Annotated in this window: 53 protein-coding genes and 2 tRNA genes (2 of these 55 cut by a window edge); 29 read left to right on the top strand and 26 right to left on the bottom strand. The window is 35.6% G+C overall.

Annotation, left to right across the window (positions count from 1 at the left end; all coding sequences use genetic code 11):
- Positions 1-391 carry the 3' portion of a TapB family protein gene (locus B5X55_RS17855; RefSeq protein WP_079514449.1) on the top strand. It extends 302 nt beyond the left edge of the window, so the window shows 391 of its 693 coding nt (coding positions 303-693); the start codon falls outside the window, past its left edge; the stop codon is at positions 389-391.
- Positions 392-425: 34 nt separating this feature from the next.
- Here B5X55_RS17855 and lipB read toward each other — a convergent pair whose 3' ends face one another.
- Genes lipB through B5X55_RS17840 form a run of 3 tightly spaced genes read right to left on the bottom strand, consistent with a single transcriptional unit; the run spans position 426 to position 2,073 of the window.
- A complete protein-coding gene (gene lipB, locus B5X55_RS17850; RefSeq protein ID WP_079514447.1) occupies positions 426-1,142 on the bottom strand; it encodes a lipoyl(octanoyl) transferase LipB in 717 nt (238 codons plus the stop codon).
- 26 nt (positions 1,143-1,168) lie between these two features.
- Entirely contained in the window at positions 1,169-1,906 is a 738-nt protein-coding gene (locus B5X55_RS17845) for a hypothetical protein (RefSeq protein WP_079514445.1), read from the bottom strand.
- 11 nt (positions 1,907-1,917) lie between these two features.
- Positions 1,918-2,073 (bottom strand): YqaE/Pmp3 family membrane protein, encoded by a 156-nt coding sequence (locus tag B5X55_RS17840; protein ID WP_074669928.1) that lies wholly within the window; start codon positions 2,071-2,073, stop codon positions 1,918-1,920.
- A gap of 96 nt (positions 2,074-2,169) precedes the next feature.
- Between B5X55_RS17840 and B5X55_RS17835 the strand changes: the two genes are divergently transcribed.
- The 9 genes from B5X55_RS17835 (at position 2,170) to B5X55_RS17790 (ending at position 13,272) form a co-directional block, all read left to right on the top strand.
- Positions 2,170-3,222: a response regulator transcription factor gene (locus B5X55_RS17835; protein WP_079514443.1), complete on the top strand. Its 1,053-nt coding sequence runs from the start codon at positions 2,170-2,172 to the stop codon at positions 3,220-3,222.
- 105 nt (positions 3,223-3,327) lie between these two features.
- Positions 3,328-3,888: a TlpA family protein disulfide reductase gene (locus B5X55_RS17830; RefSeq protein WP_079514441.1), complete on the top strand. Its 561-nt coding sequence runs from the start codon at positions 3,328-3,330 to the stop codon at positions 3,886-3,888.
- A 79-nt stretch (positions 3,889-3,967) separates the two neighbouring features.
- Positions 3,968-5,659 carry a lysine--tRNA ligase gene (gene lysS, locus B5X55_RS17825; RefSeq protein ID WP_079514439.1) on the top strand — a complete coding sequence of 564 codons (1,692 nt, stop codon included), beginning with the start codon at positions 3,968-3,970 and terminating at the stop codon, positions 5,657-5,659.
- 55 nt (positions 5,660-5,714) lie between these two features.
- Positions 5,715-7,145 carry an SLC13 family permease gene (locus tag B5X55_RS17820; protein WP_079514437.1) on the top strand — a complete coding sequence of 477 codons (1,431 nt, stop codon included), beginning with the start codon at positions 5,715-5,717 and terminating at the stop codon, positions 7,143-7,145.
- 194 nt (positions 7,146-7,339) lie between these two features.
- Entirely contained in the window at positions 7,340-9,829 is a 2,490-nt protein-coding gene (locus tag B5X55_RS17815) for a zinc-dependent metalloprotease (RefSeq protein WP_079514435.1), read from the top strand.
- A 180-nt stretch (positions 9,830-10,009) separates the two neighbouring features.
- Entirely contained in the window at positions 10,010-10,189 is a 180-nt protein-coding gene (locus B5X55_RS17810; RefSeq protein ID WP_079514433.1) for a hypothetical protein, read from the top strand.
- A gap of 161 nt (positions 10,190-10,350) precedes the next feature.
- Positions 10,351-10,800 carry a DUF4890 domain-containing protein gene (locus B5X55_RS17805; RefSeq protein ID WP_079514431.1) on the top strand — a complete coding sequence of 150 codons (450 nt, stop codon included), beginning with the start codon at positions 10,351-10,353 and terminating at the stop codon, positions 10,798-10,800.
- Between the two features lie 588 nt (positions 10,801-11,388).
- Positions 11,389-12,849: a vanadium-dependent haloperoxidase gene (locus B5X55_RS17795; protein ID WP_079514428.1), complete on the top strand. Its 1,461-nt coding sequence runs from the start codon at positions 11,389-11,391 to the stop codon at positions 12,847-12,849.
- 48 nt (positions 12,850-12,897) lie between these two features.
- Positions 12,898-13,272 (top strand): DoxX-related protein, encoded by a 375-nt coding sequence (locus tag B5X55_RS17790; RefSeq protein WP_079514426.1) that lies wholly within the window; start codon positions 12,898-12,900, stop codon positions 13,270-13,272.
- On the opposite strand, the gene hemL is transcribed toward B5X55_RS17790, so the two are convergent.
- The 4 genes from hemL to B5X55_RS19095 are packed head-to-tail and all read right to left on the bottom strand — an operon-like array spanning position 13,269 to position 16,635.
- Entirely contained in the window at positions 13,269-14,549 is a 1,281-nt protein-coding gene (gene hemL / locus B5X55_RS17785) for a glutamate-1-semialdehyde 2,1-aminomutase (RefSeq protein ID WP_079514424.1), read from the bottom strand. The two genes, B5X55_RS17790 and hemL, sit on opposite strands and share 4 nt — an antisense overlap.
- A 5-nt stretch (positions 14,550-14,554) precedes the next feature.
- Positions 14,555-15,391 carry a glucosaminidase domain-containing protein gene (locus B5X55_RS17780; RefSeq protein ID WP_079514422.1) on the bottom strand — a complete coding sequence of 279 codons (837 nt, stop codon included), beginning with the start codon at positions 15,389-15,391 and terminating at the stop codon, positions 14,555-14,557.
- On the bottom strand, positions 15,388-16,293 hold the full coding sequence (locus B5X55_RS17775) for a 1-aminocyclopropane-1-carboxylate deaminase/D-cysteine desulfhydrase (protein WP_079514420.1): 906 nt from the start codon (positions 16,291-16,293) through the stop codon (positions 15,388-15,390). Before B5X55_RS17775 ends, B5X55_RS17780 begins: the two co-directional genes overlap by 4 nt.
- A 12-nt stretch (positions 16,294-16,305) precedes the next feature.
- A complete protein-coding gene (locus B5X55_RS19095) occupies positions 16,306-16,635 on the bottom strand; it encodes a hypothetical protein (RefSeq protein ID WP_079514418.1) in 330 nt (109 codons plus the stop codon).
- 194 nt (positions 16,636-16,829) lie between these two features.
- Between B5X55_RS19095 and B5X55_RS18830 the strand changes: the two genes are divergently transcribed.
- Both B5X55_RS18830 and B5X55_RS17760 read left to right on the top strand, forming a co-directional pair.
- Positions 16,830-16,988 (top strand): C1orf53 family protein, encoded by a 159-nt coding sequence (locus B5X55_RS18830; RefSeq protein ID WP_159447566.1) that lies wholly within the window; start codon positions 16,830-16,832, stop codon positions 16,986-16,988.
- A gap of 77 nt (positions 16,989-17,065) precedes the next feature.
- Positions 17,066-17,635 (top strand): DUF4136 domain-containing protein, encoded by a 570-nt coding sequence (locus B5X55_RS17760; protein WP_079514414.1) that lies wholly within the window; start codon positions 17,066-17,068, stop codon positions 17,633-17,635.
- A 58-nt stretch (positions 17,636-17,693) separates the two neighbouring features.
- Here the strand turns inward: B5X55_RS17760 and B5X55_RS17755 are convergent, their stop codons facing one another.
- Positions 17,694-18,161, bottom strand: a complete 468-nt coding sequence (locus tag B5X55_RS17755) for an Lrp/AsnC family transcriptional regulator (RefSeq protein WP_079514412.1) — start codon at positions 18,159-18,161, stop codon at positions 17,694-17,696.
- A 146-nt stretch (positions 18,162-18,307) separates the two neighbouring features.
- Between B5X55_RS17755 and B5X55_RS17750 the strand changes: the two genes are divergently transcribed.
- Both B5X55_RS17750 and B5X55_RS17745 read left to right on the top strand, forming a co-directional pair.
- Positions 18,308-18,772: a DUF3291 domain-containing protein gene (locus B5X55_RS17750; protein WP_079514410.1), complete on the top strand. Its 465-nt coding sequence runs from the start codon at positions 18,308-18,310 to the stop codon at positions 18,770-18,772.
- Positions 18,769-20,541, top strand: a complete 1,773-nt coding sequence (locus B5X55_RS17745) for an aromatic amino acid hydroxylase (RefSeq protein WP_394332858.1) — start codon at positions 18,769-18,771, stop codon at positions 20,539-20,541. Before B5X55_RS17750 ends, B5X55_RS17745 begins: the two co-directional genes overlap by 4 nt.
- Here the strand turns inward: B5X55_RS17745 and B5X55_RS17740 are convergent.
- From B5X55_RS17740 to alaS, 4 genes are all read right to left on the bottom strand, one after another.
- Positions 20,531-21,145, bottom strand: a complete 615-nt coding sequence (locus B5X55_RS17740; RefSeq protein ID WP_079514408.1) for a DUF4230 domain-containing protein — start codon at positions 21,143-21,145, stop codon at positions 20,531-20,533. The genes B5X55_RS17745 and B5X55_RS17740 overlap by 11 nt on opposite strands.
- A complete protein-coding gene (locus B5X55_RS17735; protein WP_079514406.1) occupies positions 21,142-22,101 on the bottom strand; it encodes a GSCFA domain-containing protein in 960 nt (319 codons plus the stop codon). The genes B5X55_RS17740 and B5X55_RS17735 overlap by 4 nt, the downstream gene beginning before the upstream one ends.
- A complete protein-coding gene (locus B5X55_RS17730; RefSeq protein ID WP_079514404.1) occupies positions 22,098-22,943 on the bottom strand; it encodes a tetratricopeptide repeat protein in 846 nt (281 codons plus the stop codon). Before B5X55_RS17730 ends, B5X55_RS17735 begins: the two co-directional genes overlap by 4 nt.
- 148 nt (positions 22,944-23,091) lie before the next feature.
- Entirely contained in the window at positions 23,092-25,707 is a 2,616-nt protein-coding gene (alaS, locus tag B5X55_RS17725; RefSeq protein ID WP_079514402.1) for an alanine--tRNA ligase, read from the bottom strand.
- Positions 25,708-25,811: 104 nt separating this feature from the next.
- Here alaS and B5X55_RS17720 point away from each other — a divergent pair, with 104 nt between their 5' ends.
- The 5 genes from B5X55_RS17720 to B5X55_RS17700 are packed head-to-tail and all read left to right on the top strand — an operon-like array spanning position 25,812 to position 28,945.
- A complete protein-coding gene (locus tag B5X55_RS17720) occupies positions 25,812-26,789 on the top strand; it encodes a M23 family metallopeptidase (protein WP_079514400.1) in 978 nt (325 codons plus the stop codon).
- Positions 26,789-27,118, top strand: coding sequence for a MerR family transcriptional regulator (locus B5X55_RS17715; RefSeq protein ID WP_027066328.1), 330 nt, complete (start codon positions 26,789-26,791; stop codon positions 27,116-27,118). The genes B5X55_RS17720 and B5X55_RS17715 overlap by 1 nt, the downstream gene beginning before the upstream one ends.
- A 10-nt stretch (positions 27,119-27,128) precedes the next feature.
- A complete protein-coding gene (locus B5X55_RS17710) occupies positions 27,129-27,728 on the top strand; it encodes a LemA family protein (protein WP_079514398.1) in 600 nt (199 codons plus the stop codon).
- A 7-nt stretch (positions 27,729-27,735) separates the two neighbouring features.
- A complete protein-coding gene (locus tag B5X55_RS17705) occupies positions 27,736-28,173 on the top strand; it encodes a TPM domain-containing protein (RefSeq protein ID WP_079514396.1) in 438 nt (145 codons plus the stop codon).
- A complete protein-coding gene (locus B5X55_RS17700) occupies positions 28,154-28,945 on the top strand; it encodes a TPM domain-containing protein (RefSeq protein WP_079514394.1) in 792 nt (263 codons plus the stop codon). Before B5X55_RS17705 ends, B5X55_RS17700 begins: the two co-directional genes overlap by 20 nt.
- Positions 28,946-29,033: 88 nt before the next feature.
- Here the strand turns inward: B5X55_RS17700 and der are convergent, their stop codons facing one another.
- From der to B5X55_RS17680, 4 genes are all read right to left on the bottom strand, one after another.
- Positions 29,034-30,338, bottom strand: a complete 1,305-nt coding sequence (der, locus tag B5X55_RS17695) for a ribosome biogenesis GTPase Der (protein ID WP_079514392.1) — start codon at positions 30,336-30,338, stop codon at positions 29,034-29,036.
- Between the two features lie 51 nt (positions 30,339-30,389).
- The gene (locus B5X55_RS17690; protein ID WP_079514390.1) at positions 30,390-31,121 is read right to left on the bottom strand and encodes an acetyltransferase; all 732 of its coding nucleotides are present in this window, start codon (positions 31,119-31,121) and stop codon (positions 30,390-30,392) included.
- A 244-nt stretch (positions 31,122-31,365) separates the two neighbouring features.
- Positions 31,366-32,250, bottom strand: coding sequence for a GTPase Era (gene era / locus B5X55_RS17685; protein WP_079514388.1), 885 nt, complete (start codon positions 32,248-32,250; stop codon positions 31,366-31,368).
- A complete protein-coding gene (locus B5X55_RS17680; RefSeq protein ID WP_079514386.1) occupies positions 32,237-33,601 on the bottom strand; it encodes an alanine/glycine:cation symporter family protein in 1,365 nt (454 codons plus the stop codon). The genes era and B5X55_RS17680 overlap by 14 nt, the downstream gene beginning before the upstream one ends.
- A 192-nt stretch (positions 33,602-33,793) precedes the next feature.
- On the opposite strand from B5X55_RS17680, the gene B5X55_RS17675 reads away from it, so the two are divergent.
- Positions 33,794-33,866, top strand: a tRNA-Met gene (locus tag B5X55_RS17675).
- A gap of 251 nt (positions 33,867-34,117) precedes the next feature.
- Here B5X55_RS17675 and B5X55_RS17670 read toward each other — a convergent pair.
- Complete coding sequence (locus B5X55_RS17670) at positions 34,118-36,427, bottom strand: type IA DNA topoisomerase (protein ID WP_079514384.1); 2,310 nt, start codon at positions 36,425-36,427, stop codon at positions 34,118-34,120.
- Positions 36,428-36,479: 52 nt separating this feature from the next.
- Complete coding sequence (locus tag B5X55_RS17665; protein WP_079514382.1) at positions 36,480-38,324, bottom strand: glycoside hydrolase family 2 protein; 1,845 nt, start codon at positions 38,322-38,324, stop codon at positions 36,480-36,482.
- A 535-nt stretch (positions 38,325-38,859) separates the two neighbouring features.
- Between B5X55_RS17665 and B5X55_RS17660 the strand changes: the two genes are divergently transcribed.
- From B5X55_RS17660 to madM, 3 genes are read left to right on the top strand one after another with little or no spacing between them, the layout of a single operon-like run.
- Positions 38,860-40,338: an acyl-CoA synthetase gene (locus tag B5X55_RS17660; RefSeq protein WP_079514380.1), complete on the top strand. Its 1,479-nt coding sequence runs from the start codon at positions 38,860-38,862 to the stop codon at positions 40,336-40,338.
- Between the two features lie 12 nt (positions 40,339-40,350).
- A complete protein-coding gene (gene madL, locus B5X55_RS17655) occupies positions 40,351-40,725 on the top strand; it encodes a malonate transporter subunit MadL (RefSeq protein ID WP_079514378.1) in 375 nt (124 codons plus the stop codon).
- Positions 40,726-40,727: 2 nt separating this feature from the next.
- On the top strand, positions 40,728-41,474 hold the full coding sequence (gene madM / locus B5X55_RS17650; protein ID WP_079514376.1) for a malonate transporter subunit MadM: 747 nt from the start codon (positions 40,728-40,730) through the stop codon (positions 41,472-41,474).
- A 30-nt stretch (positions 41,475-41,504) separates the two neighbouring features.
- Here madM and B5X55_RS17645 read toward each other — a convergent pair whose 3' ends face one another.
- Genes B5X55_RS17645 through B5X55_RS17635 form a run of 3 tightly spaced genes read right to left on the bottom strand, consistent with a single transcriptional unit; the run spans position 41,505 to position 48,298 of the window.
- Entirely contained in the window at positions 41,505-42,395 is an 891-nt protein-coding gene (locus tag B5X55_RS17645) for a transglutaminase family protein (protein ID WP_079514374.1), read from the bottom strand.
- Between the two features lie 2 nt (positions 42,396-42,397).
- On the bottom strand, positions 42,398-44,959 hold the full coding sequence (locus B5X55_RS17640; RefSeq protein ID WP_079514469.1) for a circularly permuted type 2 ATP-grasp protein: 2,562 nt from the start codon (positions 44,957-44,959) through the stop codon (positions 42,398-42,400).
- Between the two features lie 12 nt (positions 44,960-44,971).
- Positions 44,972-48,298, bottom strand: coding sequence for a transglutaminase family protein (locus tag B5X55_RS17635; protein ID WP_079514372.1), 3,327 nt, complete (start codon positions 48,296-48,298; stop codon positions 44,972-44,974).
- Between the two features lie 275 nt (positions 48,299-48,573).
- Here B5X55_RS17635 and B5X55_RS17630 point away from each other — a divergent pair, with 275 nt between their 5' ends.
- Together B5X55_RS17630 and B5X55_RS17625 are read left to right on the top strand one after the other, a co-directional pair.
- Positions 48,574-49,116 carry a DUF4287 domain-containing protein gene (locus B5X55_RS17630; protein WP_079514370.1) on the top strand — a complete coding sequence of 181 codons (543 nt, stop codon included), beginning with the start codon at positions 48,574-48,576 and terminating at the stop codon, positions 49,114-49,116.
- 79 nt (positions 49,117-49,195) lie between these two features.
- Positions 49,196-50,068, top strand: a complete 873-nt coding sequence (locus B5X55_RS17625; protein WP_079514368.1) for a cation diffusion facilitator family transporter — start codon at positions 49,196-49,198, stop codon at positions 50,066-50,068.
- Between the two features lie 52 nt (positions 50,069-50,120).
- Here B5X55_RS17625 and B5X55_RS17620 read toward each other — a convergent pair whose 3' ends face one another.
- The 5 genes from B5X55_RS17620 to B5X55_RS17600 all read right to left on the bottom strand — a co-directional run bounded on the left by B5X55_RS17620 (position 50,121) and on the right by B5X55_RS17600 (position 55,892).
- Positions 50,121-51,011 carry a flavin reductase family protein gene (locus tag B5X55_RS17620; protein WP_079514366.1) on the bottom strand — a complete coding sequence of 297 codons (891 nt, stop codon included), beginning with the start codon at positions 51,009-51,011 and terminating at the stop codon, positions 50,121-50,123.
- A 36-nt stretch (positions 51,012-51,047) separates the two neighbouring features.
- Positions 51,048-52,283, bottom strand: coding sequence for a fumarylacetoacetase (gene fahA / locus B5X55_RS17615; protein WP_079514364.1), 1,236 nt, complete (start codon positions 52,281-52,283; stop codon positions 51,048-51,050).
- A 69-nt stretch (positions 52,284-52,352) separates the two neighbouring features.
- A complete protein-coding gene (locus B5X55_RS17610) occupies positions 52,353-53,513 on the bottom strand; it encodes a homogentisate 1,2-dioxygenase (protein ID WP_079514362.1) in 1,161 nt (386 codons plus the stop codon).
- Between the two features lie 76 nt (positions 53,514-53,589).
- Complete coding sequence (gene hppD / locus B5X55_RS17605; RefSeq protein ID WP_079514360.1) at positions 53,590-54,720, bottom strand: 4-hydroxyphenylpyruvate dioxygenase; 1,131 nt, start codon at positions 54,718-54,720, stop codon at positions 53,590-53,592.
- A gap of 65 nt (positions 54,721-54,785) precedes the next feature.
- A complete protein-coding gene (locus B5X55_RS17600) occupies positions 54,786-55,892 on the bottom strand; it encodes a pyridoxal phosphate-dependent aminotransferase (protein ID WP_079514358.1) in 1,107 nt (368 codons plus the stop codon).
- 20 nt (positions 55,893-55,912) lie between these two features.
- Between B5X55_RS17600 and B5X55_RS17595 the strand changes: the two genes are divergently transcribed.
- From B5X55_RS17595 to B5X55_RS17580, 4 genes are all read left to right on the top strand, one after another.
- Positions 55,913-56,458, top strand: a complete 546-nt coding sequence (locus tag B5X55_RS17595) for a MarR family winged helix-turn-helix transcriptional regulator (protein ID WP_079514353.1) — start codon at positions 55,913-55,915, stop codon at positions 56,456-56,458.
- Between the two features lie 105 nt (positions 56,459-56,563).
- A tRNA-Arg gene (locus B5X55_RS17590) sits at positions 56,564-56,637 on the top strand.
- 176 nt (positions 56,638-56,813) lie between these two features.
- Entirely contained in the window at positions 56,814-57,080 is a 267-nt protein-coding gene (locus B5X55_RS17585; protein ID WP_079514351.1) for a BLUF domain-containing protein, read from the top strand.
- Between the two features lie 461 nt (positions 57,081-57,541).
- Positions 57,542-57,671, top strand: partial view of a response regulator gene (locus B5X55_RS17580; protein ID WP_079514349.1) — the 5' end (the start) only. Its footprint extends 314 nt past the window's final position; 130 of the gene's 444 nt are visible here — the first part of the coding sequence; its start codon is at positions 57,542-57,544; the stop codon falls past the right edge of the window.

Raw genomic sequence — 57,671 nt, 5'->3', positions numbered from 1 at the left:
TTTATTACCGAGCGATATGATGAATCAATATGGTGATATGGATATCGAAATTAGCGGTAATGATATTGAAATACCGAATGATTTAAGGGTTGGTCAAAATCTAAATGACGCTAATGTGACCATGAAAATTGGCATGAGCGGTATTAATATGAATATCGCAGTAGATATGTTAAACAGAAAAGTTGAGAAAAAAGAAAGCGTTACTACACCTGCAGGAACTTATGATTGTTACGTTGTATACAGCGAAAATCAATCTAAGATGATGATGGCAAATCAAGTCTACCCTTCAAGGGTTTGGCTAGCAGAAGGTGTAGGTATGGTAAAACAAGAAACTTATAAGAAAAATGGAGATTTAATGAGCAGTACTTTGCTCACTGCTTATAGTAATTAATACCCAAAACATATTCTAAACAAAAAACCAAGGCTTAGGCCTCGGTTTTTTGTTTTATCAATTCAGCTTCAAAAAGCGATGAAAAATGACGAAGAAGTCTTTCTTTCACTTCATTCATATCAACTTCTTTCTTACCTAATTCCACGTTCAAAGAAGTTACTGCCTTGCCCTTAATCCCACAAGGAATCATCATGTCAAAATATCCTAAATCAGCATTTACATTTAAAGCAAAACCGTGCATTGTAACCCATCTACTTGCACGAACACCCAGGGCACAAATTTTTCTGGCAAATGGTGTGCCTACATCTAGCCAAACCCCTGTTTCTCCTTTAGAACGTTCAGCTTTTAGTCCATAATCGGCTAAGGTTAGAATAACCATTTCCTCTAAAAAACGCAAGTATTTATGAATGTCGGTAAAAAAATTATCCAAATCTAGAATAGGATACCCTACTATTTGCCCTGGGCCGTGATATGTTATGTCTCCTCCTCTATTTATCTTATAAAATGAAGCACCCTTTTCCTCTAAGGCCTTTTCATCTACCAATAAATTAGAAATATCACCACTTTTGCCAAGTGTATACACGTGAGGGTGTTCTACAAAAATTAAATAATTAGGAGTATCTACACTTTCTTCTTCTCGTCTATTCTTAATTTTAAGGTCAATAATTTCCTTGAAAAGTTTCTCTTGAAAATCCCAAGTTTCCTTATAGTCTTTTAACCCTAAATCTTGAAGTTGAACCCTTTTATTCATAATACAAAGATACAAAAAGCGGTTGCCTATTTTTCAAGTTCTACTTCTATCAATAAAGATTCTGGGTCTTTCATCATATCCAAGAAATTAACCTTATGTATCATCGTCTTACCATCTATCGAAAAAGTTGCTTCTTTAATGTTGGTTGACTTAACACGCTTTGGAAAATGATATTTGAAGGTGTAGATAGAACTTGACAGAAACATCTCGGCGCTAGCAAGACTATCTATACTTTTTTTAAACATTTTTTGGTTTAGAATAACCGTCTCACGTTTGAATTTATTCTTCTTAAAACTATAATTAACTTCTGTAGCCTCGTTAGCTGCATTTTCGGGCATTGATTGACCACCAGCAATTGGGCCAACTGAACTGGCATTCTGAAATGCATTAAACGCATCATTTACTTCTGATACATCTTTAAAATCAGTATACATGTCAAAGTTCATTATACCGCTTTCTGGTTCCACTTTCATATGAAGACTAAACGGCTCTAACCGTTTTAACTTGGCTTGCTCTTCAGCAGACAACTGAGAAATACTATCTTTCTTATCTCGCAACAAATCTTTAAAAACCAGTGTAGAGTCTATCGCCTTGTCTAACTGTGTAGAATCTGTCGAAGGTAGCATCTGCATCATTTCACCTCCGTCAAAACTGATACTCATTTTACCAGTACCATCTTCATTAAAGTAAATTTCTTCTGTGAAATTACAAGCAACAAAAAGTGTTGCTATAAAAATCGTAGTAAATACTTTAAAAAATCTCATGGAATATGGCTCTAATTAGGATTGTTCAAAATTACCAATGCGGCTATGACACCAGGTACCCAGCCACAAAAAGTCAAAAGTAGAACAATTAGAAAAGATCCGCAACCTTTACCTAAAACTGCCAAGGGTGGAAAAAAAATAGCGAGCAAAACTCTTATTAAACTCATTTGATAATTATTTTGATTGATTGATGTACCTAATAAGTCGCAAATTAAACTGCTTTGTTACAAAATCAATTATTTTAGAGGTTCATTACCTATTCTATGTCAAGAAAGTTGATTTTTATTTTGCTTGTTCTACTAAGCGCCAAGGGTTTTTCTCAGTATAGTTTTAAAGGTCAAATTGCAGATAAAGCAACTAACAACACCATATATCTTTCCATTATTGAAGATTATAGGAAGTTAGGTCGAATATCTATGGAGCAGATTCTAAAGAAAACCACCATCGATTCTTTAGGTAATTTTAATTTCGAAGGTAATAACCTGATTGATGAAAATCGCATCTATCAAATTCATTTAGATGATTGCCCCGAGACTGCTTCGAATTCAGAGCACTTTTTCGGTAGTTGTGAAAACAGCAAAAGTATTTTATTCATTGCCAATAATAATGACACCATTACTTTCCCTACATCATTTGCTAATGAAGCACTTTGCGAAATCATATCTACCAACAAGCAGTCTGCCGTATTGCTTGAAATCGATATATTGAAAGAACAGATGGCTTTTGATTTTAATGATTTTAGAAGTGATGCCAATAGAAAACTAAACTCTAAAAAATGGTTTTCTACTTTTCAAAATTTTGGGGAAAGTATAGATGAACCCTTGGCCGAACTTTACATCTTCAGCTTTTTATCTGATAAAAGAAATGAAACTCATAGCTACTATCAGAAAGACATTACCAAAACCGATTATTACATAGGCTTAGGTGAGCGGTTGACATCAAAATACCCGAACGCACCATTTACCGAATTGTATACATCAGAAATTGCTATAGACCAGCAGTTGGCAAATAATAAAACCCCAGAGCGTAGTCTTTGGAAATGGTTATTGTCTTCTTTATTAGTATTGTCAATTTTCCTAAATATTTTCTTGGTTCTTAGACAAAAGAGACTTGCGAAAAATATGCAAAATGATTCCTTAGAGAAGCTAACAGAACAGGAACAAAAAGTCGTGCAAGAAATTCTTAAAAATAAAACGAACAAAGAAATTGCTTCTGATATGTTTATTAGTGTAAGTACCGTAAAAACTCACATTAATAATCTTTATAAAAAACTAAATGTTAATTCGAGGGAAGAAATAAAACAACGTTTTCAGTAGATTTCGAATATCCATCTAGGGACTAGTCCTTATTTCCACCCCCTAAAATCAAGATTCAACTAACAATTTCTAGAATTTTCAGGTCTAATCTTAAAACTGAAAATCATGAAGTTATTATTTCTATGCACCCTTTTTCTTTTTGTATCTACCATTATTTCATCCCAAAAAATCAATCAAGAAATTAGTGTAGAAAACCAGCAGCCCTTCTTGGTGGGTGAAATCAATGTTGAAGGACTCTCATTTAACTCTTACAAAAATTGGTTTCTCCCCAACTTAGCATCCTACACTGCAAACACTACTAATTTAGAGCAGTTCAAAGATAAACTAGCAGAACACCAAATTCTCATCTTCATGGGTACGTGGTGCGGCGACAGCAAACGAGAAGTTCCACGATTTATTAAAATTTTAGAATCTGTCGATTTCCCTATGAAAAACCTTAAAATTGTTGCACTTGACAAGCGTAAAGAAAAGTACAAAAAAAGCCCGCAAGGAGAAGAATGGGGTTTAAACATTCGTAGAGTCCCTACATTTATCTTTTACAAAAACGGAAGAGAAATAAATAGAATAATTGAAACCCCTGTAACCACATTAGAAGAAGATATTCTAAAAATCATTTTACAAAACCAATACACTCCAAACTATTCAACTTCACTACATTTCGACTAATACAGACAAAGAAATCATATAGTTTTAGGTCTTGCGTATGTTAACAGCATAAGGTAATTTTGCGTCTTAATTTTTTTATATGCAATTATCAGAGCAAGAGCTTATCAGAAGAGAAAAATTGGAGAAATTAAGAGCATTGGGTATTAATCCTTATCCAGCAGCTTTATATCCTTTAAATGCCACATCGGCAAGTATAAAATCCAATTATGAGGAAGGTAAGCAAGTAATTGTTGCGGGTAGACTTATGTCGCGTCGTATTCAAGGTAAAGCATCTTTTGCCGAACTTCAAGATAGTTCGGGTCGTATACAAGTATATTTCAACAGAGATGAAATTTGTACCGGTGAAGATAAAACTCTTTACAACGAAGTCTACAAAAAATTGCTTGATATTGGAGATATCATCGGTATTGAAGGAGACCTTTTTACCACTCAGGTGGGTGAAAAAACTATTATGGTAAAGAAATTTACTATGCTAAGTAAATCGCTAAGACCTTTACCATTACCTAAAAAGGATGCGGAAGGTAACTTATATGATGAATTCAATGATCCCGAGTTGCGTTATCGTCAACGTTATGTTGATTTGGTGGTTAACCCGAAGGTGAAGGAAACGTTCATTAAAAGAACAAAAATCACTAACAGTATTCGTGAATTTTATAATGACAAGGGCTATTTAGAAGTTGAAACTCCGATTTTACAACCAATTCCTGGTGGTGCAACTGCTCGTCCATTTTTAACACATCATAATGCGCTCAATATTCCATTATATTTAAGAATTGCCAATGAGCTTTATTTAAAAAGATTGATTGTAGGTGGTTTTGATGGTGTTTATGAGTTTTCTAAAGATTTTCGTAACGAAGGTATGGACCGTACCCACAACCCAGAGTTTACCGTAATGGAGCTTTATGTGGCGTATAAGGATTATAACTGGATGATGGACACCACGGAAAAATTATTGGAAAAAATAGCCATGGATGCTAATGGAACCACACTGGTTACCGTAGGTAAACATGAAATTGAATTTAAGGCGCCATATGCACGAGTTCCTATTTTAGAAGCCATTAAAATTCACACAGGATTTGATGTTGCAGGTATGCCAGAAGATGAACTTCGTGAAACCGCTAAAAAATTAGGTATTGAAGTAGATGAAACTATGGGTATTGGTAAACTTATAGATGAAATTTTCGGTGAAAAATGTGAACATTTTTATGTACAACCGACATTTATAACCGACTATCCAAAAGAGATGAGTCCGTTAACAAAAGAACATCGCGACAACCCTGCTTTAACCGAGCGTTTCGAACTTATGGTTAATGGAAAAGAATTGGCAAATGCCTATTCTGAGCTTAATGACCCTATAGACCAAAGAGAACGTTTTGAAGAACAACTAAAACTTTCAGAAAAAGGGGATGATGAAGCAATGTTCATCGACCAAGACTTTCTTCGTGCACTTGAATATGGTATGCCACCTACCTCTGGTATTGGTATAGGTATTGACCGTTTGGTAATGCTAATGACCAACAATGCATCTATCCAGGAAGTTTTGTTCTTCCCACAAATGAGACCAGAGAAGCAGCCTCTTCAATTATCTGATAATGAAAAAGTAATTTTCGAAATCTTAAAGGCTGAAAAGAAAATGGAACTTGATGTTCTTAAAACTAAGGCAGATTTAAGTAATAAGGCTTGGGACAAAGGCATCAAAGGCATTACAAAACATCAATTGGCCAAAATATTTAAGGAAGGTGACGTTCTTTTTGTTGAAATATTAAGCTAGATTTTAAAAGGATAATTAAAAAATAGTAGCTTAGAAGCTGGCAAAACCAACCAGCATGAATTTAAGTAGCAAAATAGGCCTGTTCGCAGGCCCTATCATATTTTTTATACTTATTTTTTTACCCAATCCACTGATTTCCGAAAATGCAGACGCCGTTATAGCGGTTGCACTTTGGATGGTTATTTGGTGGGTTACCGAAGCGGTCTCCATTTCCGTAACCGCCCTCTTACCCTTGCTACTTTTCCCTATTTTAAAGATTATGCCCATTGGCGATGTTGGGGCAAATTACGGAAGTCCCATTGTTTTTCTATTCTTTGGTGGCTTTGTTATGGCATTGGCTTTAGAAAAGGTGAAGCTTCACAAACGAATTGCCTTAAATATTATTCGGCTTACAGGTACAACAGCCAATAAAGTGGTGCTAGGTTTTATGATCGCTACCGCTGTTTTAAGTATGTGGATCAGTAATACCGCAAGTACCGTAGTTATGCTGCCTATTGCCATGTCAGTCATTAATTTACTGATTGAAGATGAAGATGGATTTACAAAACGGGACCGTAATTTCGCATTAAGCGTTATGCTAGGTATCGCTTTTGCCGCAAATGCCGGTGGTATTGCAACAGTTATCGGCACACCACCAAACTCTGTATTAATTGGTCTGTTAGAGAATGAATATAACATTGAAATATCCTTTTTAAAATGGATGATTATTGGGCTACCTTTTTCACTCATCATGATTTCAATTTGCTATTTTGTGCTGGTGAAAGTATTTTTCCCTACTCAAAATTTAAAGTTCAAAGCATCTAAAACAATCATTCATGAGGAACTTGAAAAACTAGGACCTACCTCTGGGAAAGAAAAAATGGTGCTTGCCATATTTGGGGTTACTATATTTCTTTGGGTATTTAGAACGTTAATCAATTCCATCTTCCCGAGTTTAGGTTTGTCAGATACGCTCATTAGTATTTTTGCTGCTATAGCTCTATTTGCGTTACCCTATAATCTTAAAAAAGGAGATTTTATCTTACAATGGCAAGACACTCAAAAACTGGCTTGGGGAATATTAATTCTCTTTGGTGGCGGATTATCTCTTGCAAACGGCATGTCGGTCTCTGGTATTGTCGATCTAGTCGCTGATATTATTGCACAAAGTAATCTAAGTATTCTCTTGACTGCATCACTCCTGATTATTCTAATGCTTTTCATGACCGAATTAATGAGCAATGTAGCCTTAGTGGCCGTTCTTGCTCCTGTAGTTGCTGGTATCGCCATTGGCCTAGGTATACCCATCACCTATTTGCTAATACCTATCACTATTGCGAGTAGCTGTGCGTTTATGTTACCGATGGCGACACCACCTAATGCAATAGTCTTTGCTAGTGGCTATATTAAAGTGCATGAAATGGCACGTGCCGGTTTTATTTTAAATTTAATTGCAGTTTTTTTATTGATAGGATTGTTTCAATTTATACTTCCGCTTTTGTTCTAAAAACTCCTAAAAAAATAAAGCCCTTGCATTTTGCAAAGGCTTTATAATTGACTAATTCAGAATGTATAAAATGATTATTCCTATTTAATAGACGCCTCTCACCTTCTATTGTTACAAAATAGGCTTAAGAAATTATTAACTATGTGTTTCATATATTATTTCAATCTTTGAAAGAATACCAAACTAACTCTAAAATGAAAAGAAAATTACTTTTAAAACTATTGCTATTATTATGCATTTTTGGCTACCAAAATGCCGAAGCACAAATTTTCAAAAAAAAGAAAAAAGACACTGAAAAAGAGGCGAGTACTACATCAAAAGATAAGATTCTATCGTATGACAAGGTTATAACAAAAGAGGCTATTTCCGATGAAGGTCTATTTACCACCCATGTAGTCGAAGAAAATTATTTTTTTGAAATACCAGATTCTTTATTTAATAAAGAGATGTTAATGGTAAGTCGTATATCTAAAACAGCTTCAGGTATTGGTTTTGGTGGCGGTAAAATAAACACCCAAGTATTGCGATGGGAAAAGAAAGAAAAAAAAGTATTGCTAAGGGTTGTTTCACATGATGTAGTGGCGGCAGATTCATTACCCGTTCATGAAGCAGTGCTTAATTCTAATTTTGAGCCAGTTCTTTATGCATTCGACATAAAAGCTTTTAAGAAAGACTCATTAAACCCAAGCACCGTAATTGAAGTCAATGATATTTTTATAAAGGACACCAAACCATTTGGTATGCCAGAACGTTATCGTAAACGATATAAGGTTTCACGCTTAGACGAGGGTAGAGGATATATTGAATCTATAAAAAGTTACCCTTTAAATGTTGAAGTCCGCCATGTAAAAACCTACCTCGCTAGTGAAGCACCAAGTAATGAAAGTTTAGGTTCTATTTCTGTTGAAATTAACAACTCAATGGTATTATTACCGGAAGAACCTATGAAACGACGCTATTTTGATGAACGCGTTGGATGGTTTGCTAGAGGACAAGTAGATTACGGTTTAGATGCACAAGAAAGTAAAACGATTAAGTTTTTAGATAGATGGCGTTTAGAAGTTAAAGACGAAGATTTAGAAAAATATAAGAACGGTGAATTAGTAGAGCCTAAAAAACAGATTGTTTATTATGTGGATAGAGCTACACCAAAGAAATGGGTGCCGTTTATAAAGCAAGGTATAGAAGATTGGCAAACTGCTTTTGAAGCGGCTGGTTTTAAAAATGCTATCATCGCAAAAGAGCCACCAACTATAGAGGAAGACCCCGAATGGTCACCAGAAGATGTACGTTATTCTGTTGTTCGCTATTTGGCATCACCCATACCAAATGCAAACGGCCCACATGTTAGTGATCCCCGTAGTGGAGAAATACTAGAATCTGATATTAATTGGTACCATAATGTAATGACCTTATTGAGAAACTGGTATTTCGTTCAAACTGCCGCTATTAATCCCGCTGCTAGAGGTGTCTCTTTTGAAGATGACATTATGGGGCGATTAATTCGATTTGTATCGTCACATGAGGTGGGACATACTTTAGGACTACCCCATAACATGGGTAGCAGTGTTGCCTATCCGGTAGATTCTCTTCGTTCGAAGACCTTTACAGAAAAGTATGGGACAGCTCCATCAATTATGGATTATGCGCGTTTTAACTACATAGCACAACCAGGCGATGAAGGTGTGGCTTTAATGCCAGATATAGGTGTTTACGATAAATACGCAATTCAATGGGGATACAAGCCTATATTGAATACAACTGCTGAAGAAGAAAAATCAACTTTAGATAAGTGGATAATGTTGCATTCGGGAGACCCTCTATATCGTTTCGGTCATCAACAAGTAGGTGATATTGTTGACCCTAGTTCACAAACAGAAGATTTAGGTGATGACGCTATGAAAGCTGGTGAATATGGTATTGCCAACCTTAAAAGAATTGTTCCTAAATTAATTGAATGGACTACTGAGGATGGAAAAAATTATGATGACCTGAATAAACTTTACGGACAGGTATTTTCTCAGTTTAATAGGTATATGGGCCATGTTTCTAATAATATTGGAGGTGTTTATGAGAATCATAAAACTTACGACCAAGAAGGTGCTGTTTATACTGCTGTACCAAAAGCACATCAACAAAAAGCAATGGCATTCTTAAATGAGCAATTGTTCGAAACCCCAGTTTGGATGTTAGACCAGAATATTTTGGAACGTACCGAATACTCAGGATTTTTAGAACAAATGCGTTCAATGCAAGCACGTACATTAAACAATGTATTAAGTCTAGGAAAAATGGCCCGACTTATTGAATTTGAAACATCGTTTTCTAATGAGGCATATACCTTAATACAAATGATGAGCGAACTTCGAAAGGGTATTTGGTCTGAACTTAGAAATGGAGCTGCCATTGATACGTATAGAAGAAACCTACAGAAAGCCCATGTTGACCGTTTAGAATATTTATTAACGGCAGACAACCAATCTAAAGCATCTGATTTCGGTGGCTACAGAAAATCAACAGTTGTCAACACTAGTCAATCTGATATTAGAACCATTGCAAGAGCAGAACTTAACATATTAAATAGAGATATTAAAAATGCGAGAAACCGAACATCTGATATGATGACAAAATATCACTTAAACGATGTTTCTGAACGTATTAACATCATTTTAGACCCAAAATAGTATAGTCTAACTTAGGTCTCTTTTTTGACTCTATCGATGAAAAACCAATATCATCGATGAATGAAATCAGCTTACCACAATTTAAATATCTCTGACATCAAAAAAGGCCCATTTCACAACAATGGGCTTTTTCATGCGTTTATGTTCTATAGATTAGTAAAAAAATAAAACCCCCAAATCATGACCAATAAATTAAAAAGTCTTATCTATTTAGCTTGTTTCATATGTGCTTCAGTAGTATATCACCAAAATACTAATGCAGAAGTTCAAAAAGAAATAGTGAACAATACCTACGAGCAAGAGGTTGATATTGTAATCAATCCTTATAAAAATCTTGAAAATAAAAATCAAACTAATTAAAATATTTACAAAACTTACCTACTTAAAAGCGCGGCCTAAAAGCTGCGCTTTTTGATTTTCATCATATTACAGATGGAGTTAAATATTTACTAAAATAGATATCGGCCTTAAACCTATCTAAAAAATTCATATCCAAGTAATAAATACATAAAACAATAAATATGAAAAAATTAATAATGGCCATTTTAGTAATGGCAGCAATATCGGTATCGGCACAAGATCATAACATGAAAGGAAAAAGAGGCGACATGAAGAATTTAACTCCAGAACAGATGGCAACTCTACAAACCAAAAAAATGACCTTAGCCTTAGATTTAAATGAATCTCAACAATCAAAAATAAAATCTATACTTACAGAAGATGCAAAGACTCGAAAGTCAAAAATGGAAGCATATAAAGCAAGTAAGGATGAAGGTGAAAAAGTAATGTCTGCTGATGAAAAATATGCTAGGCAAAATGAAAGATTAGATCATCAAATTGCACGTAAGAAAGAAATGAAATCTATTCTTACCCCTGAGCAATTTCAGAAATATGAAAAAATGAGCCATAGAAAGAATATGCACGAACATAAAAAAAGAGAAGGCGGTAGAAAAGGCACTGAAAAAAAATAGATTAATTAATTAGTTAAAAAAAGACTTGCTTTCTGCAGGTCTTTTTTGCATTTAATCGCACCTTTCTTATTTTCCATTAATCGTCTATAGCTGTTAATTTCAATGAATTGATTCTTTCATTAATGACATTGTATACTTGACCAATATATTTTAGGTTGCATTCTCTAATAAGGACCTTAGTGGGTTCAAATTTTGAGTTAAGATTAAATTTCGCTAAGCAAAATGCAACTACCTTTCAACGTTATGAACAGGCCTCTTACCGAGTAAAAGATTTCACTACAATCAATTTAAATTATACCTATTACACCATAGACCAGTTTTTCTCAAACACCTTTCAATTGGGTATTCAATATAATTTAAAATAGATAGCAATAATTTCAAAAAACCAAAATAAGCCCTCTACAAGAGGCTTATTTTTTTGAGTTTTTATAATTATTAGAATGTTATCCTACATTTTTGATGTAAAAATCAAATTACCTCTGATCTAAAATCTTAATAATTATTATATTTAAAGGCAAAAAAGCCAATCCTTAAGATTATCTATCAAAACTATATTCTAGTATGATCGAAATGGAATAAAACTCATAAATGAAAAATCTAATACTCCTATTTCTAGCATCGTTATTACTACTCAGTTTTAAACAAGCACCAACAGAACATCAAAAAATACAAGTCGCCGAACCAAAAGGCATTGACAATATTGTTTACAAATGGGGACAAATAGCCCTGAAGGCTACAGCAAATGACACAGAAAAATTCAAACCAAGACCTACAATTACTTCTAGGTATCTTGCTCTTATTTTCGTTTCAGTATTTGATGCTTGGTCTAGATATGATTCAAAAGCAATACCTGTTTATTTAAATGGAGTTGAGCGACAAGAATTAAATGAGCAAAATTTAAAAAATAAGGAGATTGCCATAAGTTATGCAGCTTTCAGAACAATGAATGAATATTATTTTTCTGACAAAGAACTGTTTGCAAACTTTATGAAGCAATTAGGTTTAGACCCAACAAATGAAACTTTAGACCCAAACACTCCTGAAGGTATTGGAAATTTGGCGGCAAAGGCAACAATAGAAGCAAGAAAAGGTGATGGCTCTAATCATTATGGTGAAGAAGAAGGTTCAAACGGAGAGCCATATTTCAATTATGTAGGATACGAACCTATTAATTCTGCAGATTCTAACATCAACCCAAATCGCTGGCAACCAAAATATTTCTCAGATGGTAATGGTGGTCGTTTTGCTCCAAGTTGTTTAACTCCATATTGGGACAAGGTTATCCCTATTACACTAAAATCGGGAGACCAATTTCGCCCAGGACCACCGCCAATGATAGGTTCTAAACAATTAGAATTGGAGGTAAAAGAGGTTATAGAAATGCAAGCCAACCTTACCGATTATCAGAAAGCCTTAGTTGAATTTATGCGAGACGGACCACAGTCTGTTCAACAAGCAGGACATTGGTTAAAATTTGCCCAAGATGTTTCCCGTAGAGATAATCATACCCTAGATCAAGACGTGAAAATGTATTTCTATAATCAAATAGTTGCTATGGATTCTTTTATTGCTTCATGGGATTCAAAAATGTTCTACGATTATGCAAGACCCTATGCCTTGGTACACGAATATTACAGTAATCAAAAAATAAAAGCTTGGGGCGGCGAAGGAAAAGGAATGATGGAGATTGACGGAAGTGAATGGCGACCTTACTCTCCAGAAATATTTTTGTGCCCACCTTTTCCAAGTTATGTATCAGGGCATAGTACTATTAGTGGTGGCTGTGGAGAAGCATTAAAACTATGGACAGGAAGTGACGAATTTGGCTCAACAGCAGAATTGGTTGCCGGTGCCATGACAGAACCTGATAACCTGGGAGATACAATAACTTTAATATTCCCAACATTTACAGAGGCAGCAGAAATGGCCGGCACATCACGGGTATTAGGCGGCTACCATATTCAATCTGATAATATTGCTGGCTTAGAATTGGGTAGAAATGTAGCTAAGGAGGCTTGGAGTTTTTATAAAAAACACATTGGAGAATAGATTATTTTTTAAATGCTATCTTAGAATGAAAACAATCAATCAACCAACATGAAAATATTTCAAATTATAGTAATTTTTATTCTAGCTTTTGTAATGCTCGCAGGGGCTTTTAATCATCTTTACGCTCCAGAAACTTACAAAGAATTTATTCCTGAATTTTTTCCTGAAACTCTTGCCCACATTTTATCGGCTATTGCTGAAGCGGCTATAGGAATAGCTCTTTTAGTTCCAAAATACAGAAAATGGGGAGGTCTTGGTTTTTTTCTACTGATGATAGCTTTCTTACCAATTCATATATGGGACTTAACTAAAGATGCACCAGCAATAGGGTCTAAAGTTGCAGCGATTATCCGTATTGCTGTTCAATTTTTATTTATGGCAGCAGGTTGGTGGATATATAAAACGTATCGAACAAAATCTTAAAGTTGTATCCCCTCTAAAGCTTTAATCGTATCGTCTAAATCAGCATAAGTTAAGGCATCATTTAAAAAATAGCTTTCAAATGCACTTGGCGGCAAGTAAATACCTTTCTCTAACATACCATGAAAATAGGCTTTAAAAGTCTCATTATCACCCTTAGCAGAAGAAGCAAAATCAACTACTGGCTCATCAGTAAAATGTACTGAAATCATACTGCCAAATCGATTAATTTGGTGGTCTATACCTTTTGCCGTTAAAACTTTAGCAATACCCTTATGTAAGTATTCTGTTTTGTCAGCTAAACTTTGAAATACGGCTGGCTTATTGTTCAGTTCGGTCAACATTGCCAAACCTGCACTCATTGCCAATGGATTTCCACTTAATGTTCCCGCTTGATAAACAGGACCATCGGGTGCTAAGTAATCCATAATTTCCGATTTGGCCGCAAAGGCACCTACTGGTAATCCTCCACCGATTACCTTCCCGTAGGTTACGATATCTGCTTTTATATTCAAAACCTCTTGTGCGCCACCTCTCGCTAAACGAAAGCCTGTCATCACCTCATCAAAAATCAACAGAATATTTTCTTGGGTACAAATTTCGCGCAAGCCCTTCATAAAAGAATCCGTTGGCACAATGCACCCCATATTCCCAGCAATGGGTTCAATAATGATGGCCGCTAATTCTCCTTTATTCGCTTTAACTAGTTCTTTTACGCCGTCTAAATCGTTGTAAGCCGCCAATAAAGTATCCTTAGCAGTACCTTGTGTTACCCCAGGGCTATTAGGACTACCAAAAGTAACCGCACCACTACCAGCTTGAATTAAAAACGAATCTGAATGGCCATGGTAGCATCCTGCAAATTTTATAATCTTATCCTTACCTGTATACCCTCTAGCTAAGCGAACCGCACTCATACAAGCCTCGGTACCACTATTGACGAATCTAATTTTATCCATATTAGGCACCATAGAAATAGCCAATTTAGCCAGTTCTGTTTCAATCTCGGTCGGCATGCCAAATGAAGTTCCATTTTTTGCCTTTTCGATAACCGCATTTATAACTGGTTCGTGTGCATGACCTAGAATTAACGGACCCCATGAAGCAATGTAGTCAATTAGTTTATTACCGTCCTCATCATATAAATATGCTCCTTTTGCCTTCTTTACAAAAATGGGATCTCCGCCTACAGCTTTAAAAGCTCTTACTGGAGAATTTACTCCTCCTGGTATATATTTTTTAGCCTCTGCAAATAAGGCGCTACTTCTTTGATAGATCATTTCTCTTAATTGATTTTGCTGAGTTTCACCTTAACTCGCTGTCCTATTGATAAATCGGAGCTTCTTAAATTATTCATTTGCATAATTTCATCAACACTCATATAATATTTTCTAGATAATGAATATAACGTATCTCCCTTTTCAACAGTATGCATTTTATCAGATTCGGTCGCAACAATTGTTGTGTTGTCATAGCCAGCATTTTTAATTTGCTTGTCATACTTATGCAGACCATGTTTCTCTATTAAATAAATAAGTTTTTGTGGATATTTTGGATCGGTAGCGTATCCTGCTTTTCGCAGCCCTTTGGCCCATCCTTTATAATCGGTGTGCTTTAAATTGAATAGAAAGGCATATCTAGACCTGGTAGTCAAGAATATACTATGGTCTCGAAAAGAATACATTGGGTGATTATATTTTCTAAAACATTCGCCCTTTTCATCATCATCATGAAAGTCATAATCACCCTCCCAACCTTTATGGCACTTTATACCAAAATGATTATTTGTTTTCATGGCAAGCTCACCCTTACCATACCCACTCTCTAAAAGACCTTGAGCTAATGTAATACTTGCCGGTATACCATAACCCAACATCTCTACCTGTGCGGTTTCGGCAAAAGTTTCTATATATTCGGAAGGAGATTCTATTCTAAACGGAATAAATTTAGATGGCTCTACCGGTAACACAACTTCGCCCTCGTTACCAGACTTAACATCACCTGATTTCTTTCGCTCATTGAGTACATTTTTTGTACGTAACTGGTCAGAGTATGCTTTTTTAGATTTACAGGAAGTAAAACTGATTCCTATAATTAACAGCAATAATATTTTCTTCTTCATATATCTAACAAAGATAAATTTTTCTTTTTCAGTACACTATTCATGCCAGCAATACCTTGCAGACCACCCGTATGTATTGCCAAAATCTTAGTCCCTTTTGCAAAAGTATTGCGCAATACCATATCGAACAACCCAAACATCATTTTTCCTGTATAAATAGGATCTAGTGGTATATGGTTTTGTTCTTTAAAATCGTTTATGAAGTGAATAAGCTCTTGCGAAATTTTAGCATAGCCTCCAAAATGGTATCCTGAAACTAACTCCCAGCGGCTATTATTAGTTATTTTCTCAATATGCTCAATTAAAAAATCACCTTTTAAAGATGAAAATCCCAGTACTTTTTGATGTGGAAAAGATGAATTTATTAACCCTGCTACTGTACCACCAGTACCCACACTAGTGCAAATAAAATCGAATTTTTCGTCTCCACTTACTAATATCTCTTGGCAACCCTTTACAGCCAGTTCATTTGTTCCGCCTTCAGGCACAAGATAAAAATCACCAAATTCTATCTTTAAATCAGCTAAAAAGCTCGTTTCTTCTTTTTTTCTATAATCACCTCTACTTACGAATTTAAAAATCATTCCATCCTCATGGGCTTTGAGCAAAGTCGTATTTTCACGCCATGATTCTCTTAGCTCTTCACCGCGAATGATTCCTATTGAATTAAAACCTTTTTCCTTAGCTGCGCAGGCAGTTGCTGCAATGTGATTTGAAAAAGCGCCACCAAAAGTCAAAATGGTATGACACCCCATTTTGTTTGCCTCTAACAAATTGTATTTCAATTTGCGATACTTATTACCTGAAATAAATGGATGTAATAAGTCTTCCCGTTTAATGGCAAGTGTCACTTGCTTTTCTACAAATAAGGGTAATTGTAAAAGTTGATTTTCTATTTGCAAATGCGTCGTAATTTAACGACAAAGATATTTAATAAAGCTAAAGGATTTTCTGCTTGACAAATAGTCTAAGTTTTTTTCATGTAAATAAGCCTCTCGTTCAAAACTAAGATTTTGATAGGCCTTATAAGAGTCTAAATACAAAATAGTACGCACGGTCCATTCTAACAAATAGAGAATATAAAATGGAATAATTAATAATTCTTGTTGCTGTCGTAAATGAATTTTTTCATGATTAATTAGAACCCCATCATTTTTTAAACTTCTATTTTTTAAAAATATAAAAGGCCATAGTGATAACCCCACATAATTTTTATAGAAGAAATGTCTAAAAACTAAAATCATAAATTTACTTTAGGTATTCTATTACAAAGATAAAGCCAAATAGTGTTTGTAAGAAAATTACTAGATTTTGTTGCCAACAATGCCGATAAAAGGTTATTAGGCTGCTCAACCTCTATTATGCCTAATACCAAAGGAATGTAGTTTAGGTTATCAACAGAATAAAGTAACTTTATATCATTAAAATGCAACTGTAGATGAAAGAGATTATTCCGATTGAGGAAGGTGATTTTTATTGGTCTGAAAATGGCTTTCGGGTTTTTACAGCGCAATACCACTACAAACGTGGTTATTGCTGTGAAAGTGGCTGTAGGCATTGCCCCTTTGGTTATGACCCAAAAACCAATACACAGTAGCCGTACCCTCTCTCATTCGGCATGATTATTGTGATAATTCTAAATAGAAAATTTAGTACTTAAAAAACCATAACGTTATGAAAAAAATTAAATTCTTTGGTCTTCCATTACTGCTTTTAGTATTTATTACCTCATGCTCATCGGTAAGAGTTTTATCAGATTATGACCAGAAAGCAGATTTTAATGGATATAACTCGTACGCTTTTTACAAAACAGGAATCGACAAAGCACAAATATCAGATTTAGATAAAAAACGTATTCTTAGAGCGATTGAAACCGAAATGAGCTCACGAGGTTTTGTAAAATCAGAGAACCCCGATTTATTGATCAGCATTTTTACCAAAGAACAAGAAAGAGTAGATGTTTACACCAACAATTATGGTTGGGGAGGCGCTTGGGGATGGGGTTATAACCCTTGGGCATGGGGACCTGGTTTTGGCTGGGGCGGAAGCACAGTTAGCGCAAGCACCCAAGGCTCTTTATATATAGACCTAATAGATAACAAGACAAACGAACTGGTTTGGCAAGGTAAAGGCGAAGGAACTCTTCAAAGCACAAGTAACGTAGCTAAGAAAGAAGCACGTATTAAGGAATTTGTTTCCCAAATATTAGAGCAATATCCTCCAAATACAGTTGCTTTAAAATAATACACACTTATTTTAATAGAAGCGGAAGTTAATAGGGCTATTATTAACTTCCGCTTTTTTATAACAAAGGAAAATTAGTATCATTCTTTACCTCGTTTAAAACGAAAGCACTTTTTACACTACCTATACTAGGTAATGAAGCTATCTTAAACTTTGCGAAATCGTAATATGCATCTAAATTTTTGACCACTACTTTCAAAAGAAAATCAAATTCACCACCCACCACAAAACATTCAACGACTTCAGGATAACTTTTAACATCTTCAAAAAATTCATCCATCATTGCTCCTTTCTGTGTTTCCAATGAAACAAAACTAAAAACAGTAATACTTTCCTCAATTTTATCTTTATCCAAGATGGCAACATAGTTCTTAATGAACCCATCTTGCTCTAAACGTTTTATACGCTCATAAACCGGGGTTTTTGTCAACCCTAGTTCTTGAGCAATTGATTTTGCAACCGTTTTAGCATCCTTCTGCAAAATTTTTAAAATTTCCCTATCAATATTATCAAGCTTATCTATCATACTTTTTCCTGTTTACGTTATAAATCGCACCTTTAAAAACAACTTATTCCTTTAAAATAACATAAATTTAGTTATTTTTACCAATTTATATATTATTAACAAATATTAAATCCTGTTTTATTAAATTTAATAGAAATTCAATATGAATGTACTACCTAGCACAAGCCAATATTGCCCGTTTTAAAGCATCTTTAGACAACCCTCTAATGAAAGAGTTTACAGATTTTTTAGAGCCGGTAAATAAATTAGCCGAAGAGAGCGAAGGTTTTATATGGAGACTAACTGATACCGATGGCAAGTCGGCGTCATATATAGAGTCTCCATTTAAAGATGAATTAATGGCAATCAATGTTAGTGTTTGGGAAGATTACGATTCTCTCTCTAATTTTGTTTATAGTTCAGTGCATAGTTACTTTCTACGAAATAAGAAAAAATGGTTTGATATAGGTGGACCCTCTCAATTCATTATGTGGTGGATTCCGGTCGAAGAAACCCCTACCTTAGAAATGGTTAAGAAAAAACTACTCCACCACGAAAAACACGGTGATACGCCGAGTGTATTTTCAATCAAAAAAATGTTCGATACACAAGGTAACAGTATAAAAAAATGAAGCAGATGAACGGTAAAGGCTATGAGAGTAATCCTATTTTAGATAAACTCCCAAAACATCTTATACAATACATAAAGCCTCAAAACTATGAGACTTATACGCCCATTAACCAAGCAGTATGGCGTTATGTGATGCGAAAAAATGTTGCCTACCTAAGTAAGGTAGCCCATAAATCATATTTAGAAGGATTAAGAAAAACTGGTATTTCTATTGACAACATCCCTAACATGTACGGCATGAACCGTATTCTAAAAGATTTAGGTTGGGCGGCGGTAGCCGTTGATGGGTTTATTCCGCCAGCTGCATTTATGGAATTTCAGGCATATAATGTTTTGGTCATCGCTTCTGATATTCGTCAGCTAGAAAACATAGCGTACACCCCAGCTCCTGATATTATTCATGAAGGAGCAGGTCATGCTCCAATTATAGGAAATCCAGAATATTCAGCTTACTTAAGACGATTTGGAGAAATCGGCTGCAAGGCGATATCAAGCGCAAAAGATTTTGAATTGTATGAGGCGGTACGCCATCTCTCTATAATTAAAGAAGCTAGGGGAACAGCGTTAGAGGAAATTGAAAAAGCTGAAAAACACATTGAATTTTTACAAGAAAATATGGGGGAACCAAGCGAGATGGCCCTTATTCGAAATCTTCATTGGTGGACCGTTGAATACGGACTCATCGGCACTGTAAAAGATCCGAAAATATATGGAGCAGGACTTTTGTCTTCTATTGGCGAAAGTCAATGGTGTATGACCGACGAGGTTAAAAAGCTACCCTATTCGCTAGAAGCCGCAAGAACTTCGTTCGATATTACAAAACCTCAACCTCAACTCTTTGTAACTCCAGATTTTGCATTTTTAAGTCAGGTTTTAGAAGATTTCACCAACACGATGGCGCTACGTAGGGGTGGTCTTAGTGGTTTACAAAAATTGATTACCTCTAAAGAACTAGGAACAATTGAGCTAAGTACGGGCTTGCAAGTATCTGGAAATTTTGAAACGTTAATTGAGCATGACGGTAAACCAATCTATTTTCAAACCAAAGGAAAATCAGCCCTTGCCTATAGAGAGAAAGAATTAGTAGGCCAAGATATTAACCAACATGAAACTGGGTTTGGGTCACCAATCGGTAGATTAAAAGGTATAAACATACCTATTGAAGACATGAGTCCGCGCGACCTTAAGGCCTACAAAATTTATGAAGGTGAAGTCGTATCGTTAGATTTTACAGGAGGCATTAATGTTACAGGTAAAATAGTCACGGGTACACGTAATCTGCAAGGACGGATTATTTTAATCACCTTCGAAAATTGCAAAGTCACCCATAACAATAAAATTATTTTCGAATCGAACAACGAATTATATAATATGGCCATTGGCGAAGAAATAGTTTCTGCATACCATGGGCCAGCAGATTTAAAAAGCTTTGATTTACTAGACCATACGCTAAGTAAGGTGTCTATAAATTATGACATTACCAACCTAAATGAACTTGAATCGTATTATAAATTAATACGTGATTTTAGAGAAGGAAAGAATACCATTATTTCAAGAACCAAGGTGTTTCAAGAAATACAGCAGAAATATCCGTTAGATTGGTTATTGCCCATAGAAATATATGAATTGGCGGTAAAAAGTGCAGATAAGGCATTGACCGACAGTATAAAAATTCATCTTGAAACCATTAAGCAAAATCAGCCAAACTTAGGCCAATTGATAGATGATGGCTTGGAATTGGCTTCAACAGAGATTGAAACTACGGCTTAATGACCTGCAAACCTTCTAAAGATTCAATCATTTGTTCTTGGTAGGTTAAACGCCAACCCATAGAATTTGTAAGAATATAGAACTTCTGCAATTCACTTATCAATCTGTTTTCAGCATTGGTTCTTAAAGATGAGGCTTCCACCTTTTTCATCAATGAAGTGTTTACCGTTTTTTTAATTTTATTATAATCGGCAGCATCGAATTGGTTCAAATAGTCTGCGGTAACGTCATAATATTCAAAATCTGGATTCAACTTAATTTCTGCTTCTGGTATACTATTTATTTTAACCGTTTTAGTTGCCATATCAATTTCAAAATCTATTTGACTTAAATCGTAAGCAACCGTTACATCTGCATTTACTACCACTAGCGCTTTTTTCTCGGCACGCAATAACTGACCAAAAAGCTCTTTAGAATCTTTATAATTATACACCTCAGCAAAATGGCCTTCAGTAACTATCAATTTAGAAACGTTTGTGATTTCTTGTTGAATAAGCATGGAGTTCTCCTGCAAAATCGACTTATCTTTCTTACTGTCATTACAGGAACGAATAATAAAAACTATTGCCAAAGTAATTACGACGCCAGCTATAAATTTTTTCATGCTTCAGGAAGTTTGAAATCCATAAATGGATAGGTTTGTTTTATATATGCAATTTTACCCCGTAGCGATGTTAAAAAATTTTGATGAGCCATACCGTTCGGATTAAAAGCCCGATGTCTCAACCCTCGCTGTATCTCATCAACCTTAGTCATTGTATCACTAACGCTATCATCAATCCAAACCTCACAGAATTTTTCCCAAATATAATCAACAGCCATTTCATTAGGGTGCACCATGTCTTTTACATAAAAACGATAATCACGCAACTCATCCATCATAATCTCATAACTTGGAAAATATGAAATCTTATCGGTATCAATTAGTTGATGAATAGCAGAAATTAAATGCGCCTTGCTCAATTGATTCTGTACAAACCCATCTTTTAAATGCCGTACCGGAGATACCGTGAAAATAAATTGAACTTCCGGATTTACTGAATGAACCAACTCGATAGTTCGCTTTAAACTCTCTTTTACATCTTCAACACCCAGTAATTCTTTCGTGAAATTTGAGTGAGGTACTTTATGACAATTTGCAACTACTTGCTTGCTAGAAGTATTTCGATATACCCAAGCAGTACCAAAAGTGATGATGACGTGACTTGCCTTTTTCAATTGAACCAATGTACGTTCAACCGCGAAATTTAAATCTGAAATTAATTTTTCTTTGAACGGATTACTTAACTCTGAATGCGCATCAAAACAATGCCATTGTTCATTTATATTGAACACATCATTTTCAACATAAACATCTTGTTGAACCGCCCTTTGAATCAGTTTTTCAATTGCCAATGGATGAAATAAAATCCCAAACGGATTCTGTAACTCCTGAAACTTATAGTGCTTAAGTTTTTCTCCTATATTTTGTGAAAAACATGAACCCAATAAAAATAATTGACTTGAATAATCAATTGTAGATTTTGCTTTTGAAAGTGGAATTTGGGTTAAAAGATTCATTTTGGTCGCACACTTTCGTTTAGCTTGTGAAAAACTTGATATGGATAAATTTCATAAATAACGTTATCCTCATTAATCGTGTTATCTCCATTTTCAAATGCCATTTTCTCCCATTTCACACCTTCTTCCACATCACCTAATTTAGTCATACTCCTACCTTTAAAGTAAAGCGCATCAGCAAAATTCTCATAAACCATTAAAGACATATTAAAAGATTCAATAGCCTCTTGATAATTACCAAGTTCAAAATCTGCAATACCCAAATAATACCAATCTAGATAATGACATGCCTCTTGTGGCAGGTCTTTAGGAAAGTCTTTAAATTGTTGCTCTTTACTTAAAAGTAAGAACTCTCTAGCCTTAGAAAATTGATTTAATTGAAGGTAATCTAAGCCGATGTAAAAATTATAAGTGTGGTCCATTACATAACCATCGCCATACTCTTTTTTGGCTCTCATAAATTCGGATATAGATTTTATGTAATCCTTAGAAAATATGCATCGCATAAATCCGCTATAATCCAACCATTTTTTAGGATCATGCTCAACAGCTTTCTCTAAAAATGGCTTACCCAACTGATACTTTCTTGCCTTATATAAAGGCATAGCCTTTTGCTGCCAAAGCCAACCGTTATTTGGCTGAATGGCAAGAGCTGAGTCTAAAAATTGTTGATGTTCTAAAGAATGTAAAGGCGTGCTAAAAGCTTTTTGAATAAAACCTTTAATCCGCATTGAATCGACAGAGGTAAGTGCTATAGCTTCGGAACCATCTGTACTGTTTTTTTCTTTGGTTGCCAAATTGCACGAGACAACACTCAGTAAAATAATTAAATACTTTTTCATAAAACTATCAAGTTATTTAACTCCTTCAAATTAAAAAAATGAAGTGTTTCTATCTACATTTTGAAGATAGTCTTAAATTTTTATTTAATAAGATGACCGTACTCTGAAACAATTTTAGCCTATTTAAAACATCAGAATAAATAAGGTGTTATTGCAAATATTCCTTGGCTTTATCTAAGGCCTCGCTTATTCCGTCAGGATTCTTACCACCTGCCGTTGCAAAGAAAGGTTGACCACCGCCACCACCTTGTATATATTTACCCAATTCTCTTACAATAGTACCGGCATTCAACCCTTTTGACGCAACCAGTTCTTTTGACACATAGCAAGACAAAAAAGCTTTACCATTTTGTTCCGTTCCAAAAAGCAGAAAAAGGTTGTCCTTATTATTGCCCATTTCAAAACATAGGTCTTTTACGCCACCTGCATCCAAATCGATATGTTTGGCTAAAAACTGCACTCCGTTCACTACTTGAAGCTCCTGTAACAATTCTCCTTTAAGATTCTTTGCCTTGTCTTTCAACAATTCGGCAACTTGCTTTTTAAGATTACTATTTTCGTCTTGCAAACCAACCACACTTTTAACTGGGTCTTGAGAATTTCCTAAGACATCTTTTATCTTAGACAAAAGCTTATCATTATCTACATGAAAATCTTTCACTGCATCGCCTGTTATAGCTTCGATTCTTCTAATACCCGCCGCTACCGCACCTTCTGACTTAATTTTAAACTGCCAGATTTCGCTCGTATTTTTCACATGGGTTCCACCACATAATTCGATAGACTGTCCAAATCTTATCGTACGAACCGCATCACCATATTTTTCACCAAACAATGCCATCGCACCTGCTTCTACAGCATCTTTCATTGGCACATTTCGCTGTTCCTGCAAATGTAATTGTCCATCAATTCGTGCATTTACAAAATTTTCAACATCATGCAGTTCTTCACTCGTGAGTTTAGCAAAGTGAGAGAAATCGAAACGTAAATATTTAGAGTGCACCGATGAGCCTTTTTGCTCAACATGCTTACCTAGAATTTCACGCAATGCTTGATGTAGCAAATGTGTTGCCGTATGATTCGACTCTGTTCTACTACGTTGCTTTTTATCTACTACGGCTTTAAAACTCTCACCTAAATGCTTTGGTAAATTCTTAGCGAAATGAATAATTTCATTATTCTCTTTTTTCGTGTCGGTAATATAAACAACATCACCATGTGTATCTTCTAAATAGCCCTTATCCCCTACTTGACCACCACCTTCGGCATAAAATGGGGTTAGATTAAAGACTATCTGAAACTGAGTACCATCTTTCTTTGAAACTATTTTACGATACTTAGTAATCTTCACCTCAACATCAAGTAAATCATAACCAACAAATTCTTGCTCGTTATCATCTACTAAAATTTCCCAATCTTGCTTTGAAACAACAGATGCAGATTTAGACCTATTCTTTTGTTGCTGCATAGCGGTATCAAAACCAGCTTCATCTAATTCATAGCCTTTTTCGCTTAAAATCAATGCAGTCAAATCTATGGGGAATCCGAAAGTATCATATAATTCAAATGCTTTACTACCATCAACAGTTTTACCTTTAGTATTTGTTATAATAGTATCTAGTAAAACCAACCCTTGATCAAGGGTCTTTAAGAAAGAAAATTCCTCTTCTTTAATTACGTTTTCGATTAACTGCTTTTGGTCTTTCAATTCTGGATAAGCATCACCTAAAGAATCGGTAAGCACATTCACCAAACGATACATAAACGGCTCTTTCGTATTCAAAAACGTAAATCCGTAACGTACCGCTCTTCTCAGAATTCTTCTTATCACATAACCTGCTCCTGTATTGCTAGGTAATTGGCCATCTGCAATAGAAAAAGAAACCGCACGTATATGATCGCTTATAACACGTATAGCAATATCAACTTCTTCATTTTTACCGTAATCAGAATTGGTTATTGTTTCAATTTCACGAATCAGCGGTGTGAAAATATCGGTGTCATAATTCGATTGTACGCCTTGTAAAACCATACAAAGACGTTCGAAGCCCATACCTGTATCAACATGTTTTGCAGGTAAACTTTCTAAAGAGCCATTAGCTTTTCGATTGTACTGCATAAATACCAAATTCCAAATTTCTACAACTTGAGGATGATCTTGATTTACTAAACTAGCTCCAGAAACTTTAGCCTTCTCTTCTTTCGAGCGAATATCCACATGTATTTCGGAACATGGCCCACACGGACCTTGATCCCCCATTTCCCAGAAATTATCCTTTTTGTTTCCCATGATAATTCTATCTACAGGAACAATTTTTTTCCATAAAGCATAAGCCTCATGGTCTTTTTCTAATTTATCGGCATCTTCACTTCCTTCAAATACGGAAACATAAAGACTTTCTTTATCGATTTTTAAAACTTCTGTCAATAATTCCCAAGCCCATGTAATAGCTTCTTCTTTAAAGTAATCACCAAAACTCCAGTTGCCCAACATTTCGAACATGGTATGGTGGTAGGTATCTTTACCTACTTCTTCTAAATCATTGTGCTTACCACTTACCCTTAAACATTTTTGCGTATCAACAACCCTTGTATTCTTAGATTGACTAATGCCTAAAAAATATTCTTTAAATTGGTTCATACCCGCGTTTGTAAAAAGTAGGGTTGGGTCATCTTTTATAACCATTGGTGCAGAAGGAACAATTTTATGTCCTTTACCTTTGAAAAAATTTAGAAACTGGGTTCTTGTATCCTTGGAATTCATCTAAAATGCTAAGCTTTTACAAATTTTAACGGTTTATATAAAACTATTTTTATATTTGTTTGTTCCGTTAAAATTAAATAACAAAAATAGGATAAATTACATTCATGTCTAAGGTAAAATACTATTACGACCCGGACACCCTGTCGTACCGTAAAATAGAGCCCGTAAAATCAAAGCGCTATAGAAATATCGCATTCTTTGTTTTAGGGTCTTTCCTATTTGGACTTTTATCTCTTATTCTTCTTTTAAACACCAACCTGATTAATACCCCCAGGGAACTTTCTTTGGCTCGTGAAGCAAAAAATTACGAGCTTCAATATGAGCTATTGAACAAAAAAATGGAACAGATTGAGGAGGTTCTTGGTAATATTGAGGAACGCGACAATAATATTTACCGACTATATTTTGAAGCAAATCCAATACCAGACGAACAACGAAAAGCAGGATTTGGAGGTATAAATCGATACAAATCATTAGAAGGCTTCAACAATTCAGAAATGATTGTCTCTACTACAAAAAGGTTAGATATTATTAAAAAACAAATGGCCATACAATCTAGATCATTAGATGAGATTACCAAGTTGGCCGAAGAAAAAGAAAAGTTATTAATGTCTATTCCTGCAATTCAACCTATAAATAACGAAGACCTTACTCGTATGGCTTCTGGTTATGGCTGGAGGTCAGACCCTTTCACCAAAGCAAGAAAAATGCATTATGGTATGGATTTTACGGCTCCAAAAGGAACCCCGGTTTATGCTGCTGGAGATGGCACAATTTCCCGAGCGGACAATAATTCTTCAGGATATGGCAAACACATTCGTATCGAACATGGTTATGGGTATTTAAGCCTATATGCTCATTTGAGCCAATACAACGTAAAGAAAGGTCAAAAAGTTAAACGTGGTGATTTAATAGGTTTTGTAGGTAGCACAGGACGTTCAGAAGCACCACACGTACATTATGAAGTCTGGAAAGACACAGACAGAATCAACCCAATCAATTTCTACTATGGCAGTTTATCTCCAGAAGAATTTGAAAACATGTTGAAATTCGCTAATCAAGAAAACCAATCATTGGATTAATGCAAATAGAACTTCCAGAAAAAAGGTATTATGGCATCGGCGAAGTAGCTCGTGCTTTTGGAGTCAATGCCTCACTAATTCGTTTTTGGGAGAAAGAATTCGATGTGCTTCAGCCTAAAAAAAATGCAAAGGGCAATAGAAAATTTACACCCCAAGACATTAAAAATCTTCAGCTTATTTATCATTTAGTAAAAGAAAGAGGATTTACCCTTGATGGTGCCAAAACACATCTTAAGGAAGAAAAACAGAAAACACTTTCAAATTTTGATATTATTCAAAAATTAGAACGTGTAAAAGCTGAACTAAATAAAATTAAAGACCAATTATAATACAACCAATATGAAAAAAGGAATTATTGCATTAATTGTCATTGTAGTAATAGCATTCGGGCTATACCAATGGGGCGTAGGCTTCAACAATACAGCAGTAGCATTAAAAGAAACTTCTACTAAAAGTTGGGCGAATGTAGAAAGTCAATATCAACGTAGAAATGATTTAATTGGTAATTTGGTAAAAACCGTACAAGGTGCAGCCGATTTTGAAAGAGGAACATTGACCGATGTAATCGAAGCAAGAGCGAAAGCTACTTCAATAAGTATTGATCCTGCTAACATTACACCAGAGCAATTGGCACAGTTCAATCAAGCACAAAGCGGACTTAGCAGCGCATTAAGTAGATTATTGGTAACCGTAGAGCGTTATCCTGATTTAAAGGCTAATCAAAATTTTCTTGAACTTCAATCTCAATTAGAAGGTACTGAAAATCGAATAAATGTAGCCAGAGATAGATTCAATGCAACCGTTGAGCCTTATAATCTACATATTAAGAAATTCCCGAATTCAATACTAGCAGGCTTCTTAAACTTTAACGAATTGATATATTATAAAGCTGATTTAGGTTCTGAAAATGCACCAGACGTGAATTTTGAATTTGATTGATTCCCAAATGTCGAAAGTAGAAGATTTTTTGACCGTAACAGAAGAGCAAGAAATAGTTGACGCTATTTTAAAGGCTGAAAAAAATACTACTGGTGAAATTAGAGTGCACATAGAAGCACATACTCAAAAAGACCATTACAAACGCGCTCAAGAAGTCTTCCATTTGCTAAAGATGGATAACACCAAGCAAGAAAATGGCGTGCTTATCTATGTAGCCGTAAATGACAGAAAGTTTGTTATCTGTGGTGACAAGGGAATTGACAAAGTAGTTCCTTCAAATTTCTGGCAAACTACTAAAGATACCATTCAAAGTCATTTTATTAAAGGAGCATACAAAGAGGGCATTATAGCTGGTGTTTTAAAAGCCGGCACTGAATTGAACAGCCATTTTCCATGGCGTTCAGATGACACCAACGAATTAAGCAATGAGATATCTAAAGGTTAGCCTTATACTACTTTTTCTTTGGTGCAAACCTGTTTGGAGTCAATTTGAGATTCCTGATAAACCAGCGCTACAAACAAGTGTTTACGACTATACCAATTTACTAAGTGACCAACAAAAAAATGAGTTAAGTCAGAAGTTGGTTAGATATTCTGACAGTACTTCTACTCAAATAGTAATTACTATTATCTCAACCACTAAAGGTGAAGACATTAATTATCTCGGCGCTAACTGGGGACAAAAATGGGGTATTGGCCAAGAAGGAAAGGACAATGGCATTTTAATCATTTTAGCGCAGGATGATAGAAAAATCGCCATTAGTACAGGCTATGGCGTTGAAGGCTCATTAACCGATGCTCTTTCGAAAAGAATTATTGAAAATATTATTCTACCAGAGTTTAGAACCGGTAATTTTTATGGTGGCCTAGATAAAGGATCCGATGTTATTTTTCAAGTACTGAATGGAGAATTTAAAGAAAATCGAACTTTTGACAATAATGAAGGTTTTCCTTTTTCCTCAATACTGCCCTTTATTATATTCATTGTGATTCTTTTCATTCTATGGAGTCGTAAAAATGATAACAACAATGGCAGTGGCGGAAAACGTAGAGGCTTAAGCCCTTGGGATATGATTATACTTAGCAATATGGGGCGCTCAAATGGTTCTGGAAGATTTGGTGGCAGTAGCGGAGGCGGAAGCTTTGGCGGTGGCGGATTCGGCGGAGGTTTTGGTGGTGGTGGCTTCGGCGGTGGCGGTGCTTCTGGAGGGTGGTAAATTTTATTGATTACTAGCCTAACCAAAAAAATGGTCAAATAATTTTACTTTCATAAAACTACTTGACCAATTCTTAATTTCAAAAAAACTATTTCTTACGCATAAATACCGTAATCGGTACTCCTGTAAAATCGTATTCCTCTCTAATTTTATTCTCTAAATAACGCTTGTAAGGCTCCCGAACATATTGTGGAAGATTACAGAAAAATGCAAATTGAGGATAAGGAGTAGGTAACTGCGTACAGAACTTTATTTTCACAAACTTTCCCTTATAAGCTGGTGGTGGGTAGTGTTCTATAATTGGTAACATTGTTTCATTAAACTTACGTGTAATGATTTTCTTGTTTCTGTTATTATAAACTTCTACCGCCGTTTCTATAGCCTTAAAAATTCGTTGTTTTGTAAGCACTGAAACAAAAAGAATTGGAACATCTGTAAATGGTTCAATTGCTTTTTTGATTTTATCTGTGTAGTGCTTTATGGTATTGGTTTCTTTGTCTTCTACCAAATCCCATTTGTTTACTAAAATTACAATTCCTTTATGGTTACGCTGTGCAAGCCAGAAAATATTTTCTACCTGTCCGTCAAAACCTCTAGTAGCATCCAATAGTAAAATACATACATCACAATGTTCAATTGCTCGAACAGAACGCATAACCGAGTAAAATTCTAAATCTTCCTTTACTTTAGATTTACGACGGATACCTGCCGTATCGACTAAGTTAAATTCAAACCCGTAGCGATTGTATTTTGTATCGATACTATCTCTTGTAGTACCTGCAATATCTGTAACTATATATCTTTCTTCACCAATAAGTGCATTTATAAATGAAGACTTTCCTGCGTTAGGTCTACCAACAACGGCAAATCTTGGCAACTCACTTTTCTCCTCAACAACATCTGGCAATTCCTTAACTAGAGCATCTAGCAAATCACCTGTTCCACCACCATTGATACTCGACAGTGTATAATACTCGCCTAATCCTAATGAATAAAATTCAACTGCATCCTCTGCACGTTTAGCGTTATCTACTTTATTTATTGCTAAGAAAACAGGTTTTTTTACTTTACGTAGTAATTTCGCAACATCCTCGTCCATACCGGTTACACCAGTTTCTACATCGACCATAAATATAATGGCATCGGCTTCATCAATAGCCAACTCAACTTGCTTATCAATCTCTTTTTCGAAAACATCATCACTACCGACAACATAGCCACCCGTATCAATAACCGAAAACTCTTTGCCGTTCCAATCACTTTTACCATAATGACGGTCACGTGTTACACCACTAACGGCATCAACAATAGCTTCACGTCTTTGAATCAATCGATTAAATAAAGTAGATTTACCTACATTAGGTCTTCCCACAATGGCAACAATAGCACTCATAGCTTAAATTTGGCGCAAAGGTAGTGCTTAAAGTGGCAAATACAACAAAACTTAAATAGAGAGATTAGACCTAATCTCTTGAAGATTTCTTAAACTTGGTAAAGACTGCTTTTTAGAGGTAGTCAAATAAGGTTCTCCAATTATTCTTTTACGAATAATTTTAGCAGGCGAACCGTAGGCTAGTATATTATCACCAAAGCTTTCTACAACTAAAGAACCAGCCCCAACAATTGAATGTTTACCAATTTCAATTCCATTAATAATGTCAACTCCTAAACTTATAGCAGAAAATTGACCAAGATATAAATTACCCCCACAACATACCGAAGGCGCTAGACTAGAATAAGATTCCATAATTCCATCATGCCCTAGAGAAGAATTCGTGTTTATTATACAGAAATCATGAATTATAGAATTTGCATTAACTATTGCTCCTGGCATAAAAACGTTTCCACATCCTAAAAGCACATCTTTACCCAATATTGACTTCGGATGTACTGTATTTACAAAATTAAAATTGGGAACTATTTTTAATATTTTATCAACAATGAGCTTTCTTATCCAATTGTCTCCAATTGCTACAATACCACCAACTATGTTAAATCTATTTATTAAATATGGAAGGTCAAACTCACTACCAAGAACTTGATATCCATTAATTTTTGAGTCTTTTTTTTTGTATGAATCAACAAACCCAATAACATTATATTTACCCTCTTTTTCTAAACAATCCAGAACAACACTACCATGGCCAGAGGCTCCAAAAATAATTACATTTTGCATTTCATCGGGGTTTTTGAACGCTTTGTCGATGATTCAAATATAACACTTTCTTTTTTATTTGAATCACTTAAATACAGAATAGGGCAATTATTTTATTTTAAACGTCAAAAAAATATGCAAAATCCACACTAACCAATTGATTATTAAAAAGTATTTTTTTTAGACTTAGGACACTGCAAGGATATTAAAAAAGAAAATGTATGAAAATTGTTCTGAAGCCAAAGCAATTAATAGAAATAACATACTACTTATTATACCCAAACCGTCTTAGCTGCCTAGAATCACTTCGCCAGTTTTTATTCACCTTAACATACAGTTCAAGATGAACTTGTTTGCCAAAGAACTTTTCTAAATCTTTTCTAGACTCAACACCAACTCGTTTTAATGCAGCTCCTTTATGACCGATGATAATTCCCTTTTGAGAATCGCGTTCAACCATAATTACCGAGCGCATGCGAATAATATCCTCATCTTCAAAAAACTCCTCTGTGTCTATTTCTACAGCATACGGGATTTCCTTTTTGTAGTTTAAAAGGATTTTCTCACGAATGGTTTCATTAACAAAAAATCGCTCAGGCTTATCAGTTAACTGGTCTTTCGGATAGTAGGCTGGAGCAACAGGCATTAATTCAATAATACGTTCAAATACTCCTTTAATATTAAAATTTGATAATGCAGAAATAGGATGCAGCTCTACATTAGGCAACATTTCTTGCCAATACTGAACTTGCTCCTCCAATAATTCTTGTGTAGCCGTATCAACCTTATTCAACAACAACAATACAGGAATCTTGCTGTTTTTTATTTTTTCGAAAAATGCTTCGTCTTTTAAAGCCTTCTCCCCTATCTCAACCATGTATAGAAGCACATCAGCATCTTCAAATGCAGATTTCACAAAACCCATCATACTTGACTGTAACTCATATGCTGGTTTAATAATACCAGGAGTATCAGACAAAATCATTTGAAAATCATCACCATTGACAATTCCTAAAATTCGATGCCTTGTTGTTTGTGCTTTTGACGTAATAATTGACAATTTCTCACCCACAAATGCATTCATCAGTGTGGATTTGCCAACATTGGGATTTCCAATAATATTTACGAAGCCTGCCTTATGATCTGCCATCTTTCAACTTTATTAAGTATTTTTTCATTTCCGCATTCACCTTTGGAGCCAACAAAAGTACGGCAATCATATTCGGTATTACCATTAGTGCATAAGACAAATCAATTAAATTCTTAACTAGATCCAGTGAAGCAACAGCAGCGAAAACAATCATAATCACAAAATACCAGTTATAGAGGCGTCCTATTTTTGCATTGGTTAAGAACGAAAGCGATTTTACACCATAGTACGAGTAGGTGAATAAGGTTGAAAGTGCAAAGGCAGTTACGATAACCATTAGCAGTACATCGCCCCAACCAAACAATGTAGTTTTGAAAGCTGAAAGCGTCATTACAATACCACTAGTATCTTCCAAATAAGCTCCGCTTAAAATGATAACAATAGCCGTAAAGGTGCAAACTAGTATTGTATCAATAAACGGACCCAACATCGCCACCAAACCTTCTCGAATAGGCTCATCGTTTTTAGATTGGCCATGATACATTGGTGCACTACCCAAACCAGCCTCGTTAGAGAACATTGCTCTACGCACTCCTATAATCACAAGACCCCAAAAACCACCTGTTGCGGCAGATTTTAAATTCCAAGCCTCAGTCAAAATCATTTTTAAGGAAGGTAATATCATTTCAGAATTTAAGGCCATTACCACTAACACCGCTACTAAATACAATGCCACCATAAAAGGAACTATAGCAGAGGCTACTTTCGCTATTTTCGTTAATCCGCCAAATATTACGAATGAAGTGATAATTGCTAAAATAATACCTATTGTCCATTTCCAATTTTGATCACTCATCTCAAAAAATGCAGTAGATGGCTCAACGACACTCATAAAAGTTTCAGTAAACTGATTTGCCGTAAAAACACCTAAAAAACCAAAAAGACCACAAACAGCAAAAAATACAGCTAGTGGACGAGCTTTTTCACCCAATCCTTTGGTAATATAATACATAGGGCCACCTTGCAATTTTCCGTCGGAATCTGTCCCTCTATACATTATAGACAAACTACAGGAATAAAACTTAATACACATACCGATCAAAGCGGTCATCCAAATCCAAAAAACAACTCCTGGGCCACCGTCGTGAATAGCAATTGCTACACCAGAAATATTCCCTAAACCAACTGTGGCTGCCACTGCTGCAGACAAAGCTTGAAAAGAACTAACATCTCCAACAGAATTTTCATCGTCATATTTACCAGCAGTAATAGCAATTGCATGACCAAAAAAGCGATAAGGCATAAATTTGGAATAAAAAACAAGAAAGAGTCCGCCGCCAATTAGCAAAAGAAACATTGGCCACTCGGTATAAGGAAGTGCGCTTGCTATAAAATCATTAATTGTATCCATAAATTGCTAAAAATTCGAAGTTATGGATTTTATGTTTTTTACTAGCTACTGACTTTGAAAAGATTCTTTAAATAAGTTTTGAAATTATAATAATTTGGTTGTATATTTGCAGCCCGTTACAAATAGTAGCGCTCATCTTGTCAGCGTAATGAACTGAAGTTGTTAAACAACAAGTAAGATGAAAACCCATATCGCGGGGTAGAGCAGTAGGTAGCTCGTCGGGCTCATAACCCGAAGGTCGCTGGTTCGAGTCCAGTCCCCGCTACTAAAGCTTAGGCTAATTAAACTAACGGTTTGTGTTCGCACAAGCCGTTTTTTTATGTCTAATTTTAAGGAGTTCATTACCTTTTAAGATGAAAGAGCATACAATTTTTCAGTAGAGTGAAACTTTTCAATCCTTTATTTGAACTTTAGTCTAAAGTAAGCTTTCTCTAATTGACTTGATGAAATCTTGATTATCAAGCAACCAAGCATTGATTCATTTCAATTTACACCTTTACAGGAACACCAAAACATTTAGTTTTCTCTAAATATTTTAAAAACCAAATCTTTGGTTAATTGCTGTCCTTTTGCTTTTTCACGAATAGAATCGTAACTAAACCTAAAATCGCAGCCCGTTTTATATTGGCTACAACCATAAGCTGTTTTTCCCTTAATAATAGTTCCTTTGTTACATTTTGGACAACTATTTTCTTCGGAAGACCTTACCGAAACAGGAAGACTTTTAATGTTTAATTGTTTTTTAGGTTCTAATTTTAGTTTAAAATTTTCATCAAATCTAATAAGACCTTCAATAGCGGCATTACGAACTTTAAAGCCTTTTAAATTTACGGTCGACCCTTTTTGCAACAATCTAATGTATTGTTTTTCTGAAATGGTTTTACCTTCAAATATAAATGGAATTATAAAATCGCAATTCTTTTTAAATTCAGAACAACCATAAGCATTTTTTCCTTTAAGGATAGATCCACTCTTACATTTAGGGCATTTATCGGATGATATTCCACTTGTTTTCTTGGCTGTTTTTTTCATTGTGCCAGCAGAATTATTATGTACTGACGAAATATTAGCTTTCTTAGTTTCACTTCTAACTTCGTAAACCAAACGATCTACCATTTGTTTCATTTGCTTAATAAAACTACCAGCACTAAATGTTCCTTTCTCAATATCTTTTAACTGTTTTTCCCACTTACCAGTGAGCTCGGCAGATTTTAATAATTCATTTTGAATAGTATCTATTAATTGAATGCCAGTATCCGTTGGGATTACTTGCTTTTTATTTCGTTTTATATATTTTCTACGGAATAAAGTTTCAATAATATTAGCACGTGTAGAAGGGCGGCCAATACCGTTTTCTTTCATAATTTCACGAAGTTCATCGTCGTCAACCTGTTTTCCTGCGGTTTCCATAGCGCGCAGCAGTGAGGCCTCAGTAAATTGCTTTGGAGGTTTGGTTTGTTTTTCTAAAAATGACGGTTCATGGGGTCCTCTTTCACCTTTTTTAAATGTTGGTAGCATTCCAGATTCTTTAGTTGCTGCATTAGGTGTTTCAAAAACAATACGCCATCCTTTTTCTAAAATCTCTTTTCCTGTGGCTTTAAACTTTACTTTTTCAGCTTTACCAATTACAGTAGTGTTCGAGACTTTACAGTCTGGATAAAACACTGCTATAAAACGACGTACAATAATATTATAAACCTGTTGCTGATTGTATTGCAAATTCATTTGCTGCCCAGTTGGTATTATTGCGTGGTGATCTGTTACTTTACTATCATCGAAAACCTTTTTAGTTTTCTTTAGCTTTTTACCATGTAAAGGTGCTGTTAAAGCTGTATAATTGGTTAAATTCTTTAGTATTCCAGGTACTTTTGGGTACACATCGTTTGGTAAAAACGTGGTGTCAACTCTAGGATAAGTAACTACTTTTTGTTCGTATAGTTTTTGAACAATCTTTAAGGTGTCGTCGGCACTAAAACCAAACTTAGTATTACAATAGACTTGTAAACCTGTTAAATCAAATAACTTTGGTGCATATTCATTGCCTGCCTTTTTTGCAGTAGAAACAATTTCGAAATCGTGTTCTTTTACAATTTTCGCCAGTTTTTCTCCATCTTCAACTTTAAGAAAACGCCCTTCTTCGTAGCTAAATAAAGTTTCGCGATAAAGGGTTTGCAATTCCCAATAAGGTTGCGATTTAAAATCCTCTATCTCCTTAAACCGGTTTACTAACATAGCTAATGTTGGTGTTTGCACACGACCAACTGATAATACTTGTTTGTAACCACCATGTTTTAAAGTGTACAACCGTGTTGCATTCATACCTAAAAGCCAATCTCCAATAGCGCGAGAAAAACCTGCATAATATAAATTATCGTAATCTGAAGATGGTTTTAAGTTTTTGAAACCTTCTGTTATGGCTTCGGTTGTAAGCGAAGAAATCCAAAGTCTTTCAACCTTGCCTTTATAATTCGCTTGATTCAAAACCCAGCGTTGTATTAATTCTCCTTCTTGCCCAGCATCACCACAATTTATAACAACATCTGCTTTATCGAATAATTGCTTTATAATTTTAAACTGTTTTCGAATACCAGAATCTTTAGATACTTTGGTTTCAAAATGTTCTGGCAGCATTGGTAAATTGTTTAGATCCCAACTTTTCCAATGCGGTTTGTAATCGTTTGGTTCCTTAAGCGTACAAAGATGCCCAAAAGTATAGGTTACAGCATAGCCATTGCCTTCATAATACCCTTCACGTTTGATGGTAGACCCAAGTACGGAAGCAATTTCTCTTGCTACAGATGGTTTTTCGGCAATACAGACTTTCATTTTATATATTGAAAATTTAAAAAAATCGAGTGCTATTATTATTCGGTATAAACTATTGATGATTTAAGGCATTTATAACCTCCAAGTTTACTGCTTTCACTTCTTTTATATTCATCTTATCTACTTTACGGTCATAAGTCATAAAACCGTTTACCTCTCCTTCAACATCAGTCGTTTGTGTATATACCGCAGCTGAGAATCCAGCCTTAACCAGTTTCTTCAATTCTTTAGCATACTTAACATATTCGGCTGTAGATTCTTTTGAATTTTTGAACTTAACATAGCCCCAATTATTATCAGGTTTCCATAAATGATTTTCTAAAGGAAGTCCAATTCCTCCATATTCACCAAGCACATTGACTCTTTGTGCATCATACAAATACATATCAGGACCTGGGTAGTTATGTAAATCAACAATATCACCTGTACGATAAAAGTTGCCTCCACTTGCAGAATTAACTAACCTATTTGAATCATATGCTTTTGTCCATTCTGTAATTTCTTCTGTTTTAAATTGGCCCCAAGCTTCATTGAAAGGTACCCAAACCACAATACTTGGGTAAGAGTATAAATAGTCCATTATATCCTTCCACTCTGTTTTATATATCTTTTCTGAAGCTGCACTTCTCTTTAGTTCGGTGCCATCAAAATAATTATGGCTCTGCCATTGAGGACTCTTGTCTCCACTTGGCATATCTTGCCACACCAAAATACCCAGCCTATCGCAATGGGTATACCATCTTGCTGGTTCAACTTTTACATGTTTTCTAATCATATTAAAACCCAGTTCCTTGGTTTTTTCAATATCATATTTTAAAGCATCATCACTAGGCGCAGTATATAGCCCATCTGGCCACCAGCCTTGATCCAATGGGCCAAATTGAAAATAATCCTCGTTATTTAGCTGCATACGAACAATACCAAAAGCATCCTTTTTCATACTAATCTTTCGCATACCAACATAACTTTCAACCTCATCTACAACGTCATTATTACTTAATATCTTTATTTTCAAATCATATAAAAATGGTGATTCTGGTGACCAAAGTTTCGCATTAGGTAACGACAAAACAAGTTCTTCACCAACAGCTGCTTTAGCCGTAGCTACTTCATTATCGCCTTCAAAAACAACAACTTCAATTATATCACCATACTCAACTCCTTTAACAATAGGCAACACTTTTATTATTCCATTATCTATATCAGGTACTGTCTTTATATGTTCAATATGTTTTTTTGAAACAGGTTCTATCCACACAGTTTGCCAAATTCCTGTTACAGATGTATACCATATTCCTTCTGGTTTATTCACCTGCTTACCTCTAGGTTGAGGACCATCGCTAGTAGGATCCCAAACCTTTACGGTTAACTGCTGCGGTCCATCAACAAGAAAAGGTGTGATATCAAATGAAAAAGGAGTATACCCACCCAAATGAGAACCTACTTTTATACCATTAACCCAGACAACAGTTTCCCAGTCAACAGCCCCAAAATGTAATAATATGGCTTGATTCTTCCAACTAGAAGACACTTCGAAAGTGGTATTATACCAAAGCTCTTTATCTGTTCCAACCTCTTTCATAACTCCAGATAAACTTGACTCGACCGCAAACGGAACTAGTATTTTACCTTGATAATTAGTCGGTGCAGTACTCCCTTTTTTCTGTATAGCATAATCCCAAAGACCATTTAAATTTCTCCATTCATCACGTTCCATAATTGGTCTGGGATATTCTGAAAGAACAGTATCTGGAGTGATTTTTTCAGCCCATTTTGTTTTGATTTTATCTCCCGATGGGCTCCATTGTCCCATTATTGGTTGAGAAATAGAGATAAGCAAAAGGAATAAAATTCGTAATACTTTGGTTTTTGGTGTATTCGAAATAATCTGGTTCATCTTTTGTTTTTTATAATTCAACTAAAATAAAATTATCAACTCAATATTAACCTACTTTTTGTGTCAATTTTTCCTAAATATAGGTCATTCAACGTTTTCATTCTTAGAGACACAAGAATGAACTAAATAGTCTTATCTATGAGACAAATTGTAGTGAGCTATTCGCTAAATTTTAACGATATTCGAACGTTTTTAAAAAACTACTAGCATCCTTTGTTTAATTCTAGAAGCTTGTAACTGAACCATCCTAAATAGTTAGGGGATATCTTCTTTTTTAAACCGAATTACTATAAGATATAGATTGGTCTTTAATAAAACAGTTTTTACAAGCACATTCTGCTTTAAGAAAGTGTAATAAATGACATACCCTCCATATAGCTTTTCAAGGGCTTATTTTATTTAATCTGGGCGTTGATTCTAAAAATATCGTTATAACATAATTCCCTTGATAAAGTAATTTTACCATCTATTTTGGCATTTCCAGTATTGGTGCTTACCTTGTTTAGCTTACACGTTTATTTAGTACCAATTACACATGATAACATTAATTGAAAGAGCCTCTTTGTTTACAGAAAGAGTTGCCATCAAAAGTGATGGTGAAAACCATACATACTACCAACTATTAGAGCAATCAGAACATGTTTCTGCTAACGTACTACAAGACAAAAAGGATTTAAACCAAGCTAGAATTGCTTTTTTAGTTCCTGCGAGTTTTTCATACGCCGCTGTTCAATGGGGAATATGGAGAGCTGGCGGTATTGCTGTTCCCTTGTGTGAAAAACATCCGCTACCTTCTATTCAATACGTTTTAGAAGACACGCAAGCCACAACAGTAATTTATACAGAAGCTTTTACAGAATTACTTTCTCCTCTATTTAAAAGCACCAATATTCGATTTATTAAGTATGCAGATATATCATTAAAAAAATGTGAATTACCAACTATTACCTTAGACCGTAGCGCACTTATTCTATATACCAGTGGTACTACCGGATTACCAAAAGGTGTCGTAACTACCCATGCCAATATCGAAGCACAAATTACTGCCCTGACTACCTCTTGGGAATGGAACAAAGATGATCATGTGCTAAATGTCTTACCATTACACCACGTACACGGCATTATAAATATGTTGAGTTGTGCTTTATGGAGTGGGGCATGTTGTGAATTTCTTCCAAAATTTAGCCCGAAAGCGATATTTGATATTTTCTCAAAAGACGAGGTTAATGTCTTTATGGCCGTACCAACGATATATTTTAAATTGATTACTTATTTCAACGAACGTACTACTACAGAAAAAAAGGAAATTTCAAAACACTTATCCAAATTCAGATTAATGGTTTCCGGTTCCGCGGCACTACCTGTTAGTGTTTTAGAGGAATGGAAAGAAATTAGTGAACATACCTTATTAGAACGCTATGGCATGACTGAAATGGGTATGGCCATTAGCAACCCATATAATGGCACACGTAGACCAGGTCATATCGGTCAACCGTTACACGGTGTATCTATTAGACTGGTCGATGAAAACAATCAAATTGTTACCGTTGGTGAACCTGGAGAAATTCAAATTAAGGGACCCAATGTTTTTAAAGAATATTGGCGAAAGCCTGAGGCTACTGCTGAGGCCTTTACTGCTGATGGATGGTTTCATTCTGGAGATATAGCCATATTCGATGTAGATAGTTACCAAATTTTAGGTAGAAATTCAGTAGATATTATTAAATCTGGCGGATATAAAATATCTGCTTTAGAAATTGAAGAAGTACTTCGTACACACCCCAAAATTAAAGATTGTGGTGTCGTTGGCATTCCAGATTTGGAATGGGGAGAAATTATCGGTGCAAGTATTGTTTTAAAACTTGATGAACTATCAGTTGAAGATTTAACATCGTGGATTCATGAAAAACTACCTGCTTACAAAACACCTAGAAAATACATTTTCCAAGAAGAATTACCCAGAAACGTTATGGGAAAAGTGACAAAGAATGACATCAAAAAACTATTTACATAAATTCACAGAAGTATGAAAATATATGGGGTAGCATTACTAGCAGCCTGTTTTTTACTCGGCAAATTTTTAGGAAATTTATTAGGCAAACTCATTAACATCAATAATGATATTGGTGGCGTAGGTTTTGCCATGATTCTATTAATGGCCTCGAGTATTTATCTTAGAAAAAAAGGTTGGTTAATTCCTGAAACTGAAAAAGGTGTTTGGTTTTGGAGCGCGATGTACATTCCCATTATTGTTGCTATGGCTGCAACGCTTAATGTAAAAGCTGCAGTTTCTGGTGGCTTCGTCGCTGTTGTTGCTGGTATCGTCACTACTATTATTTGTATGCTTTTAGTCCCTGTTTTATCTAAAATTGGCAGAAACAATGAAATTCCAAAAACATAAGTATGGAAATCATTGAAAAGATTATTTCAAAGAATGGACTCGTATTCGCATTTCTATTTGTAGGCATCATAATGCTTTTTTCTTTTTGGATTTCCAAAAAACTATTGAGGAACAAAATACCTGGGGTAGCCATTGCAATTCTAATAGGCTTAGCATTAGCATTTACTGGTGATAAGAAAGGTATGGCAGATATTCCCATTTTTGCAGGTATGGCAATATTAGGTGGGTCTATGTTTAGAGATTTTGCAGTGGTAGCTACTGCAATGAGTGCCGACATTTCGAAAATAAAACAAGCCGGACTTGCCGGTATCATTTCGCTACTTATTGGAGTCACTGTGACATTTTTTATTGGGGCTATAATTGCTTACTTCATGGGTTATACAGACGCGGTAAGTATGGCAACCATTGCAGCAGGTGCTGGAACCTACATTGTAGGCCCGGTTACTGGCACTGCACTGGGTGCAAGTTCTGATGTAATTGCTATTAGTGTAGCCACAGGAGTTGTAAAAACTATTTTCACCACTATTGCAACTCCATTGATTGCCAAACGAATTAAGTTAGACAACCCGCATGCCGCTGTTGTGTTTGGTGGATTGATTGGCACTACAAGTGGTGTTGTTGCAGGTTTGGCGGCTACTGATGAAAAGCTCGTTCCTTACGGAGCATTAACAGCAACATTCTATACAGGAATTGGTTGTTTATTATGCCCTTCCGTTTTTTATCTAATATTGAAATTTTTAGGTTTTTAATTTTGATAAAAACCAATCGTCGAAAATGGTTTACACAACTGCAGCAATATCGACAGCAACTTTTAACGTACTTTGTCCACTACCGTAAACCACTCCTTTTAACGGTGGTACATCATAATAATCTCTACCCCACCCTACAACTATATGTTGGTCTTTTGGAATCTGATTATTAGTAGGGTCAAAATCTACCCAACCGAAACTAGGTATAAAAATGGCGAACCACGCGTGTGATGCATCGGCGCCAACCAATTTTTTCTTTCCAGGAGCTGGTAAGGTTTCAATATAACCACTAATGTATCGTGCAGGTAAACCGACAGAACGAATACAAGCAATTGCAATCTGTGCGAAATCTTGACAAACTCCCTTTTTCTCTTTCATAACATCTTCTATAGGAGTCGAAATTGTAGAAAACTCTGAATCGAAATCGAAATCGGTATAAATACGTTGCATTAATTCGTAGGCTGCATCAAAAACGGAACGGTTTCCTTTAAAAGACAATTCAGCATAATCACGTATATTCTTATCTGTTCTTCTGATAAAAATCGATTCAAGAATGTACTGTTTTGCTTCGAGAATTTCAGGACTCATTCCTTTCAATGCAAATAGTGCATCATTCATGGTAATACTCGTACAAGCATCACTATTAAACAATTCATGATATTGAACATATTCTCGTTTAATTTTACTCTTGGTAGTTACCTTTAATACCTTATGCTCTGTTTGAATAGAAAAACGGGTAATAAAATTTCCAAAAAAATCAATACGTTCAGATATTTCAGCGGGTTCTGGAGTTATTTGTATTTTATAATCTAAAAGCTCTTGCCCCTTCGATTCCCTTGGTCGTAACGTAGCAATATTATGACAATAACTGACCGGGGCATTATATTCGTACTTAGTGGTATGTGTTACATTAAATATCATACTCAAATAGGAAAAGACTGTGTAAACAATTGATTTTGCTTGTCTGTGTGATTGAAATACGTGTTTGAAATAGATTGCGAGGTCTGATGCAGAAGCTTAGAGAGAGTTTTCATTAAATGATTAAGTTCTTCTCTAGCATAATCAGTTTCAGATTTTGTCTTAGCTAATTCTGTAGATTCTGCTAACCTCAACTTTGAAAAGGCCTCGAATACAAATTTCTGATAGTTACTTAATTGATGGTCTTGTTTCGAATGTGGTAAACGAGAAATATCTTTCTGTAATCGATTTATCATAAAGGTTAATGAACGTGCATAATCTAAATCAAGCACTACTAAATCAAGCACATGCTCTAACTCAATATGCGAACGATAACTGTATCGATAAATATTCAAACTTTCATGGCTTGTCAGTAAATACTCCAACAAATCATATTCTACCTGCTCGTCATATTTAATGGTTAGTAAGGCACGACATTTAGTAATAGTCAACGAGCTTTGCTCTAATTGCAATCCAATAAAATAAAGCAACAAACCTTGTTGCACCATAATACTTTCTTCAATCAACCCCATAAAAGCAATTAAGCGGGTAATTAATTGATTCAATACTTTTAAAATTCGGTTGATGGAATGATCCTCACCATCTACTAAAGAATTCCATAATTTTTGGATATTTTCAAATACACGCCACATATCTGAAGACCATAAATTACGAATAGAATAGTATGAATTACTGAACATACCTATGGTGTGGGCCAAACTACCAACTCTATTTTTATCTAAAATAACAGATAGCATTTCTTCGTAAGGATTATCCATTGCCAGTTTTCCATTCTTATCCTTCTCAATAAAACCTGGGTAGGTTGCCGTTAAGTGGGTAACGGCTTTGAACAACACTTTTAGCTTTTCAGAATCAGGTTTTTCATCCCTATTTTGTACTATAGCCATTTGGCGCATTACGGTACGTAAAAAGCGAGCGTTAACTAAAGTACGCCCAACATAACGCCCTGCCCAATATAAATTTTCTGCCGTTAGACTTGGCAAGTCATTTAATCCTGAAATTGCAACCGATGATTTCTGTTGCCATTGTCTACTTTTATCTTCTGTTGAAGCGGTCTCATCTAAAATCCATAAATCTTTACTTGTACCACCTCGCTGATTAGAAACCCTAACTGTTTCGCTGTCTGATGCAACCCTAACCAAACCACCCGGCATTACCGAATATTGGTCTTTTGAGGCAATACAAAATGCCCGAGCAACAACATTTCTTGGTTCTAAGCTTTCATTTGTAAGATTCGGAGCTGTAGAAAAATTAATATGCTCTTGAGCAACAAACCGATACGGTCGTTCTATAATCACTTTTTTAAGTGCATCTATCTCTTTGACACTCATTAACTCTCCAAAATAGATACTTTCTCTATTGGTACGATCTATTCTTTTAACTACTAATTTCGATAAATTTTCTAGTACGTAATTTTTCTCTTTTTCTTGTCCGCACCACCAAGAGGCTATTTGCGGTAATATCAACTCTTCTTTCAAGAAATATTTAGCAATCGCTGGCATAAAAGGAATTAACCCAGGATTTTCAATAACTCCACTTCCTATCGGATTAATGACCGATACATTTTTTCTTCTAACTACATCTAATAATCCTGCTACGCCTAAATGTGAATCTTCACGTAATTCTAATGGATCTGTAAATGCATCATCTACCCTACGCAATACTACATCTATCTGTTTTAAACCTTGTAATGATTTCATCCAAAGAAAACCATCGCGCACGACCAAATCATTGCCTTGAACTAATGGATATCCTAAAAAGGAAGCCATGTAGGCATGTTCAAAATAAGTTTCATTATGTGATCCAGGAGTTAGAATTACAATATTCGGATTCTCTTTTTTACCTGGAGCAGCATCAATAAGCATCTGATTGAATTTTTGAAAGAAACCAGACAACCGTTTAACATTCATTTTCGCGAACATCTCAGGAAGAATTCTACTGCTTGTAGATCTATTCTCTAAGGCATACCCCATACCTGAAGGTGCTTCTGTACGATCATTAACCACCCACAAACGACCATCGGTGCCGCGACATAAATCTGCTGCGTATATGGATAAAAACTTTTCCATATTAAGCTCCATTCCAGAGCATTGTCTTAAAAAACCACGATGCCCATAAATGACCTCATATGGCACAATACCATCTTTAATTAGCTTTCGCTCGCCGTAAACATCTTTTAAAACTAAATTGAGTAATTCGGCCCTTTGTTTTAAACCTGCCTCTACCCTATTCCATTCTTCTTGATGCAATACAAAAGGAACCACATTCAAGCTCCAAGGCCTATGCATTCCTTTTGGATCATTGTATACGTTGTAGGTTACGCCGTTCTCAGACAATAACCAATCAATATCTTTTTGGCGCGCCGTTAATCCATTCACCCCAAGTTTATCAAATCCCTTAAATAATTTATTCCAATAAGGTTTTACCTCATCGTTCAATGAATACATTTCATCATTGCCCTGATGGGTTTTGTAGCTATTTAACCAGCTGGTCTTCGTTGTTGGCATTACCTTTTTCAATTACTTCTTGCGTAAATCGGTTACATGTGGATACTCTGGATTTACCGGCATCTCCTTATATACAAATGTATTTGAACCTGACTTAGGTTCTACCATTCTACCGGTAAAATTTGTCGAAGCGACCAATTCTTTCGGTGTTACCTCATCTTGTGTTAAACCAATGTCCCAGAACCTATTTATTCTTCGTGACTCGGCTTCAAGACTATTTATAGGGTAATTATCATAGGAAAGTCCGCCAGGGTGTGCCACAAAATAAGTACAACCTCCTATTGATTTTTGGTTCCAATCATCTACAATATCAAAAACCAGTGGTGTATCTACACCAATAGTTGGGTGCAATGCAGACCAAGGATCCCACGCCTTAAAGCGTACACCTGCTACATACTCCCCTTTTGTACCTGTAGGACTAAGGTCTACTTTTACCCCGTTACAGCTCAACGTATACCTTTCTACAGTGAAGTTGTTAAGCTTTACTTGTATACGTTCTAAGGAAGAATCTACATAACGCGAAGTACCACGCCCTGTCATTTCTTCCCCCAATACATTCCAAGGCTCTATAGCCATACGAAGTTCTAATTGCATCGCATTTATTTCTACCATGCCATACAATGGAAAACGGAATTCAAAGAACGGGTCGAACCAATCTAACTTAAACGGATAACCGGCATCGTTTAATTGTTCTACAATATCTTTTATATCTTCTTTTACGTAATGCTCTAATAAAAATTTGTCATGAAGTTCAGAACCCCAACGTACCAACTTATGTTTATAAGGTTTTTTCCAAAACCAAGAAACCAAGGTACGCACCAATAACATTTGCATTAAGCTCATTTGTGCATGTGGTGGCATATCAAATGCACGAAGTTCTAGTATGCCTAACCTACCTGAAGAAGAATCTGGGGAATATAATTTATCGATACAAAATTCGGCCCTATGGGTATTTCCTGTAATATCGGTCAGTAAATGGCGGAACAACCGGTCGGTCAACCAAAAAGGCACTTCTTTATCGTCGGGTATTTGCGAAAATGCAATCTCTAGCTCATACAGATTTTCCAATCTAGTCTCGTCAACTCGTGGTGCTTGACTCGTTGGTCCTATAAATGCCCCCGAAAACAAATAAGACAACCCAGGATGATGTTGCCAAAACGTCAATAAACTTCGTAACAATTGTGGGTTTCGCAGTAGCGGACTATCCGCTGGCGTAACCCCACCTAATGTAACGTGATTTCCACCTCCAGTACCGGTATGCTTGCCGTCAAGCATAAATTTTTCTGTACCCAAACGTGCTTTTTTTGCTTCAGCATAAAGCGTCAACGTATTATCTGTAAGTTCTTTCCAATTATTTGCCGGATGAACATTTATTTCAATTACACCGGGATCAGGAGTTACTTTCAACACCTCTAAACGGTTATCGCGTGGTGGCTCATAACCTTCTAAAATTATCGGAGTGTTTAATTTTTTAGCGGTTGTCTCTATACTCGCCACTAAATCTAGAAAGTCTTCTGCGCTATCTAAAGGTGGTAAGTACAAGTATAATTTATCTTCACGAACCTCAGCACATATTGCCGTACGAACAAAAGGTTGATTTTTATTTTTTCTAGCCGTTGTTTTTCTTCGTTTTCTTCGTTGCAAGTCGACACCATAAGCAGGTAAAGCAGGCCTTTTCTCAAAAAGTTCTGGTTCTGCCGTTGGCTCTGAAGGAATCTCTGGATTTTTTGGCAACGAGTCTAACGGTAATCGCAACCCAATAGATGAGTTACCAGGTGTCAGCAATAAATGCTTTCCTCTAAACTCCCACGGATTGGTAATCCATTTGCCACTTTTCTTCACTAAAGGGAATATGTGGCCTACAGCCTTACCGATACCTTGCTCTAAAATATCGCCCAACTTTCGACGTAAGTGCGTATCGTTTTTATTGTATTTTTTGGGATCTACATCGATAGGTAATTTACCTTCTTCCCATAAAAAGTAAAAAGCATCTTCGTATGCAGGGGCAACAGAATCATCGTCAGTTCCTAAAAATTTAGATAATGTTTTTAAGAAGGTTTCCGTGATATTTACGGGTAGTTTATAATTTTCCGCAAAAGAAGCCAGTAACTTTGGATCTCTCCAAATAGGGTTTCCATCTTTACGCCAATGAACACCTATTAACCACCGTGGTAAAGGTTCTCCGGGGTACCATTTTCCTTGCGCATGATGTAAGACTCCGCCTTTTCCAAACACATCCATTAATCTTAAAGACAATTTACTTGCAAGCTTACGTTTATGCTCACCATCGGCCTCGGTATTCCACTCTCCCGACTCCATATCATCTACAGAAACAAAAGTTGGTTCGCCACCCATGGTTAATCTTACATCATTCGCCTGTAATTCATCTTCTACAACAAAACCTAAATCATAAATGGCTTTCCATTGGTCTTCTGTATAGGGTTTGGTAACCCGTGGAGACTCGAAAATACGTGTAACAGAATTCTCGAACTCAAAGGTAGTTTCGGCAAAATCGGAAAATCCACTAACAGGTGCTGCACTTTCATAAGAAGGTGTACATGCTAAAGGAATATGACCTTCACCAGCCAATAGACCAGATGTGGCGTCTAAGCCAATCCATCCCGCACCAGGTAAATACACTTCGGCCCAAGCATGTAAATCGGTGAAATCCTCTTCAGGACCAGATGGGCCGTCCAATGATTTTTCATCAGATTTCAATTGTACCAAATACCCTGACACAAACCGAGACGCCAATCCTAAATGCCGTAATGTTTGTACCAATAACCAAGCATAATCTCTACACGAACCTAATTTACTATCCAAAGTTTCTTCACACGTCTGCACCCCAGGATCCATACGTAATGTATAGTTTAAATGGTTGTACAAATCACTATTCAAACCGATTAGAAAATCAATACTACGCTTAGGTGTCATGTCAATTTTCGCCAACCAATCTTTTAAAAGCGGGCCACTTTCTACCTTCTCCAAATAAGGTAAAAGCTCTTTTTTCAACTCTTCAGAATAGGTAAATGGAAACTCTTCTACTGCTTCCTCAACAAAGAAATCGAACGGATTAATTGTTTTTAAATCTGCAATAATCTCGACATCTACAGAAAGTTCGGTGGTCTTATCTGGAAATACGATTCGCGCCAAATAATTACCAAATGGATCTTGTTGCCAGTTAAAGAAATGATTCTCTGGTTTTATTTTTATGGAATACGCCTCAATGGGCGTTCTACTATGTGGTGCAGGCCGCAATCTAAATATGTGTGGAGATAGATTTATGCTTCTATCGTAGATATATTTTGTCTTGTGTTTAATTGCAACTTTTAATGCCATAGTTTGGTCGTATTTCTGTCTTACCTAATATAAGCACTTATAATTATAATTGTATACCCAAATAAGTTAATCGTCTTAATTTTTATTCATAAAATAGCTAGGACGATTTTTATTGCTAGATTGATAATCTGGTGATTGATTTTCTATTTTTTCTATGAATTAAATACTTCTGTAACCAGCATTGAAAATGCATTAGACCTGCTAATAAGCAAATGGGTAAATTAAATCATTATTAATTTTTGTAAATTATAGTTCAATTTCAAATCAACTACAAAATGGAAAAGGCACTTAAAACCATGATTGACAATATGCCCAAAAAAACGGGTAAGTCCTTAAAAGAGTGGAAATCACTTCTAAACTTAAAATCATTTACAAAGCACTCTGAAGCTGTTAATTTTCTAAAAAAAGAACACGGTGTCACCCACGGTTTTGCGAATACAATAGTCACTTTATCCAAAGAGGAAAATAGCACACCAAACGACCTTGTCGAGCAACAGTACAAAGGGAAAGAAAATTTAGCCCTTATCTATAACGCATTATTAAAAGTGATAAAAAGATTCGGTGACGACGTAACTATCACCCCTAAAAAGACCACTGTCAGCTTGATACGAAAAACGCAATTTGCTCTTATAAAACCTGCAACGAAGACCCGAATTGACCTCGGACTTAAAATAAAGGATAAGCCTACAAACGGCCGATTAGAATCTTCTGGCCCTTTTGGCACCATGTGTACGCACAGAGTTCAACTCACCGATGCTAAGCAAGTTGATGATGAACTTATAGCTTGGCTTACCGAAGCCTATCAAAAAGCAAATTAATAGGTGTTTATTTTACTTAAAACTGATATTTATACACATAAAAATATTCTGTGCTTTCTGATACTATTACCTTTGCTACATGAGTATCGAACAAACTGCAATCAAGACCACTTATTTCAGTATTATCGGAAACATTGTCCTAGCATTAATTAAAGGGTTTGCTGGTTTTTTCGGTAATTCATATGCCCTTATAGCAGATGCAATTGAGTCTACAACCGATATTTTCTCTTCCTTTTTAGTGCTCCTAGGGTTCAAATATGCAGAACGCCCAGCAGATGAAAATCACCCTTATGGTCATGGTAAAATAGAACCTATAATTACTTTTTTGGTTGTAGCATTTTTGGTGATTTCTGCAACAGTTATTGCCTATGAAAGCATCGAGAATATTCAGACTCCGCATAAGGTTCCAAAAACTTGGACATTAATCGTTCTAGGTTTAATAATTGTATGGAAGGAAATTTCATACCGTATCGTGATTAAAAAAAGTGAAGAAACTAATAGCACTTCTCTAAAAGCGGATGCTTGGCACCATAGAAGTGATGCAATTACTTCTGTTATGGCCTTTATTGGTATTTCTATTGCTGTTGTTTTTGGTAAAGGATATGAAACTGCAGACGATTGGGCAGCATTACTTGCATCAGGCTTTATTCTTTATAATAGCTATTTAATTTTGAGACCTGCCCTTGGTGAGATTATGGATGAACAACGTTACGATGACCTCATAGAGGAAATTCGTATAAAATCAATAGAAGTTCCTGGAGTTACAGGAACAGAAAAATGCTTTATTCGTAAAGCCGGAATGCAGTTTCATATTGATTTACATGCCATGGTAGATGGTGATATTTCAGTAACCAAAGGGCATGATATAGCTCACTTACTTCAAGATCATTTAAAGGCTGAGATTCCTAATCTCTGCCATGTGTTGATTCACATAGAACCTGATGACCTTTAGTTTGGAATAGAAAACTAATCCATATTTGGAATCTCAATAAATAATTTAGACCCTAAAGATGTAGCAAAGCCAAAGCATCTTCAGTCTTTCCTTCTTCCAACCATTTTTGGGCTAGCTTATGAATTTCAGATACATTCATAGTTCCTTCTAAAATGGGCTTTACTTGTGGATGTTCTGCGACTTTTTCGATTGATTCTTTCGTTGGTAATTCTTCTAAATTCCCTAATCGGCCTAAATTATTACCTGTTAAAATTGAGCTATTACGTACCGCTGGTGGCAACATATCCACTCCGATTCCTTTTGTTCGAATAGGCTTAGGGATTTCGAATAAAGCATCGCCATTTGCTCTGCAATACCAATTACCACCCATACGCGCCACTAAATCTAATTTTGGAGTATCTAAATTCCCTTCCGCATCTAAATAAGCTTTCTTTACATGAATTTGAACCACTTTAGCTAATATTAAGTTGCCTGCACCTGGTCCGTCACCCAATGCAATTACTTTATCTACCACACACTCAAATGCAACGGGAGCTTCTCCTACTCTTGGCGGCTTCACTTTGTCACTAGGTACTTGCGTAAAACCAGCTTTTACGAACTCATTTACACCTTCATCATATTCGGTACTTGATAAAGACATTTGCTCTACCATATCATAATTTACAATATTGATGACCGTCTCTTTTACTTCTAGAACATTTTCCAACGTGTGTTTGGTGGTATTATCACGTCCTCTTCGCGAAGGTGAAAATATCATGATTGGCGGATTAACACTAAACAAATTAAAATAACTGAACGGACTCAAATTCACATTTCCATTCGCATCTATAGTACTGGCAAAACAAATAGGCCTTGGTGCCACGGCAGATAACAAATAGCCATGTAGCTCTTGTTGTGAAATACTGTTTGGATCTATAGAATTGATTTCCTCGTTCTTTGACATGCTGGTATAATTATTCTACTTTAAAAAATATCTGATTTATTTACTCGATAATATGGTACCTGAAACTTCACCGAAACCTACTTTAATTCCCTCTTTTTCTGCAAAACCTCGCATAGTGATGGTATCGCTATCTTCAATAAAAGTTCGCTGACTACCATCGCACAATGTAAATGGCTTTTTACCTCCCCATGAAATTTCTAAAAGTGAGCCAAAAGAGCTTTCATCTTTTCCTGAAATAGTACCGGAAGCCATCACATCGCCGACATTTATATTACACCCATTTACCGTATGGTGCGCTAATTGCTGCATCATATTCCAATACATATATTTGAAATTTGATTCGCTAATAACAGTTTCATCTGAAGTTTGCGCAGACATACCCACTTGCAATTGAATATCATAATTAAGTTGACCTTCATATTGTAAATAGGACAGCACTTCTGGTTGTTGCTCAGGACCTTGAACTTTAAAAGGTTCTAATGCCTCCAAAGTAACTATCCATGGAGACATGGAAGACGCGAAGTTTTTCCCTAAAAACGGACCTAATGGCACGTATTCCCATTTCTGAATATCACGTGCAGACCAGTCATTGAACAACACTAAACCGAAGATATGTTCAGCGGCATTTTTGGTTGAAATACGCTCTCCCAACTTGGTACTTTTACCTATTATAAAACCCATCTCCAATTCGAAATCTAAACGATTTGATGCTTGAAAAACGGGTGTTTCCATATCATTGGTCTTCACTTGACCCATTGGTCTGTGAATATTAGTACCACTCACCACAATTGATGATGCTCGACCATGATACCCTACCGGAATATGTCTCCAATTAGGCAAAAGGGCATTTTCTGGATCACGGAACATTTTACCCACATTTGTTGCATGCTCGATGCTAGAATAGAAATCGGTATAATCGCCAATGCGCACAGGAAGATGCATTTTCGCATCTTCCTGCGGTATGAAAACTTCAGGATGATTTTTTAAAGGTGAGTTATCCAAAACCAATAATCGTTGAACATCTAAACGCACTTTATTGGTAATTTTCTTTCCCAGAGCGATAAAATCGTTGAGGGTCGATTGTCTAAAATAAGTAGTATTAACATCCAACAAACCTAAATTTGCTAAAGCGGATAAATCTACAATCTGTTCGCCAATAGCTATGCCAGCTTTTGGCTCATCACCATCGACTGAAAAGATTCCAAAAGGAAGATTATAAATTGAAAAATCTGAATTTTTGGGAACTGAAACCCATGTATTGAGTGTTGTCAAATTCTTGTAGTTTCATTAATTATACTAACCGCCTTGCCTTCTAATGCGCTCAGGATGATATTTTCTTATTTATTTATCCAACCAAGATTTATAGTAATCACCATCATCTAACTCCATCGCATTTTCTGTCACCATCAATGGTTTAAACGTATCAATCATGACCGCTAACTCATCAGACCCTTTTTCGCCGATACTACGTTCTGCAGCGCCTGGGTGTGGACCGTGTGGTATGCCTGCCGGATGTAAAGAAATATTACCTGGTTGTACGCCGTTTCTACTCATAAAATCACCATCAACATAATACAACATCTCATCAGAATCTATATTCGAATGATTATATGGTGCCGGTATGGACTGTGGATGATAATCATACAACCTTGGAACAAAAGAACATATGACAAATGCATTCGTCTCAAATGTTTGATGTACTGGTGGTGGTTGATGAATGCGCCCTGTAATGGGTTCAAAATTATGAATGGAAAATCCGTAAGGGAAATTATAACCATCCCAACCCACAACGTCAAAAGGGTGCCCTATGTACACCATTTCATGCATGACACCTTGCTTCTTTACTTTAATCAAGTGTTCATTGGTATCGGTAAAGGTTTCCAAATTTTGCGGTAATTTATAATCACGCTCACAAAATGGGGAATGCTCTAATAACTGACCGAACCAATTTCGATATCGTTTTGGTGTATAAATTGGTGAAAACGATTCGGCATACAATATGCGATTGTCTTCACTATCAAAATCTATTTGATAAATCGTTCCTCGGGGAATTATTAAATAATCTCCGTATTCAAAAGGAATCTGTCCGAAAATAGTTCTTAAAGTTCCAGTACCTTTATGAATGAACAACATTTCATCGGCATCGGTATTCTTATAAAAATAATCTCGCAGCGATTTTTTTGGTGCTGCAACTCCTATAATAATATCACTATTTACTAATAAAGGTTCACGAGCTTCTAAAAAATCATCTTTTGCCGGAGCATTAAAACTTACCAGTTTTAACGAACGTATATTTCTCTCTAACGCAATTTTAGGAGATACATCGGTACTCTTTACAATCTCCTTGACCATAGTAGGTCTATTATGGTGATATAATAAAGAGGACATTCCATCGAACCCAATTGTACCGAACAATTGCTCAGCATACAATTCACCATTTGGTTTCCTAAACTGCGTATGCCGCTTAGGCGGTACTTGTCCTTGTTTATGATAAATAGGCATATACGTTCGTTTTACTAGTTAATAAAGCTTCCTTTAAAAGTAATCTATTCTTGGTTTGTCAAGAAATCTGTTGACCTTATAAAGTTCCTCTCAATTCTTGCTCACGCTCGATAGCTTCGAATAGGGCTTTGAAATTTCCTTTTCCAAAAGAAGTAGCTCCTTTTCTCTGAATAATTTCAAAAAACATTGTTGGTCTCGCTTGAACAGTTTTAGTGAAAATCTGAAGTAAATAACCTTCATCATCACGGTCTACCAAAATACCCAACTTACGTAAAGACTCAATATCCTCATCAATTTCACCAACTCTTTCTGTCAATACATCATAATACGTTGTTGGTATGGTAAGAAATTCTACTCCTCTACTTTTTAAGTCAGATACCGTTTTTACGATATTATCTGTAGCTACTGCAATATGTTGTACGCCTTCACCTTCGTAAAATTCTAAATACTCATCTACTTGAGATTTTTTCATTCCAGGTGCAGGTTCGTTAATAGGAAACTTAATACGACCATTTCCATTACTCATTACCTTACTCATTAATGCCGTAAATTCAGTAGAAATATCTTTGTCATCAAAAGACATAATCTGCTTAAAGCCCATTACATTGGCGTAGAAATCTACCCAATAGTTCATTTGACCTTCATTCACATTACCAACCATATGGTCAACAAACTTTAAGCCTGTAGAAGCAGGCTGGTAGTCGCTTTCCCATTTTTTATATCCAGGAAGAAAAGTACCATTATAGTCTTTACGCTCTACAAAAACATGAACCACCTCACCGTAAGAATAAATACCTGAACGCACTACTTTACCGCTCTCATCTTCTTCTGTAACAGGCTTCATATAACTTTTAGCACCCCTTTTCACTGCCTCTTCATATGCATATGTAGCATCATCTACCCAAAGAGCCGTTACTTTTACCCCATCACCATGCTTATCGATATGTCTACCTACATCTGTTCCACTTTTTAATGGAGATGTCAATACTAATCTGATTTTATCTTGCTCAAGCACGTAAGACTCATACTCTCTACTACCAGTCTCCAAACCTCTATATGCTAAAGATTTGAACCCGAAGGCAGTTTTGTAATAATGTGCCGCTTGTTTAGAGTTACTTACATACAGTTCTAAATAATCTGTACCGTTAATTGGCATAAAATCCTGTGCCTCTTTGTGTTTGTTTTCTACTGCTGTTGACGTTGACATAGTATATGAATTTAAATTTTTATTTTATTTATTGTTGCTTATGCAACATGCGTATTAAAAAAATATTATGCTGTTGTGGTTTGGGTTTTCATTAAAACTTCTAAAGCAGCCAAAAGTGCTGTATTAGCCTCCCTAACACCAAAGGAAATACGGACTTTACCAGGCGCACCAAAATTACCTACTGGGCGTACCATAATTCCCCTTTGTTCTAAAAAAGATGTAAATTCTATATCTGATATTGGTGGGTCGATTAGCACAAAATTACCCTGGGTTGGCCAGTATTTTATATTCAAAGCATCAAGTCCGTTCAAAACAAATTGCCGCTCCTCTTTTACCAAGGCTACCGTTTTATTTACAAAATCGACATCTTCTAAAGCTGCAATTGCACCTTCTAATGCTAAAGAAGACAGTAAGAATGGTTTACATATCTTTCTCATGTAATTACTTATTTCTAATGGAGCATAGCAATAGCCTACTCGTAAACCGGCCAAACCATATGTCTTTGAAAAACTGTTAATGGCAATTACATTTTTACCTTCTAAAACAAATGGAATGCCTGAGGTGTAATCTTCTGCTTCAGCAAAATGTCTGTATACCTCATCTAATACCAAAACTACGTGTTCAGGCAACTTGTCTATAAAGTTTCTCAAATCCGCCATAGGAATATAATTTCCTGATGGATTATTTGGAGAAGCAAGAAATACCAGCTTCGTTTTATCTGTAATGGCTTTTAGAATACCTGGTAAGTTATAATCATAGTTTTCGGTCATTGGAACATTGATTGCCTTTGCCCCCATCCATCGTGTAAAAGCAGTATAAGGCAGAAAACAAGGCTGACTAACAATTACCTCATCATTTTCACGCAAGAAAGCTTTGGAAATCATATCAATAATTTCAGAACCGCTGTTGGCCGTTATAAAATTATCAGCACCCAATACCCCGTCGAAGTCTTTTACTAGGGCTTCTCTTAATCGGATATCCGTATTGTCAGGATAGAAGCTCAAATCATCTAACGTATTTGCTAACGCCTGCTTCACTTTCCGTGAATACCCTAACGGATTCTCATTTGAAGATAGCTTGTGTACCGTAACGCCATCTGGCATTACAATTTTTTTACCTCCACCTTTATAAGTGCTATCTTCTAAAATATAATTCTTGAAACCTAATTGCATATATCCAATTTTATACCTTCTTGGCAGTAGTAAAATTACAACTATTTTTTAATTTTGTTGCATTAACAACAAAATTAACGATAAACTCCGTTACTTTTGGAGGAATAAGTACAAAATATATGGACAGGACTGAGGGATTCGGCGTTTACATTGACCGTACCCTAAAAAAAGTACAAAGTACTTTTTTACAGGTATTTGCAGAAAATAGTATTGATTTAACTATTGAGCAATGGGTTATTTTACAGCGCGTACATTTAGAAGGCAAAGATGCTTCGCAAGCAGATATCGCCAAATCTAATTTTAGAAATCGAGCAACAACATCGAGGGTTATAAGCGGTTTATGCAAAAAAGGACTCTTGAGAAAGTCTAGATTTAGAGATGATCAAAAACGTTTTAAATTGGTAATGACCGAAGAGGGCACTAATCTTATGAAAGAGGTTATGCCCTTTATAAAGAATTTAAGAAAGGCTAGTACCCTGGGTATCACAGAAGAAGAATTTGAAATATTCTATAAAGTCTTAGATCAATTGTGGGAGAATTTTGACCAATACGAAGGTAGGTCGTAGGTGTATTTTAGCACGTACAAGAAATAATAAAAATTTTAATTGATTTTGGTTTTACCAGTCTATAAATTTCACTAAGTTTGCACCCACATTTGAAAAAATAGTGACGGTGGCATAGCTCAGCTGGATAGAGCACCTGCCTTCTAAGCAGGCGGTCCTAGGTTCGAATCCTAGTGCCATCACTTCAAAGCCCCTTTTAGGGGCTTTTTTGTTTTAAGCACTTACTATCTTCTTTAATTCTTAATTTGCATTTTCCCATTCATTATTTGATAGACCCTGTAAACACAACCATAAGCAACAATATTTCTATTGTTAGAATTTCAATTTTTTTTATCAATCAAGAATAATAAAATTGGAGATGTACACATTAACTCATGAGTCTACTGCAACTAATACCGTAAAGGGCGCTGAAATGGAAGAGCTATTAGAAAAAGCTCGTTCGAACAATCAAAATGATGATATTACCGGGTATCTCATTTATTATAAAGACAGATTTGTTCAATTGTTGGAAGGTGATAAAAGAAAAAATGAGGCTCTCTACGTAAAGATTAAAAAAGACGAGCTTCATAAAAACGTTACGCTTTTCTCTGAGGATGAAATTAGTAAGCGGACATTTCCTAACTAGGACATGGCCTATTAACGAGAACCACGCCACCAAATATGAATTTGAATAATTTAGAAGAAATTTAATTATGTTGTCTGACCTCGTAGAGCCTATCAGAGAAACGGCTAAACAATTTTGAAGAAAATAAAAAACCTTATTTCACACCCTCCATTATAAGTTTCGTCAGCCTTAATTCTTAAAAAAAAAATAAATGCAAACATCTATAGTATAGGTCTTGAGTTTGTCAAGACAATAAAAAGTGAAAGATTACTCACATAATCGTAGTCAGGACTATCGAACATTATAAATAGCTATACTATCTCTTTTTACTGTTTATAACAGTAAAAATTAGGTGTTTGAGTTAAATTCTTGATGAATAGCATTACTGATTTAACTCCATATTTTATAATTTACAAGTGTATTTTATTAAAACTTTTACAAATCATTACCCATGAATTAATAGTTTAATTGATTGACTTAAAATGAGCAAAGCTATACTAAATGTCTATCTAGCAGATGATGATAGTGATGACAGGACTTTTTTTTCTGATGCATTACGAGAGATTCCAATACCGTCTAAAATTTTTGAATTTAATAATGGGGTTGATTTAA

This window comes from Maribacter arcticus, assembly GCF_900167935.1.
GTDB classification, from domain to species: domain Bacteria; phylum Bacteroidota; class Bacteroidia; order Flavobacteriales; family Flavobacteriaceae; genus Maribacter; species Maribacter arcticus.
Note: the sequence above shows the minus strand (reverse complement) of the source record. Positions and strands in the feature narration are given on the sequence as shown.

Excerpts from the sequence above, each read along its gene's own strand:
- lipB (WP_079514447.1), bottom strand. The coding sequence starts at position 1,142 with ATGAATAAAAGGGTTCAACTTCAAGATTTAGGGTTAAAAGACTATAAG.
- B5X55_RS17845 (WP_079514445.1), bottom strand. The coding sequence starts at position 1,906 with ATGAGATTTTTTAAAGTATTTACTACGATTTTTATAGCAACACTTTTT.
- B5X55_RS17840 (WP_074669928.1), bottom strand. The coding sequence starts at position 2,073 with ATGAGTTTAATAAGAGTTTTGCTCGCTATTTTTTTTCCACCCTTGGCA.
- B5X55_RS17835 (WP_079514443.1), top strand. The coding sequence starts at position 2,170 with ATGTCAAGAAAGTTGATTTTTATTTTGCTTGTTCTACTAAGCGCCAAG.
- B5X55_RS17830 (WP_079514441.1), top strand. The coding sequence starts at position 3,328 with ATGAAGTTATTATTTCTATGCACCCTTTTTCTTTTTGTATCTACCATT.
- lysS (WP_079514439.1), top strand. The coding sequence starts at position 3,968 with ATGCAATTATCAGAGCAAGAGCTTATCAGAAGAGAAAAATTGGAGAAA.
- B5X55_RS17820 (WP_079514437.1), top strand. The coding sequence starts at position 5,715 with ATGAATTTAAGTAGCAAAATAGGCCTGTTCGCAGGCCCTATCATATTT.
- B5X55_RS17815 (WP_079514435.1), top strand. The coding sequence starts at position 7,340 with ATGAAAAGAAAATTACTTTTAAAACTATTGCTATTATTATGCATTTTT.
- B5X55_RS17810 (WP_079514433.1), top strand. The coding sequence starts at position 10,010 with ATGACCAATAAATTAAAAAGTCTTATCTATTTAGCTTGTTTCATATGT.
- B5X55_RS17805 (WP_079514431.1), top strand. The coding sequence starts at position 10,351 with ATGAAAAAATTAATAATGGCCATTTTAGTAATGGCAGCAATATCGGTA.
- B5X55_RS17795 (WP_079514428.1), top strand. The coding sequence starts at position 11,389 with ATGAAAAATCTAATACTCCTATTTCTAGCATCGTTATTACTACTCAGT.
- B5X55_RS17790 (WP_079514426.1), top strand. The coding sequence starts at position 12,898 with ATGAAAATATTTCAAATTATAGTAATTTTTATTCTAGCTTTTGTAATG.
- hemL (WP_079514424.1), bottom strand. The coding sequence starts at position 14,549 with ATGATCTATCAAAGAAGTAGCGCCTTATTTGCAGAGGCTAAAAAATAT.
- B5X55_RS17780 (WP_079514422.1), bottom strand. The coding sequence starts at position 15,391 with ATGAAGAAGAAAATATTATTGCTGTTAATTATAGGAATCAGTTTTACT.
- B5X55_RS19095 (WP_079514418.1), bottom strand. The coding sequence starts at position 16,635 with ATGATTTTAGTTTTTAGACATTTCTTCTATAAAAATTATGTGGGGTTA.
- B5X55_RS18830 (WP_159447566.1), top strand. The coding sequence starts at position 16,830 with ATGAAAGAGATTATTCCGATTGAGGAAGGTGATTTTTATTGGTCTGAA.
- B5X55_RS17760 (WP_079514414.1), top strand. The coding sequence starts at position 17,066 with ATGAAAAAAATTAAATTCTTTGGTCTTCCATTACTGCTTTTAGTATTT.
- B5X55_RS17755 (WP_079514412.1), bottom strand. The coding sequence starts at position 18,161 with ATGATAGATAAGCTTGATAATATTGATAGGGAAATTTTAAAAATTTTG.
- B5X55_RS17750 (WP_079514410.1), top strand. The coding sequence starts at position 18,308 with ATGTACTACCTAGCACAAGCCAATATTGCCCGTTTTAAAGCATCTTTA.
- B5X55_RS17745 (WP_394332858.1), top strand. The coding sequence starts at position 18,769 with ATGAAGCAGATGAACGGTAAAGGCTATGAGAGTAATCCTATTTTAGAT.
- B5X55_RS17740 (WP_079514408.1), bottom strand. The coding sequence starts at position 21,145 with ATGAAAAAATTTATAGCTGGCGTCGTAATTACTTTGGCAATAGTTTTT.
- B5X55_RS17735 (WP_079514406.1), bottom strand. The coding sequence starts at position 22,101 with ATGAATCTTTTAACCCAAATTCCACTTTCAAAAGCAAAATCTACAATT.
- B5X55_RS17730 (WP_079514404.1), bottom strand. The coding sequence starts at position 22,943 with ATGAAAAAGTATTTAATTATTTTACTGAGTGTTGTCTCGTGCAATTTG.
- alaS (WP_079514402.1), bottom strand. The coding sequence starts at position 25,707 with ATGAATTCCAAGGATACAAGAACCCAGTTTCTAAATTTTTTCAAAGGT.
- B5X55_RS17720 (WP_079514400.1), top strand. The coding sequence starts at position 25,812 with ATGTCTAAGGTAAAATACTATTACGACCCGGACACCCTGTCGTACCGT.
- B5X55_RS17715 (WP_027066328.1), top strand. The coding sequence starts at position 26,789 with ATGCAAATAGAACTTCCAGAAAAAAGGTATTATGGCATCGGCGAAGTA.
- B5X55_RS17710 (WP_079514398.1), top strand. The coding sequence starts at position 27,129 with ATGAAAAAAGGAATTATTGCATTAATTGTCATTGTAGTAATAGCATTC.
- B5X55_RS17705 (WP_079514396.1), top strand. The coding sequence starts at position 27,736 with ATGTCGAAAGTAGAAGATTTTTTGACCGTAACAGAAGAGCAAGAAATA.
- B5X55_RS17700 (WP_079514394.1), top strand. The coding sequence starts at position 28,154 with ATGAGATATCTAAAGGTTAGCCTTATACTACTTTTTCTTTGGTGCAAA.
- der (WP_079514392.1), bottom strand. The coding sequence starts at position 30,338 with ATGAGTGCTATTGTTGCCATTGTGGGAAGACCTAATGTAGGTAAATCT.
- B5X55_RS17690 (WP_079514390.1), bottom strand. The coding sequence starts at position 31,121 with ATGCAAAATGTAATTATTTTTGGAGCCTCTGGCCATGGTAGTGTTGTT.
- era (WP_079514388.1), bottom strand. The coding sequence starts at position 32,250 with ATGGCAGATCATAAGGCAGGCTTCGTAAATATTATTGGAAATCCCAAT.
- B5X55_RS17680 (WP_079514386.1), bottom strand. The coding sequence starts at position 33,601 with ATGGATACAATTAATGATTTTATAGCAAGCGCACTTCCTTATACCGAG.
- B5X55_RS17670 (WP_079514384.1), bottom strand. The coding sequence starts at position 36,427 with ATGAAAGTCTGTATTGCCGAAAAACCATCTGTAGCAAGAGAAATTGCT.
- B5X55_RS17665 (WP_079514382.1), bottom strand. The coding sequence starts at position 38,324 with ATGAACCAGATTATTTCGAATACACCAAAAACCAAAGTATTACGAATT.
- B5X55_RS17660 (WP_079514380.1), top strand. The coding sequence starts at position 38,860 with ATGATAACATTAATTGAAAGAGCCTCTTTGTTTACAGAAAGAGTTGCC.
- madL (WP_079514378.1), top strand. The coding sequence starts at position 40,351 with ATGAAAATATATGGGGTAGCATTACTAGCAGCCTGTTTTTTACTCGGC.
- madM (WP_079514376.1), top strand. The coding sequence starts at position 40,728 with ATGGAAATCATTGAAAAGATTATTTCAAAGAATGGACTCGTATTCGCA.
- B5X55_RS17645 (WP_079514374.1), bottom strand. The coding sequence starts at position 42,395 with ATGATATTTAATGTAACACATACCACTAAGTACGAATATAATGCCCCG.
- B5X55_RS17640 (WP_079514469.1), bottom strand. The coding sequence starts at position 44,959 with ATGCCAACAACGAAGACCAGCTGGTTAAATAGCTACAAAACCCATCAG.
- B5X55_RS17635 (WP_079514372.1), bottom strand. The coding sequence starts at position 48,298 with ATGGCATTAAAAGTTGCAATTAAACACAAGACAAAATATATCTACGAT.
- B5X55_RS17630 (WP_079514370.1), top strand. The coding sequence starts at position 48,574 with ATGGAAAAGGCACTTAAAACCATGATTGACAATATGCCCAAAAAAACG.
- B5X55_RS17625 (WP_079514368.1), top strand. The coding sequence starts at position 49,196 with ATGAGTATCGAACAAACTGCAATCAAGACCACTTATTTCAGTATTATC.
- B5X55_RS17620 (WP_079514366.1), bottom strand. The coding sequence starts at position 51,011 with ATGTCAAAGAACGAGGAAATCAATTCTATAGATCCAAACAGTATTTCA.
- B5X55_RS17610 (WP_079514362.1), bottom strand. The coding sequence starts at position 53,513 with ATGCCTATTTATCATAAACAAGGACAAGTACCGCCTAAGCGGCATACG.
- hppD (WP_079514360.1), bottom strand. The coding sequence starts at position 54,720 with ATGTCAACGTCAACAGCAGTAGAAAACAAACACAAAGAGGCACAGGAT.
- B5X55_RS17600 (WP_079514358.1), bottom strand. The coding sequence starts at position 55,892 with ATGCAATTAGGTTTCAAGAATTATATTTTAGAAGATAGCACTTATAAA.
- B5X55_RS17585 (WP_079514351.1), top strand. The coding sequence starts at position 56,814 with ATGTACACATTAACTCATGAGTCTACTGCAACTAATACCGTAAAGGGC.